Source organism: Halorussus sp. MSC15.2, assembly GCF_010747475.1.
GTDB lineage: Archaea > Halobacteriota > Halobacteria > Halobacteriales > Haladaptataceae > Halorussus.
On the sequence record NZ_VSLZ01000002.1, the window covers coordinates 728,783 to 783,694 of the forward strand.

Genomic DNA, 54,912 nt, shown 5'->3' on the forward strand with positions numbered 1-54,912 from the left:
CGGTGCGGGCCGCGGACCGCCAGTCCGACTAACTCGAAAGAGCTGAGCCAATTTACTGTCCGAGGTCGAACGAACGTCAGCGCCACGGGGGTCGAGGAATCACCGCTGCAGTCGCGGTGAACCTACCGTCCGTCGATTCGGGTACCGGGGTCCTCGCCCGCGAGGAAGTCTCGGAGGTCGTCGGGACCGAAAATCGTCGCTGGCGCACCCAGCGACAGCAACGCACGGACTTTCCCGGCCATCCCGCCGGTCACGTCGGTCGCGTCGCTCCCGCCGAGATAGTCGGCCACCTCGTCGTAAGCGCTAATCTCGGGGATTACGTCGTCGCTGTCGTCCAGCACACCGGGAACCGTCGAACAGAACCCCACGCGGTCGGCGTCGATGCCGGTAGCGACGCCGGTGACCACTTCGTCGCCGCTGAGGATGGTCACGCCTTCGCCCTCGTGGGCCACCACGTCGCCGTGGAGAACCGGGACGAACCCCTCGCCGAGCATGGTCTCGACCTGCTCTGTCAGCAGCGTCAGGTCGGCCTCCGCGTTCCGGGAGGCTGCCGAGAAGGGGTGAACCGGAACCGCGGGGACGTCGCGGTCGTGGAGGCGCGAGAGGACGAAGTCGTTCAACGTCTTCATCGCACCGTGTATCTCGACAGCAGCAGCGGCGTCTCCGGAGCCGCGGGTCTTCGAGACGCCGTGTTCGCTGGCGTGGTGGTGGCCGAAGCTTCCGCCGCCGTGGACCACGACGAGGTTCGAAACGTCGGCCGCGGCGAGTGCGTCAGCGATGGCGTCGGCGGCCGCGTCGAGCGCCGGTCCGTCCAGCGCCTCGGGGCGGTCCTTGTCGGTGACGACGCTCCCGCCGAGTTTGACGACGGTGGTTTCGCCGCCCGCCATCTACTCGTCCTCCACGCGCACGCCGTCGGTGTCGAGTCGCGCACGGAACGCGGTCTCGCAGCCCTGCGTGTACTCCAGCGCGGTCTCGGTTCCCTCGGTCGGGTCCAGCGCGACGATGCAGCCGCCGCCGCCAGCACCGGTCAGCTTCGCGCCGAGCGCGCCCGCGTCGCGGGCGGCCCAGACCATCTGGTCCAGCGACCGCGAGGAGACCCCGAGCGCTTCGAGCAGGCCGTGGTTGAAGTTCATCAGTTCGCCGAGTTCCGCGATGGTTTCGCGGAGCGACTCCGACTCGCTCGCGCCGCCATGCTCGCCGGTGGTCTCGGTGAGGACCTCCTCGCCGTGGCGGACGATGTCCCCGATGCTCTCGACGGTGTCGGCCGCGAAGTCGTACTCCTCGCGGAGCGCCCGCACGCCCGCGACGAGTTCGCCGGTGTCGCCCGTACCGCCGTCGAACCCGATGACGAACGGCAGGTCGGGGGCGTCGATGGACCGGCAGTCGTCGCCCTCGACTCGGACTGCGCCGCCCGTCGCCGAGCAGAAGGTGTCGGCCCGAGAGGCTTCGCCGTCTTGTACTTCGAGTTCGGCTCGATAGGCTCGCTCGGCAACCTCCTCGGCGGGGAGTTCGACGCCCAACTCCCGGGTCCCGGCGTCGATACCCGCCGTGGTGACCGCCGCCGAGGAACCCAGCCCAGCGCCCAGCGGAATGTCACTCTCGACGGTGATGTCGAAGCCGGCGTCGGGCGCGTCCGCGGCGTCGCGCGCCTGCTCGACCGCGGCGTCGATGTACCCGATTCCGGCCTGAATGAGCGACTCCGAGACGTCCACGTCGGGCGCGTCGTCGTTCTCGTCGCTGTACTCTACCGTGAACCCGTCCAGACTCAGGTCCTCGGCGTGCACTCGGATGCGGTCGTCGTCCCGCGCTTCGACGGTGACTCGCGCCCGGCGCTCGATGGCGCACGGCACCGCCGGTTCGCCGTAGACGACCGCGTGTTCTCCGAACAGGTAGACCTTGCCCGGAGCGCTCGAAACGACCATGTCGGAGGGTTCCGCTCCGGGGGTTAATTCGTTTGCGAAGGCGACTGCAGGTGACGGGGTGCGAGAAACGTCGAGTTCGGTACGAGTGACGGAGAACTCCGCGCCTCGTTTGACCGCCGTCATCGACTTGCACACTCCCGGAAGCTTAAGGACGATAGATTGCCCAACGCGTGGTATGCACGACCCACCCGGTACCGAGCGACGCGAGGTCGTCGAGGAGATGCACGGCGAGGAGATACGCGACCCGTACCGCTGGCTCGAGGACGACGACGAGGACGTCTACGAGTGGGTCGAACGTCAGAACGAGTACGCCGACCGAGTCCTCGATACCGACGCCCGCGACCGACTCGCGCCGCGGTTGGAGAGCCGTGCCGCGGTCTCGGAGTACGGCGTCGTCACGCCCCGAGAACGGGGCTACTTCCAGACTATCGAGACCGCCGACGAGGACCACGCGAAACTCTGCGTCCGGTCGGACCTCGACGCCGCACCGACCGTCCTCGCCGACCCGAACGAGTGGCCCGACGGTGAGTCACTGGACTGGTACACGCCCTCGCCCGACGGGTCGCTCGTCGCCTACGGTCGGGCGGAAGGCGGTGAGGAGCAGTACGACGTGACTGTGGTGGACACCGAGACCGGCGAAACCGTGGAGGTGCTCCGAGACTGCGGCCGGGCGGGTCCCGAGGGTCTCGCGTGGTCGAACGAGAACTTCTACTACGTCACCTCCGGGTCCGCCGACGAAGGCACCCAACTGGAGAAGCAGATTCGCTACCACGAACTCGGCGCTGGCGAGTCCCGGGCGGTCGACGACCCGGTTCTCACCGACGACGTGGGCGAACACGTCTGGCCGTCACTCGGCTACACCGACGACACGCTCGTCGTCGCGTTCCACGCAGGATGGACGCACTCGGACGTGTACCGCTGGGAGTCCGACGGTCCCGCCCCCGCCGACGGCGAACTGGTTCGACTCGTCGCCGACACCGACGCCTCCTTCCGACCGAAAGTCGCGGACGGCACCGTCTACATGCTGACTGACTACGAAGCCCCGCGTTCGCGCGTGGTGGCCTGCGACGCGACCGCGACCGAGACCGACCCAGACGAACTCGCCGAACTCGTGCCCGAGAGCGACCATACGTTGACGTACTTCGTCGTAGCGGGCGATTCGCTCGTCGTCCAGAGCCAGCGTGACGCCCGTTCGTCGCTGTCGGTCTACGACCGCGACGGCGACCACCGACGCGAGGTTGACCTGCCGGAGTACGCCGCCGTCGGTCGGGGAGACCTGACCGACGACCCCGACGCTCCGGAGTTCTGTTTCCGCGCCCAGACGTTCGACCGCCCTCCGTGGGTCACACACGGTCGGACCGACACCGGCGAGACGACCACTATCAACGAACGCGACCCCGAGTCGGACCTCGACCTTACGGTCGAACAGCGGTTCTTCGAGTCCGCGGACGGTACCGAGGTCCCGGCCTTCGTCGTCCACCGCGACGACGTCGAGCGCGACGGCGACAACCCGACCGTCCTCTACGGCTACGGCGGATTCCGCATCAACCTCACGCCGAGCTACGACCGGTTCCGTGTTCCGTTCCTCGAAGACGGTGGGGTCTACGTGCAGGCGAACGTTCGGGGTGGCTCGGAGTACGGCGAAGACTGGCACCGACAGGGCATGCGCGAGAACAAGCAGAACGTCTTCGACGACTTCTACGCGGTCGCCGAGGGTCTCATCGAGGCCGACTACACCCGCCCGGAGCGGCTTGCGGCGATGGGTCGGTCGAACGGCGGTCTGTTGGTCGGCGCAGCCGTCACGCAACGTCCGGACCTCTTCGGTGCCGTCTCCTGCGGAGTTCCGCTGCTCGACATGCTCCGGTTTCACGAGTTCCTGCTCGGGGAATCGTGGACTATCGAGTACGGGTCGCCGGAGGACCCCGAGGCGTTCGAGTACCTCCGGGCGTACTCGCCGTACCACAACGTCGAAGAGCGCGCGTACCCGGCGGTCTACTTCGAGACCGCGGCGGGCGACACCCGCGTCCATCCCGGTCACGCCCGAAAGATGACCGCCCGTATGCAGGCCGCCAACACTGGCGAGGAGCCGATTCTCCTCCGGACCCGGACGGAGACGGGCCACGGTGTCGGCAAGCCGACGTCGATGGCCGTCTCTGAGCAACTCGACAGGTGGGCGTTCCTCTACGACCGACTAGACGTATCGGAACCGTAACGTGATATCAGACAAAACTGCTTTCGGCTAAGTCGTTTCGGTTGGGTGAACCGCCCCACGATAGTGTCGAGTCCGCAGTCGGCCACGGCACAACGGCTAACTTACCTGACGCCGAGTATTCAGGTATGAAGCTACGCAAACTGCTTGCCGGAGTCGCAAGCGGACTCGGAACCGCCGCGCTCGGCAACCGACTGCTGGGCTGGAAGGCGGGCGACCTCGAACCCGCGCTGGACGGGCGACAGCGGACCTACCGATGGCGGGGGTTCGACGTGGCGTACACCGAGGCTGGCGACCCGGAGGACCCCGACCTCCTGCTCCTGCACGGAGTTCACGCCGCGGCGTCGAACAAGGAGTTCGACCAGATTTTCGACCAACTCGCCAAGACGCATCACGTCGTCGCGCCGGACCTGCCGGGGTTCGGCCGCTCCGACCGACCGCCGCTGACGTACTCCGCGGCGCTGTACACCGCCTTCGTCACCGACTTCGCCGAGGACGTGACCGAGGACGCGGCCTGCGTGGCCACGTCGCTGTCGGGGGCGTACGCGACGCTGGCCCAGCACCAGTCCGACGTGTTCTCGCGGTTGGTCCTCGTCGCGCCCACGGCCGACACCGGGTCCCGCAGGACGTGGCTCCGGTCGCTGTTCCGGTCACCGGTAGTCGGGCAGGGGCTGTTCAACATCCTGACTAGCAAGCGGTCGCTCCACTTCTTCGACAACCGGGAAGCCTACTCGACCGAGGCCTCCTACACCGAACGCGACGTGGACTACCAGTGGCAGACCTCACACCAACCCGGGGCGCGGTTCGCGCCCGCCTCGTTCGTCTCCGGCTATCTCGACCCTGACGTGGACTTGGGCGAGGAACTGGCCGGACTCGACGTGCCGGTGACTATCGTCTGGGGACGTGACGCGACGGTCTCCCCGCTCGAAGAGGGCGAGGCGTTGGCCGAACGCGCCGACGCGAAACTAGTGGTGTTCGACGACGCGAAGTTACTCCCCCACGCCGAGCATCCGGGTCCGTTCCTCGACGTGCTGTTGGACGAACTGACCGAGGAGGAAGTCGAGACCGGACCCGGCCGAGCGTAGACGCCGAGACGAGTTCCTCCGGTTCCGCCGACCGCCTCGGTTCACTTTCGACCAACTCTCGCAGTCTGTGCGGCGGTCAGGAACTGTTCGTCGTGGACGTCGTGGTCACGTTCCTAGTTTGGATTCCGAGAATTGGACCTTGCGTCGCGGTCACGAGCGCCTGCGTTTGGCGGCCTTCCGGCGTCCGGAGCGCGACCCCGTAGACGAGTTCTCCCCGTCTGAGTCCGACGTTGACCACGGTACCTGTCGTCTGGTTCTGGACCAACTTGATGGCCTCGCCCGCCGTGCGTAGTCTCTCGAAGTCGAACGCCTTGCCGCCGAGGAACTGCGCTCTGACGACCGTGGTGTTGCGGCGAATCGAGGTGACCGTCCCGTCGGTGGCGTCCACCGTGACCTGCGAGACGCTCAGATTCCGGTGGAGGACGCTCACGTTGAACACCGGCGTTTGGTTCCGCGTCCCGAGCGATACGACGACCGCTTTCCCCCCGGTTCTGTTCTGGGCAATTTGGACCGCTCGGAGCGCCGGGACTTCGACCGCGCTCAGGTTCACCTGTCCGCCCTGCTGGGCCGCGTTCGCTTCCCGGTCGGCCGGACTCGCGGCGGTTCTCTCCGTCCCCGTCTGGGGTTCGGTTACGTCGAGTGCGTGCGACTGAGACTGTGCGTCCGTCGAGAGTGAAGTCGCAGCGCCGACCCCGCCCAGACTCCCCACGAGGAGGAGTGCGAGACCGAGCGACGCGATTCTGTGGTACTCCATCGTCTGTAATCCCGTCCCCCGATTCCACGAACGTTCCCAAGAGCGTGCTGGCCACCGCTGCCGTCGCGCGACAGCGTTCCCAGTGAGGGCGTAGCGAGCGACTCTGAGTGACCTTCGAAAAACGAGTGAGCGTCCGCAGTTACTGCTGTTCCTGACTCGGGCGCTCGGTGACAGTGACGTTGACGGTCCGGCGTTCCCCGTCGCGCAGGACGGTCACTTCCACCGTTTCGCCGGGTCGAGTCTCGGTGAACAGGTACGAGAGCAGGTCCTCGCGCGACGTGACGCTCTGGTTCCCGATTGCGACGATGACGTCACCGCCGACGGGAATCTGCTGTTCGTTCACGACGACGCTGTCGTTCGCGCCCTGTATCGCCTCCGCTGCGGGCGTTCCCTCGATGGTGTCCAGCACGTAGACGCCGCTGGTCACGTTGAGGTCGTTCGCCTCGGCGAGCGGTTGGGTGAGCGTGACTCCCTGCACTCCGAGGAGCGGGAACGCGTACTCGCCCTGTTGGATGAGTTCGGGCACGATTTGTTGGACGATGGACGCGCCGATGGCGAACCCGATGTTCTCCGCGCCACCGGCCTGATTCACGCCGACCACGGCCCCGGTGTCGCACGCGATGAGCGGTCCGCCGCTGTTCCCGGGGTTGATTGGCGCGTCGGTCTGGACGGTGTTCGGCAGCGGGAACCCGACCGGCGACGTTCGGTTGACTCCGCTGACGATACCCGAGGTGATGGTCGTCTCCAGTCCGAACGGACTCCCGATAGCGGCGACGCGGTCGCCCGGATTCGGCGTCGCGTTCGCCACGGGGAGCGCCTCGACGTACTCCGGCGTCTCGTTCACGCGGACGACCGCGAGGTCCGCGAGCTGGGTCGCGCCGACCACGGTGCCGGTCTGCGTCTCACCGCGGGCGAACCGGACGCCGACGCTCGTCGTCTGGTTGACGACGTGCTGGTTGGTGACGACGTAACTCTGTCCGTCACTGACGTCGAAGACGAACCCGGAACCGCTCCCCTGAGCGGTCTGAATCTGGACGACCGAGTCTATCGTCTGGTTGTACAGCCGCGAGTAGTCGCAGGACGCGGTCTCTCCCTGTTGGTATAGCTGTCCCTCGCTTTCGGCCGATGGACTCGTCGCCTGCACGCGACTGTCCGTCGGCGTGGTCGCGCCGAGCGCCGCCATCGGAGCGACGGCGACGGCGGCCACGACGAAAAGCAGCGTCAGTTCGTGTCTTCCCACCATGCAGTCGGATAGCCAACGGAACGACGCGTAAGGGTGGTGGCCAGTAACTGCGATGACAGCAACCACCGCGAGAAAGGAACGACCGCGTTTTCCGACGCGACGACGCCCGCTCAGGGTGTCCGGAAGACCAGCACGCGCTCGTCTGCGGTCTCAGTCTCGCCCACGTCGGGCGCGACCTCGGTACCGACCGCCACGTCGTCGGGGTCGATGCCGCGGACGATTCCGGTCAGTCGAACGCCGCCGAAGTCCGCGACCGCCGTGACGTAGGGGGCGTCGTCTACGAACTCGGGTGCGGCGACGTGGACCGTGGTGAACGTCTCGATGTCGCCGGTCTCGGGGAGCGTGGTCTCTCGGAGGTCGGTCGCGCCGCAGTGCGGGCAGACCCGCCGGGGCGGAAGCGACCCGTGGCCCTCGGGGCATTCGAGGTAGAATCCCTCGCCCGACTCGATAGCGTCGAGGAAGTCGTCGAACCCCTCGTCGCGCACGCGCTCGGCGTCGCTCATTCTTCCACCTCCAGCACGTGGACCGTGGTACTCCCCACCGTCCCACCGGCGTTGTGGGTCACGCCGACGTCTCCGGGCACCGCGTCGCTGTTGGGGTGGTCGCCCCGGAGCAATCGCGTCATCTCCACGATTTGGCTGGTTCCGGTCGCGCCGACCGGGTGGCCCTTCGCCTTCAGACCGCCCGAGAGGTTGACCGGCCGGTCGCCGTCGCGGGTGGTCTCGCCGCGCGCCGCCGCGCCGATACCCTCGCCGGGTGCGTAGAAGTCGAGCGCTTCGAGCGCGAGGACCTCCGCGATGGTGAAGCAGTCGTGGACCTCCGCGACCGACACGTCCTGCGGGCCGATTCCAGCGTCGTCGTAGGCCTCCTCGGCGGCACGCTCTGCCGCGGGCGTCCGCGCGAGGAATTGCCTGTCTTGCAGTGCCATCTTGTCGCCGCCCTGTCCCGTCCCGGTGACCGAGACCGGCGCGTCGAGGCCGTGTTCGTCGGCGTACTCGTCGCTCACGAGGACCGCGGCGCTCGCGCCGTCGGTGATGGGGCAGGCGTCGTAGAGTCCCAGCGGGGCGGCGATGGTCGGGGCGTCGAGGGCGTCCTCGACCGAGATGGCCTTCTGGAACTGCGCGAACTCGTTGTCGAGCGCGTTGTCGTGGTTCTTGACCGCTATCTCGGCGAGGTCCTCCTTGCTCCCGCCGTACTGGTCGAAGTAGGCGCGGGCCATCAGCGCGTAGGCCGCGGGGAAGGTCATGCCCGCCCGGACCTCGTAGAGGTCGTCGGCCGCGATGGCGAGGGCCTCGGTCGTCCCCGCGGTGCCGAGGTTGTTCATGCGCTCGGCCCCGCCGACGAGTATCACGTCGGCCTCGCCGTTTCGGACGTCCTTGACGGCTTCGCGGACCGCCACGCCCGAGGACGCACACGCGCTCTCGTAGCGCGTGGCGGGCGCGGTCAGGCCCGCGGCCTCGGCCATCAGGGGTCCCTGATGGCCCTGATGCTCGCTGAGTTCGCCCATGAAGTTGCCGTAGTTCAACTGTTCGACGTCGGCGCGGGGGACGCCCGCGTCCTCGAACGCGCGCTGACTGGCCTCCGCGAAGAGGTCCCGGCCCGTCCGTTCGGGATGCTGGCCGAAGTGGGTGAGACCGACCCCAGCGACTCGTACGCCTGTCATGCGCGTAACTACGTGAGGGACAGTTAAGAAAGGCATCGGTGTATCGGTCGCGTGTCAGTTCCGTACGGGGACCCTGAACCGTCGCCGAGTGCGAACGCCGGTCAGTCGCTCTCCGCACTCGGAACCGGACGATTCCAGATTTCGACGAAGGGACTGTTCAAGCGCCGGGAGTCCGTCGTCACCGCGCTGGTGTCGTAGGGTACCGCCCGGAGGTCGAACGCGCCGTCCTCCAGCGTCGCGTACCGCGCGTGGTTCGCGGGCCAGTCCTCTCGCTGGAGACCGACGCTCCCCGGATTCACGAACGTGGTCCCCGCGACGGTGGTCTCGAAGGGGTAGTGGGAGTGGCCGTGGAGAATCACGTCCTCGTCGTACCGGGCGGCGACCACCTCGAACATGGGCGCGTCGTCGTCGGGGGTCACGCGGGTCGGCCACTCCCCCTCGTGGTTCTCCGGCGGCGGGAAGTCGCCGTGGTGGAGGCGGAGCGACCGACTCGCGGGTGCGACCGTGGCCGTGCGGTCGAGCGATTCGAGGAACGCCCGGTTCTCGTCGGAGAGTCGGTCGCGGGTCCACGCCTGCCACCGCGCGAAGGGGTCGTCCGAGTCGCCGGACTCGGACGCGTCGAGGACGGTCCGGTCGTGGTTCCCGACGACGCTCGCCGCGACGTCGAGGTCACGGAGGCGGTTACAGACGGCGTTCGGATGGGGGCCGTTATCGACGGCGTCGCCGAGGAAGACGACCGAATCGCGGTCGGGTTCCGCGGCGAGGACCGCTTCGAGCGCCGGGGCGTTGGCGTGGACGTCCGAGATGATGAGCGTCCGTGACACGAGCGGGGACTAGTGTAGGTCAGTTATAGGCCTATCCCTTCGGCGGAACCGGCGAAGAGCGTCTCGCAAGGAGGTTGGGACCGAGGGCCATCACCGCCGAGAGAGTCGGCAAACTGACGCTGGCCGGTGCGAGCGAGTCCACGGCCAGTCGTCAGTCCCGTTCGAGGTACTCCCGGACGAACGTCCGGTGTTCGGCGGCGCGCTGGTCGCGGACGGCATCGTCCGCGTTGGCGTACCAGTCGGGCAGACAGGCCATCGCGTTCAACCGATTGCAGAGGTGGTAGACGCGCTTGCGGTCGCGGAAGTCGGCGGGACGCTCGCCGGAGCGCCGCGCGTCGTACGCACCGAGTAACCGGTCGCGCAGTCGCCGCCGGAGGACGACGTCGCGCGTCTGCCAGTTGACGTTGTGGTCCTCGACCGTGACGAGATTGTAAATCGGGTCGCCCGCGACGAGGTCGGCCCAGTCGAGGACGGCCGTCGTCTCGCCCGTCTCCGGGTCGAGCAGGAGGTTCCCGAGACGGTAGTCCCAGTGGACGAACGCGGTCTCGTTCGGACCGGCGAGCGCCGGTATCGCCTCGCGGAGGTACTCCCGGAGCGGAGCCACGAGGTCGTCGAACCTGCCGCCTTCGATGCCGTCGAGGGTCTCCTCTACGTCCGCCAGCAGCCAGTCGGTCCATCGGTCTCGCGCGCCCGACTCGTCGCCGACTACGGTCAGTCCGCCGTCTTCGACGCCGATTCGTCCGAAGCGGTCGAACGACCGGAGGTCGTGAAGTTCCGCGAGGTGAGTCCCCGCGTCTGCGAGGACTCGTTCGAGCGCGCCCACCGAGAGGTCCGCGAACCGGCCGGACCCGTTCTCACCGGGGACGCGCTCGGCGAGGAAGAACGGCGTCGGGAGGTCGGGACGGTCGTCCACGAACCCGACCACCTCGGGAACGGGTATCTCGGTCTCGGCCGCCAGTAGTTCGAGAACGCGCGGCTCCGAGCGCGCGACGGGGGAGTCGACGCCCTCGCCGAGGAACGCCTTCAGAACGACCTCTCGACGACCCTCCGGCGTCACGACGGTGAGGAAGGAGACGCAGTCGGTCCCCTCCTCGCTCGGCCGGACGCGCTCCACCGACCACTCGGGCGCGACGGCCGCGACCATCCGCACGACGTCGATAGGTTCGACGGCGTCTCCACCGACGTCTCTCCCTTCGGCAGTCCCGGTCATCGGTAGAGAAGAAAGCCGTCGGTGGTGGTGTGTGTTCTGGCCGTGACCCGCCGTCCCCTCGCCGGTCCAGTTGCCGCGCTCGTCGGGCGCCCCGCCCACTGAACCTTGAAACTCAGAATCGCGGACACCTCTTGGAATTCCGAGTAGTGAGTTTTTCATTTCGGGAGCCAGAACCTGCGCCCATGGGAATGAGGCCACCGCCGTCGAACTCGGACGAGGGACCGGACGTCATCGAGTTCGGCATCGCCGAAGTGGCGGCCGAACTCGACAGTGACGACCTCTCCTTTCCGGCGACCGGAACGGAAGTCGTGGAGTCGCTGGCGGACCCGCGAATCAAGTACGACGTGGACGGTCACACCGTTCCGCTCTCGGAGGCCGTCTCGGAGGTCGAGCGCGAGCAATTCGACAGCAAACAGGAGTTCCTGAACGCGCTTCACCCGGTGTTCGAGCGGTACCGCAACTCCCGGACGCCGGGGGTCATCGAACGCGTTCGGGCCGCGCTTCCGCTTTGAGCGAACCCATTCCGTTTGGTCCGTGCCTGTTTGGGTCGCAGCGACAGGTCTCCTATCGCGTCACGTAGTGAGGCGTAGAACGCGCGGAAGACGAGAGCGAGAGGAAACTTAACTGGGAGAAGACGAATCGCGTCCGCCGAGCAGTCGCGCGGCGACCGTGACGACAACAGCGCGTACTGACTGGTAAAACGAGTACTCGACCGTCCGAGTACACGCCTTTAGAGAACCAAACTTCAAGTACGAGGACGGAACGAACCCGGCCCGTGACCTGAATCGGGCCGGGACGCGTCTGCGGTTGCGCGGCGCGCGGCGTTCCGGACCCCCGTCCGAAAGTGCGCCGCCTGTCAGCCACCTGCGGGAGCGCCAGCAATCGTTCGTCGTGAGGGCGTATCCGGTCCGTGTCGGTCAGTCGTCTGCGGTCACGGCCGACCGCTCGACCTCGATTTCGCCGGCGTCGAGTTCCTGCTCGACCTCTCGGGCGGCGCGCACGAGGTTCACCATCTTCTCGTAGGCCACCTCGCGCGGGAGGAGTTTGAGGCCGCAGTCCGGACTGACGGTCAGTTGCTCGGGCGGGACGACTTCCAGTCCCTTCTGGATGTTCTCCTTGATTTCGGGCACCGACTCCACCTCGGCGACGTGGGCGTCCACCACGCCGAGCGCGAGGTCCGCCGTGAACTCCTCTTGGAGGAATACCGGAAGCTGGTCGTAGTCGCCGTTGGCGAGTTCGAGGTCGAACTCGTCCACCGGGAAGTCCAAAATCTCCGGATAGATGCGCGAGTAATCGCCGTAGCAGACGTGGAGTCCGATGCGCACGTCGTCCGGGATTCCGTCCACGATGCGTTCGAGACAGTCGCCGACGATGGCGTGGTCGTCTGGCGTCGTGGCGAGCGCGGGTTCGTCTATCTGGATGTAGCGAGCGCCCGCTTCGACCAGTTTCTCGACCTCCTCGTTCACGAGGTCGGCGAGGTCGTTGGCGAGCGCCTCGGTGTCCTCGTAGGCCTCGTTGAAGCTCCAGTTCGCGAGCGTGTACGGTCCCGTGATGGGTACCTTGACCGGTCGGTCCGAGACGCTCGCGGTGAACTCGTACTCGTCCACGAGCCACGTCTCGTCGTACTCGACGTCCGAGACGACGGATGGCTTGTCGAAGGTGTTGTGGCCCCACACCTTCACCGGTCCGTTGAACTCGTAGCCGTCGATGCGGTGGGCGAAGTACTCGACCATTTCGTTGCGGCGCATCTCGCCGTCCACGACCACGTCGAGACCGGCGCGCTCGTGTTCGTCGGTGATGAGTCGGGCGGCGTCGTCCTTGGCCTCTTGCCACGCGTCGTCGTCGAAGTCGGCGTCCTCGTCCTCGTGGAGGTCGCGCGCGCGGTCAACCCACTTCGGCTTGGGATAGCTTCCGACGACGGTCGTCAGCAGGAAGTGGTCGGTCGGGTGATTCTCGGGTCGGAACTGGTCTCTGGTGTCGGTCATGCTTTCACCTCCGCGAGGTCGGTCGCTTCGCCGAGCGCGGCGAGTTTCTCCTCGAACGTCGAGTACGGCAAGTAGAACAGTTCGGTGTTCGGCGTCAGGTAGATGGTCTCGAAGTCGCTCGCGGGCGTGTTCTCCTGCAACCAGTCGGCCCGGTCGGAGATAGCCTCGGCGTCTTCGACCAGCGTGTTCTGGCCGTCCACCACGCCCGCGGCGATGGAGTCCTTGGTGCCGTACTCGTTGATGTTGTACAGGTTGTCCTCGTGGTTACTCACGAAGTCGTAACTGAGCGCGTCGAAGTCGGCGTCGAGGAGGTGGGCGTGGACCTTCTCGTCCAGCGCGCCCCAGTAGGTGTGGACCACGACGTCGGTGTCGGCCGGGGCGGCGCTCGTCACCGCATCGACCGCTTCGCTGGCGCGTTCGTCCTCGCCGTCGTCCGGCGAGTTCTCCACCAGCGACGGTTCGAGGACGAACAGCGTCTCCACCTCGGGGAACGCCTCGACTTCACCGGCGAGGAAGTCGGCGATGGCGTCGAGGAACTCGTCGTCGTCGCCGTAGTACTCGTCGGTGGCGAGGTCGGCGAGCGAGTAGGGACCGGGGACGACCGCCTGCAACTCGTCGGCGTCCACGAACTCGCTGGCGGCGTCCAACTCGCCGGCGATGTCGCCGTCGAAGGTCAGGTCGTCGGTCACGACCGGGTCGCGGTAGAAGTTGTTGTTGTCGTAGTACCGGACGATGCCGCGGGTCTCCACCGAGTCGTGGACCGCGAGCGGGTGGGCTAGCATGTCGTCCCATCGGAGTTGCCCTTCGACCACGCGGTCGAGTCCGGCCGACTGCTGGCGGTCGATGACTTCCTCGCGGGCCTGTTCGTAGACGTCGGTCACGGCTTCGCCCTCGTCACCGTCGATGAGGTCGTGCTTCTGGTGACCCTTCAGGTCGGAGAGGTCCTCCTTGGCCCAGTCGGGGAGCGGGTATACTCCCGGTGTCGTCGCGACGTGTTCGGTCATGTACTCCGGCCTACGGAATGCCGGTGCTTAATATTTTCCTCTCCGGAGATTACTGTTGGTCATAGCAATTCGGTAGCACGCCTCATGGGGGCGACGGAAATGCATTTCTGTTAGCTATTGGACTTGTAAGCATGCATGAGTTCAGGGACGCGGTCGCGGTCGCGTTCATCTGCGGACTCGTCGTCGGTGCAGTTGGCTTGTCGGGAGTCGGTTCGCCGGCAAGAGAGACCGACCCGGGTCCCGACCCCGAGTCGCCAGCCTTCTACGTGAGCAAATCACTCGAGGACTGCCTCGAAACCCGCGCCCACGGAGGGTGGGTCCACGAAGTCTCAGTCGACCACGCCTACGGGGTGACACTGAACGCCACCGTCGTCCACGAACCCGGGCGGACTGTCGATGTGACGGTTTCGCGAGTTTCGTCGGGGACCTACCGAATCGACGTCCGGACGAGCGTCGAGGAAACCCGAACGTCGGACGTACAGCAGGCGAGGTCGGACTCGGAGGACTGTCCCCCTGCAACGCACGTCGAACTTGGAACGAGTCTACCCACCGACTACCGGCAGTTCGAGGTGGCGGTGGACGGTCGCACGCTCCTGACCGTCGAGAACGAGGACACTGGCGGGGAACTCTACCAGTTGCCGAACCCGGTGAACGCGACCACCTCAGCGGAGTAGCTTCAACACCGTCAGCGTCTCGAAGGGGAACGACTCGTCACGGAGCGCCACCGCGGAGAACCCTTCGTCGTCGGCCAACGCCACGACTTCGTCTACGCCAGTGAGACTACTGACCAGCAGGTAGACCGCTCCGTCGGGGTCGAGGACTCGGCCTACGGATTCGAGGAACGGTTCGATGACCTCCCGGCCGTCCTCGCCGCCCGAGAGCGCGACCTCCATCCAGTCGTCGCGCTCCTCGTCGGGGTCGGTCGGAAGGTAGGGCGCGTTGAACAGGACGACGTCGAAAACGTCCGAACGGAACGGTTCGAGCAGGTCGGCCCGGACCGCTTCCACGCCTCGCTCGCGGGCCTGCGTGCAAGCGTGGGGGTTCACGTCGGACCCGAGGACGCGGGCGTGAGTCTCGTCCATTACTCGCTCTGCGACGTACCCCGACCCGGTTCCGACCTCCAGCGCGAGCGATTCTCGGTCGTCTCCGAGGTCGGCGATAGCGGCCTCCGCGAGCAGGTGTGAGTCTTCGGCCGGTTGGTACACCTCGGTCTCGACGTCGCGTCGGTCGGCGAGGTCTGTCACTCTCGACTCACCTCGTTCGCGTCGGACGCGTCGTCGGTCAGACCGCCGTCGGCGGTGGTCTCCCGTACGACGGGTTCGTCCGCGACGCGGAACCCGCCCGACTCCTCGCGTCCGGTGAGTTCTCGCTGGGGATAGGGGATTTTGACGCCCTCGCGGTCGAAGGTAGTCTTGACCGATTCGATGACCGCGGTCCGGGCGCGCCACTGCCTGCGCGCGCTCGGTTTGTCTATCCAGAAGCGCAGGAGAAGCGTGACCGCGGAGTCGCCGAACTCCTTGAGCACGACTTTCGGCGTCGGCACGGTCAGCACCTCGTCTAAGTCCTTCATCGTCTCCTCGGCGAGGTCGGCCGCGCGCCGCACGTCGGCCTCGTAATCGACGCCGACCTCGACTTCGATGCGGAGTCGGCCCTTCCGACTCTTGTTGACTATCTTCTCCCCGCTCACGATGTCGTTGGGAATCATCACGTACTCGCCGGCGAACGTCTGGATGCGGGTGTTGACGATGGAGATGTCGGTCACGATACCCTCCTCGTCGTCCACCTCGACCCAGTCGCCGATTTCGAAGGGCCGCGAGAACATCAGCACGAACCCGGCGAGCAGGGCACCGAGCGTCTGGCGGGCGGCCATACCGACCACGATACCGAGGAACCCGGCCCCGACCAGCAGGCCGCTGAGGTCCACGCTCCACATTCCGAGGATGATGGCCACGGCCGAGACGTACACCGTGAGTTGCGAGACCCGGTAGACGATTTCGCTCTGGTGCTGGCTAATCGTGTCGTGACCCTCCGTGAATCGGTCGATAGCCTTCTTGACGAATCCGGTGACGATGTACGCGCCGGCCACCACCGCCAACGCGAACACGACTCTGAAGCCCTTGCCCACGGTCGCGTTTATCTGGTCGAGCGCGACGGTGGCGGTCGTGGCCCGGTCCCAGAGGACGAGCAGACTGACCGCCGCACCGAACAGTAACGTCCCGAAGGCGGCGAGCAACACCACGTCGCCCACGTGCCGCGGGAACCGCCGGCGGAGTTCCGGCCGCACGCGACGGACGGCCCAGACCGCGACGGCGAGACCGACGAGGATGCCGACCGTCGCCGCCACCTGCTGAGTCTGGGTGAAGTTCGCCAACTGGTCGATGGCAGCGAGAATCCCGCCGTCGGTGCTGTTCACTCGGTCTCACCTCCGCCGCGGCCGTACTCGTCGGCCACCGTCGCCAGCGCCGCGAACGTCTCCGGCGGAATCTTGCCCGCGCGCTTGCTCAGCACGTCCGGGTCGAGGTCCGTCTCTCCGTCGGCGATAGCTTCGACCGGCGCGTCGGCGTCGTCCAGTCCGGAGATGTGGCCGGTGTTCCGAATCGCGTTTCGGAGGGTCTTGCGGCGCTGTGTGAACACGGCCTTCACGAACCGGAGGAAGAACTCCTCGTCTTCGACCTCGTAGTCGGGGTCGCGGGGCGTGGTTCGGACCACCGCGCTCTCGACGTCCGGCGGCGGCGAGAACGCTTCCTTCGGCACGGGTTCGACCACTTCTACGTCTGCGTAGTGCTGGGCGCTCACCGACAAGCGGCCGTAGTCGTCGGTGCCGACGTCGGCGGCCATGCGCTCGGCGAACTCCTTCTGGAACATGAGCACCGTCGGCTTGCCGCGCGGCAGGAGGCGGAACGTGATTTCGCTGGAGACGCCGTAGGGGAGATTCGAGACCGAGACCGAGAAGTCGGGCAGTTCGACCGAGAGTGCGTCGCCGGAAATTACCGTCAGGCGTCCGGCCGCGATTTCGTCGGCGAACTCCTCGCGCAGGAACGCCGCGAGGTCCGGGTCGCGCTCGATGACGGTCACCTCGTCGGCCACCGCGAGCAGTCGGTCGGTCAGCGCGCCGGTCCCCGGCCCGATTTCGAGGACGTGAGACAGGTCGAACCCCGCTTCCGCGGCGTAGTCGGGCAGTCGGTCGAGAACTCGGTCGTCTATCAGAAAGTGCTGGTCGCGGTCGGGATTACCGCGGACGCCCGCCCGCCTGAGCAGCGCGTCCGGGTCTCGGGGAGCGGTCCCCGAATCGCGTGAGTCGGTCATGTTGTCCCCGGATAGAAACCGGAGGTGGGTAAAGCCACCGAGTCCGCCGGAACGTGTCGGGGAGCTGATTTCGAGTACGACGGGTAGACACGGCTGTAGACGGGAAAGAGTCGTTCCGGGAGCGTTCGGGGGAGACCGAGAAGGGACGACTACTGCTGTTGTTCTTCGACCCGCACGAACGTCCGGTACTTCAGGTCGTCCTCCCTAATCTCTTCGAGGATGCGCTCGACAAGCACCTCTTTGGGGTTGTGAAACCCAGACACTCGGTCTTCCAAGTCCTCGAAACTCTCGAAGGGTTCCCGCTTACGCTGTTCGAGGATGTTGTTCCGGAGTTTCTTCCCGACGCCCGGCAGGAGATTTAGCTGGTGGAGTCGGAGCGTGATGGGTTGGGCGTCGTTGTAGAAGTCGACGAAACGCCGTTCGTTCGATTCGACCACGTCGCGGATGGCGTGTTCCAGTTCCGACTGGGCCGCCCCGGAGAGGTCCTCGAACTCGATTTCGCGCACGCTCGCGACCAGTTCGTTCGACCGGTCGGCGTCGAAACGGTCGGTGATGGTGAGACTCACGTCCTCTTCCAGCGTCACCTCGAACAGTCGGAACTCCTCGACTCCGAGGGCGTAGGTCAACGCGGGTTTCTGGTACTGTGGCCGGTCGTCGTCGGCCCGGCCGTGGGGAAGATAGTCCAGCACGACCGCTGGCACTCGCTCGTCGCCGTCGTTCTGTTCGGTCATTGTCATAGAATACGGCGACGAGCCACTTAAAGAGTAGGTGGCAATCAGTCGTACTTTGCGACGACGTTGAGGATGTCGTCGAGTTCCTCGCCCGAGAGGGTGTATCGCTCCTGGGCGTACACCGCACGGAGTTCGTCGCGGTCCTTCGGGAGGATGTCGGTTATCTTGTACGCCGTCGGTTCGTCCACCTTGTCGAGTTCGAGCAGTTCCTCGACGAGTTCGCGGGACTCCTCGGCTTCGAGCGTGGCGAAGCGGTTGACGTGTTCGATGGCACGGGCCAGTTCGTACCGCATCTCCCGGTCTTCGTCGAGAGCGCGCTCCTCCTCGATGCCCGCGAGCAGGTCCTTGGCCTCCGCCGTGGTCAGGTACTCCTCCTCGACTTTCTCCTTGAATATCGTCATGCTATTCCTGCGCTTTCAGGTGCGCCGGGGTGACGATGAGGGTCTTTTCCTTGCCGCGGTCGTTGACGCTGACCTTGTAGGCCGCGCCCTGTTTGCCGACGATTTCACCGGTCTGGCCGCCGAACCGCGGGTGGAAGCGGCCCTTCTCGACGCTCGGGTCTATCTTGAGGTGGACCTTCTGGCCCTCCTCGTACTGCTGGACGGCCCGCTGGGGCGGAGACGTACCGCTCTCGCGGGGGTCGTTCGAGAGCTTGTTACGAGTGCTGTGGTAGGGTCCGTTCGAACTCGGCATAGTCGTACGTCCCTCTTGTTCTGTCTACGTTATAAATGGTGCGTTCCGCGCTTCTCAGAACGCACTCGTGACGGTGCGCCGTCGCTGGTCGCTGGCTCCCACCGTCGGCGACGACCGACCGCCGTTGTCGTCGGAACTGCCATCAGCCCTATGCCGGTAGCCGCCCTGAAACGTCTGCATGGTGGACGTACTCGGTCACCTCGGGATGGCGCTGATATGGCTCGCACCCGCGTGGTACTTCATCGAGCGACGGAAGACGGCGGCGGTGTTCGTCGGACTGGGCTTCTGGTTCGGGATGCTGCCGGACGTGGACCTCTACCTCTCGAACTGGTTCGCGGGCATCCACCACCACGGCGTCTTCCACACGATTCTCGTGGTCACGCTCTTGGCCGTGCCGCTCGGTGCGATACTCGGATGGGTCTTCACGAAGGTGAACAACCAGACCGAACTGTTCTCCGACCGGGCCACCGTGCACGCCTACACTATGGGGGTCATCGCAGTCTGGGTCGCGGGACTCTCGCACCTGTTCGCCGACATGCTGTCGGCCCCCGACGTGGCGACGCGCATCGAACCGTTCTGGCCGCTCTACAACGGGTCGGTAGTCCTCATCGATGTCCTCTGGTACACGTCGGTCTGGGCGACGTGGGGGCTGCTCGCTCTCGGTGTCGCGGTCAACGTCGTAGCGTGGTTCTGGAAATCCGACGGGTCGGATACCCGGGAAACCGTGGCGGCTTCGGAGTGACGCACGAGCGTCGGAGTGACGTACCGACGCGTTCGACTTCGGGCGCGCGAGTGGAAAACCGGTTGTGCGTGTCGAAAGGGCAAGAGTAACCTGCCGCCCGTGCGTCGCTACGGGTATGACCGACGACGAGGAGTTCCGCTTCGAGACGCGCTCGATTCACGCCGGACAGGAACCCGACGAGGAGACCGGGGCGCTCATGACCCCGATTCACGCCAACTCCACGTACGAACAGGACGCGCCGGGCGAACACCGGGGCTACGAGTACTCCCGGACGGGCAACCCCACGCGGACGGACCTCGAAGCCAACGTCGCCAGCCTCGAAGGCGGCGACTACGGTCGGGCGTTCTCCAGCGGAATGGGCGCGATAAACACCGTATTGAACCTGCTCGAATCCGGCGACCACGTGGTCGCAAGCGAGGACGTGTACGGCGGCACCCACCGCATCTTCACGCAGGTCTACGAGAAGTACGACCTCGAATTCGACTTCGTGGACATGACCGACTTAGACGAGACGGAGGCCGCGATGCGAGAGAACACGGAACTCGTCTGGGTCGAGACGCCGACGAACCCCCTGCTCAACGTCGTGGACATCGAGGGCACCGCCGACGTCGCCCACGAACACGACGCGCTCTGCGCGGTGGACAACACCTTCGCCACGCCGTACCTCCAGCGACCCCTCGAACTCGGGGCGGACCTCGTGGCCCACTCGCTGACCAAGTACATGGGCGGCCACTCCGACGTGGTTGGCGGCGCGCTCGTCACCGACGACGAGGAACTCGACGAGGAGTTCGGCTTCTACCAGAACAGCGTCGGCGCGACGCCCGGCCCCCACGAGTGCTTCCTCGTCCTCCGCGGGACCAAGACGCTCCCGGTCCGGATGGACCGCCACTGCGAGAACGCCCGCGCGCTCGCCGACTGGTTGCAGGACCACGACGACGTGGCGCGCGTCTACTACCCCGGACTGGAGAGCCACCCCGACCACGACCTCGCCGCGTCCCAGATGGACGACTTCGGCGGGATGGTCAGCTTCGAGATGGACGCCTCGCTCGAAGAGACCGCCGACGTGGTGAGTGAGACCGAGGTCTTCACGCTCGCCGAGAGTCTGGGCGGCGTCGAGAGCCTCATCGAGCAACCCGCGACGATGACCCACGCTGCAATTCCCGCCGAGGAGCGCGAGGCGGCCGGGCTTCGAGACGGCCTGATTCGAGCGAGCATCGGCATCGAGAACGTCGAGGACCTGAAGGCGGACCTCCAGCAGGCGTTCGACGCGGCGCTGGAGTGAGGAAAGTCGCCCCGTCGGTAACTGTCGCACCACAATTATTTACGGCAATACGCGCTACCTACGGACGACATGAACAGAATCGTGAAAACGGACGACGTGATGGGCGGCCAGCCCAGAATCGAAGGGCGTCGGATTTCGGTCCTCCAAATCTACGAGTGGGTGAACGAGGAGGGAATGTCCCCGGAAGCCGTCTCCTCGGAGTTCGGCGTCGAACTCGCCGACGTTCATCTGGCGCTCTCGTACTACTACGACAACGTCGCGGAGATGGAAGACTGGCGTGAGCGTCGAAAGACACGCATCGAGGAGAGCGAAGACGAGCAACCGTCGCCGAAGTACGCATGAATCTGGCCGTAGACGAGAACATCAAAGCCTCCATCACCGACCTCCTCGCACAGGAGGGCCACGACGTCGTTCGGATTCAGGACGTCGAACTCGGAATCAGCGATACTGCCGTAATCGATTACTGTCGAGCGGAGGGGCGTGTGCTTCTCACGAACGACGACGATTTCTTCGACTTCGATTCGCACCCCGGTGCCCTGTTTCTCACCCACCAGACGACACCTGCTCGAGACGTTGTAAACGCGATTCGGCACATTGAGCGACAACTCTCGGCGGACGAGTTGGAAGGAATCGTCCTCCACGTTCCGGACGGGTGGGTGTGAACCTCGGTGGATTTCCGATTTACTGTCCGGGTGAAAAGAACCTGCTATCTAAAGAATTATATTAATTGATGTATTATAATAAATAGGAATGCCATCGTTGAGTCAGATTAAGTACGATATTATAATGACTCTTCTTGGAGGTATCATTGGTGGACTAATTAGCAGTATTTTAGGAAATGCGATTTATGATGCTATTCTAAATTTTATTTCGTACTGGGATGATGCAAGCCTTTTGAATAAATTCGGTGATTTCCTCACTTTGTCAGGGCTACTTATATTGGTTTACTGGGGTGGAATGTATTTCCCAGTAGCTCTTCAAAATCCACAGAACCCCGTCCAAGTAGCAATAGGAAAATTTGGGCAAAACGCAATTATGTGGAACTTTTTCTGGGGGATAGTTTTATTCTATGTCGGTAGAGACTTCCACCATAATAAAAACGGCGTTGATGAATACCTAAATTAAAACCAGTCTGAAACAACAATGAGTAAATAGATATTCCGATATCGTTTCCCGGTGACACCGATGTCACCTGAGAACTATACCCGCCGACCCGCTACCCAGAGGCATGGCCGACGAACGCAAACCAGCCGAGGACTTCGAAGTCACCGCCGACCTCCCCGACAGTCCGATGCACACCACCGGAACCGACCATATCACGCTCATCGGGAGCAACACCGAGGACACCATCGAGTTCTACCGCGACATCCTCGGGATGCCGCTCGTCCTCCGGCAACCGAACCTCGACGACCCCTCCCAGACCCACCTCTTCTTCGACACGGGCGACGGTCGCATCGTGACGTTCTTCGTGAACGAGGACCGCGACTCGAACCCGCGTCCCCAGCGCACGGGCGTGGGCGCTGTCCACCACCTCTCCTTTAGCATCGACCCCGAGGAGTTCGTGGAGATTCGCGAGACGCTCAACGAGGAGTGGCGCGGGTGCAACGAGTTCGACCGCGGCATCTTCCACTCGCTGTACACGCAGGACCACAACGGACTGGTCATCGAACTCTCGACCGACAAGTGGGCGATTCCGGACGACCGACGGGGAGAGGTGCTGGCGACCGCCCAGCGCATCCGCGAGGAGGACGGCGCGGACTTCGCCGAGGAACGCCACATCGAACAAGCGCTCGACGAACTCGGCATGGACGTCGAGAAGTACGACCTGCCGGACGCCGAAACCGGGTCGGGCGTCTGAGACCACCGAGAGTAGCGCGACGAACCGTGTCGGAGACGCCGTCGTAGCCTACGAGTTCGGGCGCGACTCCGCGGACTCTTTACTCTCGGCCCACTGGTGTCGCGTATGGAACCGGAGGAAAACCATCAGTACTGGGCCGACCGCTCGACGGAGTTCTCTCCCGAGTACTACGCCAACATCGGACAGAACGAGGTGACGGAGACCCTCGCCGCCGTGTTCGACCACTACGTGAACGACGACGACGCGATTCTCGAAGTCGGCTGTAGCTCCGGCCGCCACCTCGCACACCTGCTGGACGACGGGTACGAGAACCTGACGGGAATCGACATCAACGACGACTCGTTCGACGTGATGGCCGACCACTATCCCCGTCTCGCCGAGACGGGGACCTTCCACGCCGGCGCGATGGAGGACATCGTCCCCGAGTTCGACGACGACGCGTTCGACGTGGTCTACTCGGTGGAGACGCTCCAGCACGTCCACCCAGAGAACACGTGGGTGTTCGAGGAGTTGACCCGTATCACCGACGACCTACTGATAACCGCCGAGAACGAGGGCAACAGCCCCCGGCGCGGCCGCGAAGGCGCCGAGGTAAGCCACGTCCACGACGACTTTCCGCTCTACCACCGCGACTGGGAGCAGGTGTTCTCGGAGTTGGGGGCCGCGCAACTCCTCTGCGAACCCGGAAAGCGTGACACGGTGCGCGTTTTCCGCGTCCTCTGACCCGCCACACCGTCGGAACGGGGACTCGCGTCCGATACCTCTCCGGACATTTTCACGCGTCCCACAAGTTTTTTAGGCTGGCCTAAAACAACCGGGTTGCACGGAGATACTGATGACGAAAACCCAGTCGATTGCCGACCGATGTCGGGACGCGAACTGCGACCTCGTGCGGTTGCTGTTCGTGACCCAGAGCGGGGCGATACGCGCCCACGCGGTGGACGCCTCGAAGGTCGAAACCGCCGTCGAGGACGGCGTGACGCTCTCCCAGTTGGTGCAGACGTACAACGCGCTCGGCGTCCGGGACAAAGACGGGCGGTTCGACGCCGCCGGAGAGGTCCGACTCTGCCCCGACCCCGAGACGTTCCGGGCGCTCCCCTACGCCGAGCGCACGGGGGCGATGCTCTGCGACGTGGAAACGCTCGACGGCGACCCGTGGACCGTGGACCCGCGCTCGTCGCTCCGGACGTTCGTCGAGCGACTGCGGGCCGACGGACTCGCGCCCGAAGTCGCGTTCGAGAGCGAGTTCCACCTGTTCGAAACTGACGACGACGGGACCGTCAGCAAGGTGGACGAACGCGGAGCGTACCTGACCAAGAGTACCCGCGAGACCCACGAGACCGTCTTGGCGACGATAGACGCGCTGAAGGCGCAGGACGTCGCCGTCGAGAAGTATTACCCCGAGTACGCGGCCGGGAAACACGAAATCGTCACGGGCCACGCCCTGGGCGTCCGGGCGGCGGACGAACACGTCCTCCTACGCGAGACGGTCGATAGCGTCGCCCGCGACCACGGCTACCGCGCCACGTTCCTCCCGAAACCGTTCGACCACGCGACGAACGGCTGTCACGTCCACCTGTCGCTGTGGGACGAGACCAACCGCTTCTACGACGAGGAGGGGCTGAGTCGGACAGCCCGGCAGTTCGTCGCGGGGGTTTTGGACCACGCGCCCGCGCTCGTCGCGCTGACCGCCCCGACCGTCAACTCCTACGCCCGCTTGCGTCCCCAACTCGGCGCGACCGCGTTCGTCTGCTGGGGACGGGGGAACCGCGAGGCCCTCGTCCGCGTGCCCGCGACGGGCCAGTCCGACGACGCCGAGGCGACGCGGGTGGAGTTCCGCGCGGCCGACAACACCGCCAACCCGTACCTCGCCCTGCTGGGGTTGCTCGCGGCCGGATACGACGGTATCGAGCGCGAACTCGCGCCCCCTGAACCGGTCTCCATCGACCCCGGCACCCTCTCGGCGGCGGCGCGCCGAGACCGGGGTATCGACCGACTCCCCCGGACGCTGGGCGCGGCGCTCGACGCGCTCGAAGCCGACGAGGTGCTGCGCGACGCGCTCGGGACGGACCTGTTCGAGACGTACCTCGGCGTCAAGCGGAGTCACTGGGACGCATTCACCGACAGTGCGGTCTCTTGGGAGCGCGAGCGACTCCGGAACGTGTACTGAGGCGAGAAGGCGGCGTTTCGACGGCCGACGGGAGCCGAGCGTCACAGGGTGTGACGGACCGGCTCGTACGGCTCTTCCAGATACTCCATGTCGGAGTCCGACAGCGAGATGTCGAGGGCTTCGACGGCCTGTTCGAGGTGTTCGATGCTGGTCGTTCCGACGACCGGCGCGTCCACGACGTCCTTGTGGAACAGCCACGCGAGCGCAATCTGTGCCATCGTCACTCCGTTCTCGTCGGCGAGTTCAGCGACGCGCTCGTTGATTTCCCGGCCGTTCCCCTCCAGATACGGGTAGAGGTCGGTGTAGTCGTTGGTCCGTCCCCTCGCGGTGGTCTCCAGTTCGGCGTGGGGCCGAGCCAGATACCCCTTCGCCAGCGGACTCCACGGCAGTACTCCGACACCGTTCTCGCGACAGTACGGGAGCATCTCGCGCTCCTCCTCGCGGTACAGGAGGTTGTAGTGGTTCTGCATCGAGACGAATGACTGGAGTCCGAGCGCCTCGCTTCGGCGTCGCGCCTCGGCCAACTGATAAGCCAGCGTCGTGCTCGCGCCGACGTACCGGACCGACCCCCGGCGCACTGCGTCGTCGAGCGTCCGGAGCGTCTCCTCGACGGGCACCTCGTCGTCCCACCGATGGGTCTGATAGAGGTCGATGGTGTCCACGCCGAGTCGGTCCAGACTGTTCGAAAGCTCCTGCTCGATGGCCTTTCGGGAGAGACCTCGGGCGTTCGGGTTCGACTCGTCCATCTCGCCGAACACCTTCGTCGCGACGACGAGTCGGTCGCGGTCGTAGCCGTCGATGGCCTCGCCGAGAATCTCCTCGCTGCCGCCCTTCGAGTAGACGTTCGCGGTGTCGAAGAAGTTGACGCCGAGGTCGATGGCCCGGTCGATAATCTCGCGGCTCTCGTCCGAGTCGAGCATCCACTCCTTCCCGTCACCGAACCCGAGACAGCCGAGACAGATGCGACTGACCGACAGTCCGATGTCGCCGAGAGTCGTGTACTCCATGGCTCAAATCGCTCCGCTTCGGATGTCGGCGATGCGCTGGCGGTCGTAGAGTCGCTCGTCCTCGCCGAACTCGTCGGGGAACAGTTGCTTGGCGGTCCGCTCGGTCTTCGAGAGGTTCATGATGGGACCCTGATACATGCTGCCCGCGGGGTAGACGTCTCCGTTCTGGACCGCGGTCAGAGTGCTCGCGGTGTCGTGTCCCCGGAGGAACTCGAGGTACGTTGAGCGGAACTCCTCGGCGGTCCGGTGCTGGTCGGTGTAGAACATCAGCACCTCCGGGTCTATCTCCAGCAGCGGTTCGTAGTCTATCGTGCCCCGGTCGGACGTGAACGTCGAGATGTCCGACCCCGCGAGCGCGTCGCCGATGCCGAGGTCGTTCCAGTGTTTGTACGCCGTCCGGTCGCCGAGTCGGTACGGGTAGTACTTCTCCGGTTCTGTAGACGCCGGGGAGAGCAGCGCGACGGATGGTCGCTCGTCCGGGAGTCGGTTCGTGATTTCGCCGATAACTTCGTCGTGGTACTGCGAAAAGGCCTCGTATCGGTCGGTCCGCTGGAACACCTGCGCGACCTTCTCGAACGCCTCGTAGAGGTCGTAGTAGGGGTAGTCCTCGTGCCACGAGTAGGTCGAGAAACTCGTGTTCCCACAAAGCGGGCCGACGTTCGTGGCTATCTCCTCGACGTCGGCCTGCTTCCAGTTCGGGATGAGGTTCGTCATGTAGTTGGGGTCGATGAAGTGGACGTCGGCGTCGAGGTCGTAGAACAGTTCCTTCGAGATGCCGTCCTGCCAGAGCGAGGTCATCTCGTCGGTATCGACCGAGAGCTGGGGAACGTCGTCGTAGTGGTGCGTGCGGTACTCGCCCGTGAGGACGACGGCGAGCGGCGGTTCTAACCCGAGCGCGATACCCATGTCCGCCCAACTCGCGTTCTCCGCGACCCACGCCTCCGGGACCTGCTCGAACGTCACGTCGCCGACCGGCGGTAGGGTGACGGAGTACGAGGCGTCCTGCGTGGTCTTCTCGGTCGTTTCTGTCGTGCTATCGGTCGTTGTGGTGTCGGCCGCGGTCGTCGTCTCCTCGGTCGTCGCGTCCCCGCCGGACCCGCCGGTACAACCCGCGAGGGCCGCGATACCGACTGCTACGCTACCTTTCAGGAACCGTCGTCGCGTCAAGTCACCGTCTGAGCTATCGACCATGATTTTTAGGCCGACCTAAAAGCAATTAATCGCTTCGGTTTAGGTCGGCCTAAAATACGTTACAGTCTACTTTACAGAACGCACTGATAAGTCTCTCGAAACCGCTCGCCGAGTTCGGGCGATGTTCGACCGTGAGACCCGGTCAGTGGTCCCGACGGTCGCCGAACTCCGACAGCGGATTCGGCACGGTGCCGTGGCCCCGCACCTTCGGCCGAGTGCTGAAGTCCTGATAGCCGTAGTCCACGATGCGGTTGCGGTTGAGACAGTGCTTGGTGAACCGGGGCCGAAACAGGTCGAACGTCTCGAACCTGTCGTCGAGACCGGGGAATTGGGCCTGATAGCGCTCGATGGCCGACCGGACCTGCCCCCAGAATCGTTCCTCGTCGTACCCCTCTCGGCGCGCCAGCAGGTCGGCGACGTACCGGAAGACGCCGACGAACAGCGTCCCGAAGACGTGCTGGCAGAGCGGTTCGGGCGGGAGACGGTGGAGGATGTGGTGGTCGTACCGCTCGTCGTCGCGCAGGTCGTCCGCGAGTACCTCGTCCAGTTCCGGCAGGTCGCGGTCGGTGATGGCCACCTCGTCCACGAAGTCCTTGACCGCGATTCGGGTCGGCACGCCGCCCTCGTGGACGAGGACGACGTTCGTCCCGTGGGGCATGAACACCGTGCCGTACTTGTAGAGGTAGTGAACCAGCGGGTGAAGTAGAACGTCGAACAGTCGGTCGAGCCACTCGCTCAGTTCCAGTCCGCAGCGCTCAACTAACTTCGAGACCAGCGGCGTGCCGTCGAAGTCCTCGTGGAGGAGCGCCGCGAGCGTCAGGGGGCGTTCGCCGTCCTCGACCATCGAGACGACGCTCTCGCGCCAGACGCACCCGAGGAGTTCGTGGAACTGGTAGGGTGCGTCGTCGAACGCCGAGAAGTACGGGTGTTCGTAGTTGACGCTGGCGACTTCGCCCGGCAGGAGCAGGTCGCAGTCGTCCCGGAGGAACGCGTCGCCGTCGCGTACTCCCTTGACGAACTCGGTCACGCGCGGGGCGGCCTCGGCCTGTTCGCCCAGAATCCCGCGGTAGACGTTGGTGTTCAGCACTCGAATCGGGAGTTTGACGTGGCGCTTCGTCGGGTCCGAGACGTTAGAGAACGTCCGAATCGACTGTTGGGGAAGGTACTCGTCCGGAGCCTCGCCGAGCGGAACGATGGCGTCGTCGGCGATGTCGCCCGCGAACAACTGGACCACGCTGTCGTTCCACTGCCAGTCGTGGACCGGCAGGAAGTGGTAGTTCTCGGGGTCGAGTCCCTCGTCGGCAAGCGTCGCCCGGAACGCGCCGACCGTGTCGCCCAACTCCGACTCCAGCAGGTCGTCACGGTCCAATCCCTCGACTGCGGAGAACGTCGCCCGGTCCCGCCGCGCGGCGACCCACGAGAGGCGCTGGCGTCGCTTGGACTCGGGCGCGTACCGCAGGTAGTCGTCGTAGCCGAACCCGACCCGGCCCTTGTTGTAGGTGAACCACGGGTGGCCCTCCATCTCGCCCTCTACCTCGGCGTAGGGGAGGTCGAGTATCGAGGCGTCGGCGGGCGCGTCGGCCTTCCTCGCGCGGATGTGGGCGTCCGCGACGAGGGTGTTGCGGTACTCGCGGACGAGGTGGGCCGCGGTCGTCGGGTCGATGCCGACGTACTCGCGTGCGTCCAGCAGGAACCGGAGCGGGTCGGTCGCCTCGGTCCAGTCGTCGGCGTCCGTCGCTTCGCCGTCGGCCGAGACATCCGTCGATTCGCCGACGCCCCGGCGGAACACCGACCCCTCGCGGACCCGGTAGCTGTCGAGTGGGCGAGACTGCGCGTCGAAGCGGTACTCGACGCCGCCGTCGAGTCGGAGGCGGTATCGCGTCCACGACTCGCCGGGGTCGGACTCGTCGGCCGGGACCGTCCCGGCGCGTGCGGGAGTAATCAGGTCCTCGTAGCAGAACTCCGCGAGGATTTTCCGGAGCAGGTCGCGCTCGACCGTCTCCCACGTCTCGGCGTTCAGCGCGGCCCGGAGCGCGTCGAAGTCCTCCATCGTCACTCGCCCTCCGGGGCGGCGGACTCGGGGTCCCTTGCCCTCGCACCCTCGCGGCCGGTGTCCGCGTCGCGCCGACCGCGGCCGCGCCGGTTCACGAACTGTTCGACCGCGAAGTCCTGATACACCGTGTCGGCGTCCTCGGGGTAGACCTCCCGACCGACCAATCGATTCACGATGCGGGAGTTACGGTAGCACCCCAGTCCGAGGTCCGGCGCGCCGACGCCGTGGCTGTGGAGGTCGCCGTTCTGGACGAACACGTCGCCAGCCACGTCGTCGAGGACGAGGCGGTGGTCCTCCGTGACTCGATACCGACCCTTCTCGTCCCAGCCGATTCGGTCCTCGATGGGGGCGAGGAACTCGGGGACCGGTCGGTGGTAGCCCGTCCCGAGAATCACCACGTCGCTCTCGTGGACGAACGACTCGTCGGTCTGCCACTGACGGCAGTCGAGTCGGTAGTTCGCGCCCGGTTCGCTCGCCTCGCCCGCGTCGATAGCGTCGATGTCCTCGACCTCGGTCATGGCGAACAGTCCAACGTCCGGGTCCCGGTCACCGACCGACCGCTCGTACAGCAGGTCGTAGACGGCGGCGCTGGTCTCGGGGTCGATTCCCTTGTAGAGCAGGTCCTGCTCAGCCCGAATCTCGTCCTTTCGGTCGTCGGGGAGGTCGTAGAAGTACTCGACGTACTCGGGCGTGAAGTGCTGTAGGCCGAGCTTTGAGTACTCCATCGGGAAGAACCCCTCCGACCGCGTGAGCCAGTCGAGACGGTAGTCGGCGTCCGATTGGCGGTCCAGCAGGTCGTGGAACACCTCGGCCGCGCTCTGGCCCGACCCGACCACCGTAATCGAGTCGGCGTCGAGACACCGGTCGCGTCGGAACCGGTACTCGGCGGTGTGGAACACGTCGTTCTCGGGGTGGCCCCGCAGGTCCTCGGGGACGAAGGGGCGACTCCCGACGCCGAGCGCGAGGTTCCGGGCGCGATAGGTCCGTTCCTCGCCGGTCGCGGGATTCTGCGCGGTCACGACGAAGTGGCCGTCGGTTCCATCTTCGCCGCCTCTACGGCCGTCCATCGCCCCTTCACTCCCCCGCTCGCCGCCTCCATCGCTTTCCACCCACGCCACGCTCTCGACCCGGCGACCGAACCGGCAGGTCCCGAGGCGTTCGGCGACCCACCGGAGGTAGTCGTCGTACTCCCGGCGGGGAATCTGGAACGTCTCGTAGAAGTAGAACTCGTAGAGGCGGTCGCGCTCCCGGAGGTAGTTGAGGTAGCTGTGAGGGTTGGTCGGGTCCGCCATCGTCACGAGGTCCGCGAGGAACGGGACTTCCAGCGTGGTCCCCTCTATCAGCATCCCCTCGTGCCACGCGAACTCGTCGTCCTGTTCGAGGAAGAGCGCGTCTACCTCGGCGTTCGCCCCGTCGAGGAGCGCCGCGAGTCCGAGGTTGAACGGGCCGAGTCCGACGCCGATAACGTCTCGAATCCGGCTCATGCAGACACCTCCCGCTCGAACCGGTCGCGCTCGCAGACCATCAGCAGCGCCGTCTTCTCGTCCATCTCGATTTCGCGCCGGGGTTCGAAACCGCACTGCTCGAAGACGTGATGGACGATTTCGTTTCGCACGTCGGGTTCGGCCACCACGCGCTCGGTCTCGCCGTGCCGGAACTGCATCTCGACGACCGCGCGGAGGAGGGGTTCGGCGTAACCCTGCCCGAGATACTCGGGCGGTCCGACGAGCAGGTGGACGCCTCGGTCCGCGGCGTCGGCGTCGTAGTGGGCCGCGACGGGGTCGTCCGCCGCCCAGTAGCACTCCCAGTAGCTCATCGGCACGTGGTCGAGGTGGCCGACGTAGGGCGTCAGGTGGTCGTCGGCCAACTTCTCGGCCAAGGCGTCGCGGAACACCGGGAGCGGGTCGTCCAACTGCCAGTAGGGCAGGACGTGGTCCTCGTTGAGCCACGCGTGGAGCATCCCGAGGTCGGCCATCTCGGCCTGCCGGAACGAGACCGTCTTGCGTATCTCGTCGTCGTACGTCTGGAAGTCGTACTGCGCGGCGACGACGCCACCGGCCCCGGTCATCGCCCACTCACCTCCGACTCGGTCGCAGAGCCGCGCTGGGTCTCGGTCACGAGCGGGTTGGTCACGTCGGCGTACACCGACTGGTTCTCCAGCGAGCCGACCAGTTCGTCCATGTCGTGGAACCGCGTGAGCAGGTTCGCCTTGCACGGCAGGGTCGCGTCTTCGAGCAGGCCGTCCAACAGCGACGACGACTCGCGGTCGAACCGCCGGCAGCGCTCCAACTCCTCGCGCAGAATCCCGAGCAGGTCGCGTTCGTCGGCCAGCCCCGCGGTCCCGAACGCGTTAACGACGCCGAACAGGTTGTTGAGCACGACGTAGTACCGGATTCGCTCGTCGGCGACCGCGTCGGGACAGACGGTGTCGGCGCGCTCGCCCACGCCGGGGAGCAGAGCGTCCACGTCGTCGTACTGGGACTCGGGGAAGTAGTAGCCCTGGTTGTCCCGGTAGTAGAACTCGTCCGGGTAGCCGTCCGCGAGCGCGAGGACGCTATTCTGCTGGTGGGCCTCGACGCCGACCCCGCGTTCGAGGTAGAGCCACAGAATCGGCCGGAGCGAGCGTTCGAGATACCGACGGAACCAGTCCCGACTGACCGCCTCGGTCGAGCGCCCCTCGCGCTCGGCGAGGGTCTCGATTATCTCGCCCAACCGCGACCCGTCGCCCGCGATGCGGTCCTGGCAGAGCGCGACCACCGGACCTGCGTTCTCGGCGTCCGCGCCCCGGAAGGCGTTCTCGCGCAGGACGACCTCGAACCCGGACTCGGCACCCTCGCCGACCGTCAGCGTCAGCGAGGCCGGGTCGCGCACGACGTGGAAGTCGGGGAACCGCTCGCGGAGGTCGTCGCCGAGTTCGGTGTCCAGCAGTTCCGCGACGGCGACCCCGCGGTCGAGTTCCGGCCGCTTGTTGGTGCGCTCGGAGTTAGTAATCCGGACGTTGAGCGACCCCTTGACCATGAACGGGGCGTCGGGCGCGTAGAGCGTCCGGACCGAACTCGTCGGGTAGAACTCCCGGCCGACACGGCCCAGCGACTCCAGTCCGTCCCCCAGATGCGCCTGCACGTGGTCCTGTTCGAGCAGGTAGTCGGCCTGCCACGGGTGGACCGGAATCAGCACGTCGTCGCTCTCGACGTGGGCGGCGACGAACGACTCGGGCACCGCGGGGTCCTCGCGGAGCGCCGACTTCACCCACTCGCTCGCGGCGTCGGCGCTCCCGGCATCGACTTCGGCGGTCGCGCCGAGCGCCGAGTCCTGCCAGACGAGGTCGGGGTCGGCCCGGAAGTAGTGGAGCGAGAACGACCCCTCCAACTCGGGGGCGTAGGTCGGCGACTCGTGGGGCGGGATGCCTTGCCGACTCTTCGGCGTCGGATGCAGGAGGTGGCCGAACACCAGCGACTGCTCGGCCTCGCGGAACGTCGTGTCGAAGCCGTAGAGTCGGTCGGTATCGTCGCGCCGGGCCTCCACGAACCGGGCGACGTTCTTGCAACTCCGAATGACCCGCAGGAGGAGTTCGTCGCGGTTCCCGGCGTCGTCGCGGGCCAGCGAGAGTTCCTCGGTCACGAGCGACGCCAGCGTGACGTAATCGAGTTCGAGCGTCCGGTCGCCGCGTCGGTAGTAGCCCGGCAGGTCGAACAGGTGTCGGTCGGTCGGCGACCGATACCGTAGCGGGACGAACAGAGTGATTCCCTGCTCAGGCAGGGGAGCGCGAACGACGCGCTCGCGGCCGCGGGTCGGCGCGGGCGTGTCCGCGGCGTCCACGACCTCGTAGTCGCCGGTCTCCCGGAGGTAGCAGTTGAGGAAGCTGTGCACCGTGGCGGACTCTGCGATTGCTGTCGGATTCATCGTCGGAGTTGTCTGTCTGCGACCGCGATGGTTCGCGCGCGATTCCTGACGGCGTCGAGCACGTCGGCGACACGTTCGACGGTCGTCTTCGGGTTCAGCAGGGTGAACTTCAGGGCGGTCGTCCCACGGACCTCGGTGCGCCCGACCACGGCGTCCCCGTTCCGCAGCAGCGCCGCTCGGACCGCGGCGTTGAGCGGGCCGACCTCCTCGTCGCCGACGCTCCCGGGGCGATACCGGAAGACGACCGCGTTGAGCGTCGGGTCGTTGAGTACCTCGAAGTCGGGCGCGTCGGCCAGCAGAGCGGCCGCCTCGTCGGCGAGGGTGAGCGTGGAATCGACCAGTTCGGCGAGTCGTTCCCGGCCGAGCGTCCGGAACGTGACGTAGGGCTTGAGAGCGTCGAACCGCCGGGTGGTCTGGACCGACTTCGAGACCAAGTTCGGCGCGGCGAGGTCGGCGTCCTCGGGGTTGAGGTACGCCGCCGACCGCTCGACGAGGTCGAATCGGTCGCCGTCCCGGAGGAGGAGCGCTCCGCAACTGATGGGCTGGTAGAACAGTTTGTGGAAGTCCACCGACAGCGAGTCGGCGCGCTGGATTCCGTCCAGTTTCTCGCGGTGGGTCTCCGAGAGCGCGAGCGCCCCGCCGTAGGCCGCGTCCACGTGGAACCAGAGGTCGTGTCGCTCGGCCCGGTCGGCCAGTTCGTCGAGCGGGTCGATGCTGCCGAAGTCGGTCGTGCCCGCGGTCCCGACGAGCGCGAACGGTTCGCGCTCGCGCTTCCGGAGGTCGGCGAGGGTCGCGTCGAGCGCCGTGGTGTCCATCCGATGGTCGCCGTCGGTCGGGACTGTCACGACCGCGTTCTCGCCGAGACCGAGGTGGGCGGCGGCCTGCTTCGCGGTGAAGTGGGCCGCCTCCGAACAGAGGATGCGCATCGCTTTGGCCTTGTGCGGCAGGCCGGTCTCCTCGACGCGGCGACCGAACCGTTCGCGGGCGAACCAGTTGCGGGCCAGCAGGAGGGCCTCGAAGTTCGACTGGGTGCCGCCGCTGGTGAACACGCCGTCGCCGTCGGGACCGTAGCCGAACAGGTCGCAGAGGCGGTCCACCATCCGGCGTTCGACGTGGGTGGCGGCGGGACTCTGGTCCCACGAGTCGAGCGACTGGTTCGTGGCGGCGATAGCGGTCTCGGCCGCGAGCGCGGGCACCAGCGGCGGGCAGTGGAGGTGTGCGACGCAACTCGGGTCCGCGACGCCGACCGAGTGCGACAGGATTCCCTCGCCCACTTCTTCGACGGTCTCGGCGAGGGGTTGGCCCTCGTCGGGGAGGCACTCGACCGCGCCGAACCGGTCGTCGAGGTCCGTCGGAGATGCCCCCGAGTAGGGCGTCGCGCTCTCGGAGACCGCCTCGACGACCGCGGCGCTGGCCCGCTCGACGGCCTCCCGATAGGCGTCGTTCCCGGACTCGGTGCCGAGGAACAGGCTGTCGGCGTCCGTCATGGCGACCCGTCGGCGGTTTCGGAGACGGCGGCTTCGACCGCCTCGCGGAAGATTCGACCGACGTCCTCGACCTGCTCCTTCGAGACGACTAGCGGGGGTAAGAACCGGACGGTCGCTCCCTCGCGGCCGCCGAGTTCCACGATTAGCCCGCGCTCGAAACACGCCGTCTGGACGGTCTCCGCGAGGTCGGCGTCGGGCGGACGCGCGCCGAGGGCGTCGGGGTCGGCCGCGGCGTCCACCATCTCGGCCCCGAGCATCAGTCCCCGGCCCCGAACGTCGCCGACCGCGTCGAACCGGTCGGCCGCGGCGTCGAGGTGGTCGCGCAGGCGCTCGCCCATCCGCTCGGCGTGACTCGGCAGGTCGTTGTCCACGATGTACTCGATGGTCGCTCTCCCGGCGGCCATCGCCAACTGGTTGCCCCTGAAGGTGCCGGTGTGGGCACCCGACTCCCACTCGTCCAACTCCTCGTCGTAGAGCGTCACCGCGAGCGGAAGCCCGCCGCCGACCGCTTTCGAGAGCGTCACCACGTCGGGCGTGATGTCGGCCCGCTCGAAGTCGTAGAGTTCGCCGGTCCGGCCGAGTCCCGACTGGATTTCGTCCACGACGAGGGGCACGTCGTGTTCGCGGGTGATTCGGCGCATCTCCCGAAGCCACTCGGCGGGCGGGGCGACGGACCCGCCCTCGCCCTGCGTCGGTTCGAGGACCATCGCCGCCGGGTCCGTGAAGCCGCGCTCCGGGTCGTCGAGCAGGCGCTCGACGTACTCGCTGGCGACCTCGTGACCGTCCTCGCCGACGCCGAAGGGACAGCGGTACGGGTAGGGGTACGGCAAGTGGTGGACGTTCCCCATCGTCCCGGGAATCGTCTCCTTGGGGTCGGTGTCGCCCATCAGGCCGAGCGACCCGTGGGTCATCCCGTGGTAACCGCCGCGGAACGAGAGGACCGAGCGGTTGCCGGTCGCGGTCTTGGTGAGTTTCAGGGCGGCCTCGACGGCGTCGGTGCCCGCGGGACTACAGAACTGAATCTTGGCCGACTCGGCGAACTCGTCGGGGAGGCTGTCGAAGAGGGTGTCCACGAACGCCTCCTTGACGGGCGTCGTGATGTCGAGGGTGTGCATCGGCCGGTCGGCCGCCATCGCGTCTTCGATGGCCTCGACCACGACCGGATGGTTGTGACCGAGGTGGAGCGTGCCCGCCCCGGCGAGGCAGTCGTAGTAGGTGTTGCCGTCGGCGTCGGTGACTTCGACGCCGCGTGCCTCTCGTATCGCCATCGGGAGGTATCGCGGGTAGCTCCGCGCTCCCGACTCTCGCTCGGCCTGTCTATCGAGCAGTCTGTCGTTCGACGCGCCGGAGTAGTCCATCTCAGACCAACTCCCCGACGGTCGGTGGTCGGTACGTCGTCTGTCCGTCTCGGGACGCGGTTGGTCGCATCACGAGTTTTAGGCCGACCTAAAAATTGAAAAGTATTTCCCTCCGTTCAGGTATATGTATTTTAGGTGGGCCTAAAATCTGACTGTCGTCGGAGAGTCGTTGGGACACAGCGTCGCGGCGTGAGCGAGTCTCCGAATTCCGTGCATTCACGGCTTCACTTTGGGAATCCCGCGGACGTCACTGATTCAACTGACGAGTCGTTTGGAAAGACGGAACGACGCGCGCAGAGAGGTGACTGCTCCCCCTTTAAATATCGGGGCCGAGGACTGCGAAAACACTGGTTGCTACGGAGGTTCGATTGTGCGAACGGACCTGCCGTGTCGCTCACGGAGTTCGTCGGCGTCCTCGTTACGACGTAGCGGAGACCGAGGGGCCTGCTCGACGAGCACCCGCATCGTGACCGCGTAGAAATCGCTGGCGGGACGGTTACAAAATCCGCAAAACGGGAGTTCGCTTATATCCGGCCGACGTTCTCGACTTCCACGCTCTCGACGCCCTCGACGTTCGAGAAGTTCTCCTCGACGGCCTCGGTCCCGCCCGTGTCGTCCGGGACGATGACCGTCGGCAGCAGGGCGACGAGTCCGAACGCGACGTCGTCGCGCTCGAAGCCGTTGATTTTGGCTCCCTCGGGAAGCGAATCCTCGAGCGTCTCCTGCAGTTCGTCGAGGTCGATTTCGGGGCTTTGCGGCATGACCTTGATTTTAGCAGCTACCTTTCCCATGGTTACGGTCCCATAAACCCGCAGTCGGGGCACTCGTAGAGGTTGCTCTGCTTGCGGCACTTGGCGCAGCGGTAAATCTGCTGCCCGCAGTCGGGGCACTTGAACGACGCCGCGTTCGTCCCGGAGATGTTTATCCCACAGGAGACGCACCGTCGCGCCTGCGTCTGTTTGGACTGACTCATACCCTCTCATTCCCGTGCGCGACTTTAAACCGTTTCGATAGCACGTCCGCCGGCCGACCGGCGTTCGGCCGAGTGCGGCCGCTACGTCCCGGCGCGACCCACTCCCTGCCGGTGGTTCTCCCCCGATTTACTCCGATAGTCGGTCAGAAACGCGAAACGTGATTCTTAAGGGGCGAACGAGCGACGTTTCGGGTATGAGTGAAGAACAAGAGGCCGACGTGGCCGACGACGAGGAACAAACCGACGTCGAAGACGAGACTACCGAGGGACTCCAGCGAGGCGACTTCGTCCGTCTGGACTACACTGCGCGCACCGTAGAGGACGGCAACATCGTAGACACGACCGACCCCGAGGTCGCCGAGGAAGAGGGTCTCGACGAGGAGGAGCGCGAGTTCGAACCGCGCGTCATCGTCCTCGGCGAAGGTCACATCTTCGAGAGCGTCGAAGAGGCCATCATCGGCGAGGAAGTCGGTCACTCCGGCAGCACGACCATCCCCGCCGAGGAGGCGTTCGGCGAGTACGACGCCAACGAGGTCAAGACCGTCAGCGCCAACAAGATTCCCGAAGACGAGCGCTACCCCGGCGCACACGTCGACGTGGATGGCCAGCACGGTCACGTCGAGACCATCATCGGCGGCCGCGCTCGCGTGGACTTCAACCACCCGCTCGCGGGCGAGGACATCGAGTACGACTACGAAATCGTCGGCGAGGTCGACGACCGCGTCGAGCAGGCGCAGGGTCTCATCTCGATGTACATCGACGCGGACCTCGACATGTGGATTCAGACCGACGAGGTCGAAGAGGAGACGGTCGTCGAATCCGACGACGAAGAGGGTGAACCCGAGACCGAAACCGAGACGGTCGAGAAGGAGACCCTCTACATCGAGAGTACCCCGCAACTGGCGATGAACCAGCAGTGGATGTTCCAGAAGCAGCAGATTGCCCAGAACGTCATGGACCAACTGGACCTCGACCGCGTCATCGTGCAGGAGACCATCGAGGGCGGCGGCATGGGTCCGATGGGCGGCATGATGGGCGGCGGCATGGGCGGCGCCGACCTCGAAGAAGCGCTCGAAGACGCCGACGTGGACGAGGAAGAAATCGTCGAGGAACTCGAAGGCGACGCCGAAGCGACCGAGGAGTAATCCCCTTCCCGTTCCTGTCTTCTTTTTTGCCGATAGCGTCGCGTCTCGACCGCTCCACCAGTCCTAACTCACAGAAAGTCCCGAACGCGCGAACTAGCCCATACGGAACGGCCGATGGGAGAAGCGAGGAGTGATTCGGCGACCGGAAGGCCGAACGTTCGACCGGAAGAGAATCGACTCTTTCGAGGGGAGGGCCGACCGCCAGCGGGGCGGAGGGCCGAGCGAATCTCGGGGGACTGAACGACTCTGCGCTCGATGGGCCGAACGAGAGCGGTAGCGCCAGCGGGGACCAAACCGCGGGCGGTATCGCAGACGGTGCCGCGCGAGGGAGGGCGAACGAAGGCCGTGAGAGACCTGACGGGGACCGCAGGGCGACCTGAATAGTCGAGAGGGCGGAAGGTCGGGGGACGGGTGGCTTAGTTTGGGGAGGTCGGTTACGACCTCCACTTCTGTCTACACCGTCGGCCGTATTCAACTCTATTAGGATACTATCGATACTACGCTAACAAAGGATAGTATAGAAACAATCCATACTATCGGAACCGACGGCCAGCACGAAACGCGTCGAAGGCAGAAGGCGGGCTTAGAGGTCCCGAACTTTGTGCCGGAACGCGCGGAGAGCGTCCGCGCCGGTCTCGGTGAGGAGTACCTGCTTGCGGCGGCCGACGTCCTCGATTTCGACGTAACCGTCTTCGAGCAGCGGGTCGACGACGTTCGCGTTCAGGAGCGCGAACTTGGCCTTGTCGTTCGCGGGGTCGTTGTCGGCGATGAACGCGAGTTCCTGTTCCTCGGCGTACTCGATGAGGTCCTTCTTCTTCACGGTGTAGGTCTCGGTGTTCGCGTCCGCGAGGAAGTCCATGACCGCGACTTGGTCCGTCGTCGGCGACTCGATGGGGTAGGACGGGAGGACTTCGTCGTCCTCGTAGCCGTGACTCCGGAGTCGTTCGCGGTCGGGATACTCCTCGGGGTGGACGTAGTACGCGGTGGCGTCGGTCGCCATGCACGCGATGGCCGCGCCGACCGCCGAGAGTTTCGACCCGCTGGAGACGTTCACGCGAACGATGTCGTCGGCATGGTCGGCCGTCAACGTGGTCACGACACCTAGCACGTCGTAGATGTCGAACACGTCCACGCTCCGAGTCCGGACCGAGACCCCGAGGTCGTCCAACTCCGACCGCAAGTCGTCGTGGAACTCCGGCCCGCTTCCGGGGTCGTCGTGTTCGAGGAGGTAGAGTACGTCGACGTTGTGCCTGCGAACAGGACCGACGATGCGGTCGTACTCGAACCCGAGCGGGGCGATGTGGACCTCGTCTATCGTCTGCATGGGTGACAGGTCGATGGCCGCGTGCGTCGGGCTTAAGTTCTCGGCATCGCGGTCGTTCGAAGCACGGCCACCCGGAGCGGGGACGCTTCGACAGTTATACGCTCCTGTCACGTCAGCAGCACAGTATGACTACGCGGACAGGCGACACAGCCTCGCTCCTCGGACGACTGCAGAAGGAGGTCAGCGACTGGAGCGAAGCGAACTTCGGCGACCAACCCGACGTGAATCCGCTTCTCGGGACCGGAGAGGAAGCGGGTGAACTGGCAGACGCGCTCAATCTCGACGCAGCGCCGGACGAGGAGGAACTGGACGCCGTCGGCGACGTGCTCGTCTACTTGGCAGACGTCTGCGCGCGGCGGGACCTCGACCTCCGGTCTGCCTACGAGACCGCCCGAGACCGCGAGCCAGTACACGACGAGTTCTTCCGGGAGTGGACGGCCGCGCGCGGCGAGTTCGAGCGGTCCGTGTTGAAGCAGCGCCAAGGCATCCGCCTCGACGAGGACCGAGTCGGCGGCGCCGCCGAGCGGACCGCCGCGGCGCGGATGCTGTGCGTCCTCGAACGGTTCGCAGAACACCGCGGCTACTCGCTGGCCGACTGCATCGACTGTGCGTGGTACGACGAGGTCATCGACCGCGAGTGGGAGAGCACGTACACGAATTGACGGCCATTGCACCCGTTCGGACACCGGCTACTGCGCCTCGAACACCCGTATCTGACGAACGCACGGCGGAGCGAGTGAGCATCGACCTGCTACGCGATGTCGCGACTCGTGTCGATGCGCACCGACTCCGCGAGTTCGAGTTTGATGGTCTCTGGGAGCGCCCGGCCGCCGCGGAACTTCGGCACGGCGAGGCGGGTCTCGACGGTGTCGCCCGAGTACTCGGTGTGCAACTGGAACACCACGTCGGCGACGTGCTCGGTCACGTCTCGGGTGTCGGGCACCGACCGGCCGTCGAGGCAGTGCAGAATCGCGACGCCTTCGGTGTTGTGGAGGTGGTTCTGGAGGTCGTTGAGAAAGTTTCGGTAGCGACCCTCGTCGCGTTTCTCCAGCAGGTCTACCGGGTCGATGACGAGGTTCGAGTCCTCCGGGAGACGACGAAAGAGGCGCTGGGAGTGGTCCAGCGGGGCGTCGCCCGGGACGTGGCGCACATCGGGCGACCCGGTGTGTCCGGGGGTGCGCTCCAGCGCTTTGGTTACGGCGGTCTCGTCGCGGTCGGTCGAGAGATAGAGCGTCTGGCGGGCAGAGGTGAACTCGTAGAGCAACAACTCCGCCTGACTCGCAGGTGGTGCCGACAGCGAGACGATACTCCCCCTCGGCAGTCCGCCGTCGAGTTTCCTATCTAACACCTCGATACCCGTCGAAAGACGCCGTGACACGTATTTGCACGATTACGGAACGTTGTTTCATAAGTATTTGGGCTGGAGTGCTGACACGATACCGTCGTGAGCGGCGCGCACCCGCCCGCTCGACAGCGGTTTTCCTCCCGATGCGTCGCCGGTCACTGATGGTCCGATTTCAACTTCCGGTACGACGCCGAGGACCGGAGCGTCGAGTAGACGACCGACCCCGTCCGGCGGGTCGTCGGCCCGCGAAACGACCGCGCCCACGACCGGCGTGTCGAGTTCGCGAGCCATCGCGGCGGTCTTGGCGGCGTCGCGCAGACAGGCGGGTTCGGCGGTGGTCACGACCACCGCGCGTCGGCGGTCCGGAGCGGCGCGACGGCGTCCGGTCCCGCCCCCGCCGGACAGTCGAAGAGGGCGGCGTCGGCGCATCCGCGGAGGCGCGCGAGCGGCGTCCCTGTCGGGGAGGGAGTTCGGTCCGCGGTCGGCGGACCGGTCTCGGCGGGAATCACCCCGACGCCGGGCACGGGTTCGTCTGCGATTCCCGCGACCATTCGCGGCGGCCACCCCGCGGCCACGACGTCGAGACCCGGGTCGCGGGCCACCCCGGCCATCGCGTGGAGGTCGGGCATCTCCCGGTCCGCGTCGGCCGCGAGGACGCTCCTGCGCTGGCGGACGAGCGCGGCCGCGAGTCCGAGCGTGGTGGTCGTCTTCCCGGCTCCGCCCTTCCCTCCGGCGACGGCTAACATACCCGCGGTTCGTCACCCTCTCGGATTTGAACCTTTGGGACGGTCCCGTCCGCGGTCCGACGCCGTGTCCGGCGGCATCTGACGGGACAGGGGCGTTGCCGAGAGTCCGTGGGCCAGCAGCGAGGCGAACACCAGCAGCGAGACGACGGGCCAAATCCGGCGCAGGCCGGTCCGCTGGACGGCGAACATCACGTAGAACAGCGTCGAGATGCCTATCGGTCCGAACCACGCCGTGAACCCGACGTCCTTCCGCGTGCGAAGGGGCGAGAGTCCGCCGGCCAGCGCCACCACGACCGGCGGCCGACGGAGGAGGAGGACCAGTACGGCGAGCAGTACGCCGCGCCAACCGAGGGTCAGCCACCCGCCCCACGGAATCGCGACGCCGAAGAGGACGAAGGTCGGGAGGACGAAGAACTTCGTCATCGCTTTCTGGACGTTCTTCTCCTTCGAAGGCTGTTGGGTGCCGGGGGCCATCCGGTAGGCGATTCCCGCGACGAACGACGCCAAGATGCCGTCCATGCTCAGCAGTCGTGCCGCACCCAGTACGGCGAAGGTGAGCGCGAGGGTGTACGCCACGAACCCCCGGTCTTCGACGATATCGGCGAGGTCGGCCCACTGAAACAGTCGCGCGGCCGAGAACCCGAGCGCCGCCCCGAGGGCGACGGCCCCGACGACTTGCCATCCGACGACGTACGTTGCCCAGCGCGCCAGCGCCTCGCCCGTCGGCCGGGTGAGCATCAGTATCGGGAGGAGGACGAGCGGGTACACGGCACCGTCGTTGGCCCCGGACTCGGCCGAGATGAAGTGACGGACGCGCGCCGGGATGTTCTTCTCCGCCACCGGTCCCGTGACTATCGTAGTGGCGACGATGGGGTCTGTCGAGGTGACAGTGGCTCCGACGAGCATCGCGACCCAGAACGAGACGCCCAACAGACCCCACACGAGTAGACCGCTTACCAGCGCCATCAGCACCATCCCGGCACCGAGGATGACCGCGAGCGACCGCCAGTGTTCGACGGGATACCCCCGCGGGAGTCGCAGTGCGACACCCATGTCGGCGACGGCGAGCGTCACCCGCGTTACCTGCGTCAGTACGCGGGGTGAATCGGCCGCCGGAGGGAGGCCGAGCAGTTGGACCCCCGCCGGACCGAGCGCCACGCCCAACGCGACGGCCGTCAGCGGTTCCGTGAGATACCACTTCTGCTCGAACCACTTCTGTAGGAGTCCCAACAGCAGAATCAGCACCCCTGCGGCGAACAACCAGCGGTACAGCGCTACCATCGTCTCAGTTCGGCCCTGCCGCCGGTTCTACGAGGTGGCGTTTCGAGCGTGTCGAGCAATCCCGATTCTCTCCGAAAATCGGGATTCCAGTCGCCCGCCTACCGATGCTTCCCGCCCGTCTCCCGACGACTCCCGCTCGTCCATCGAAACCACCCTCGATAGCACTCATCGTCTCGAATCGTGAACACGGACGAACGTATAAATCGGCTGGCGGCGATTTCACGGACTCTACGCGAACCGACCGGGTATTCGCGCAACCGACCTCGTGTCGGTTCGCGCCTACTCCCGAATCGGCCGATACGCGCCGTTGATGTCCCACTCGTGGATGCAGAACGGGTCTCCGGTGTGCGCCTCGCTCTCGATTCGCCAGTTGCGCTCGGTGTCGTCCCACACGTCGCGTCGTCCGCACCGCTGGCACTCTCGCTCTCTGGGCGGGTCGAGTTCGGTCATTGCGTGGGAGGAAGACGCACGGGCACTTAAGCCAGTCCCCTCTCACAAGGTTTTCCGGGAGTCCCCGGTCAGTCGCGCGACCCGATACGGACGTCGTCGTACTTGTGCATCGAGAATCCGGCGGCCCCGGTCTTCGGCACGTCCACCCAGTCGTAGTAGAACCCCTCTCCGACGGGGTGATACACCGGGAGGGCGATTACGTCCTCCCAGTTGGCGGTCTCCATCTGACGGTAGGCCTCGACCCGCGCCTGTCGGTCTGACTCGTTCGCCGACGGGTGTGACAAGACGCGCTCCCACGCCCGTTTCGCACGGTCGGCGGCGGGCGTACCGCCCCAATTGAAGAACTGCTCGTCCGACGACGGCGGGTAGAGTATCTCGAGGAAACTGTCCGGGGCGGGGTACTCCATCACCCATCCGTAGGAGAAGGCATCGAGTTTCCCGTTCCGACCGCGTTCGGCGATGGTGGCGAACGGAGCGCGCTCGACCGAGAGGTCGACGCCCACGCGGGCGAGTTTGTCGCGCAGGAGTTTCCCGGTCTCGAACCACGCCGCCGCGTCGTAGACCGTGAGCGTGACCTCCGCGGGGTCGTCCGGTCCGTGGCCCGCGTCCGCGAGTACGTCGCGGGCCGCCTCGAAGCGCGACTCGTCGAGTCCGTACGGGTACTCCTCGGCGTCCGACTGATACGCCGAGTTCCCGCCGGGGTAGACGTTCGGCGGCGTGAGGTGGGCGGCCCGTTCGCCGCGACCCTCGTGGACCTTCTGGACCTGCATCTGCTGGTTCAGGACGTAGGCAACCGCCTGTCGAACTGGCTTGGCGACGCGCTCGGCGTTGAACCCGAGATAGAAGGTCCACGTCTGGGGAATCTGGTGGTACTGGACCGTCTCGCCGTTCTCTGGCAGCGGCCCGTAGGTGCCGACCTTCCGGCCCTTCTCGTCGGTGGTCTCTATCGTCACGAGGTTCGGGTCGAACTTTCCGCTCGGTATCCAGAAGGCGTCGGCGTTCCGGTTGATGGCGTACGTGTACTCGGCCGAGGGAGTGCTGGTGACCTCCCAGCGAATACCGGCGACGTACGGCCCGCTACCGCGGTAGTCGTCGCGCGCGGAGACCGCGTACTCGACGTCCTTCTCCCACGTCTCGAACTCGAAGGGACCCGCACCGACGGGGTTCTCGGTGGCGAACTCCGAGTAGGACATCTCGCCGTCGTACCCCTCGACGTCGCCCACGATGCCTTTCGGGACGACCGAGAGCGACGGGTAGGCCAGCACGCCCAGCGCGGCGTGAAACGGGTCGGAGAGTCGAACCTCGACGGTCCGGTCGTCTATCGCCTCGACGCCGAGCGTGCCGGGTTCGTAGCGCTCGGTGGTTCCGTCCTCGGTTTCGACAGTCTCCGTCCGGTGTTCGACGCCGAGGACGTCGAGCAGTTTGCTCGCCGAGGCGGAGTGTTTCGAGGCCGCGACGCGCTCGAACGAGTAGACCACGTCGTCGGCCCGGACCGACCGCCCGTCGGAGAACGTCGCCTCCGGGTCGAGGTCGAAGGTGTGGACGGTCCCGTCGTCGGAGACCCGGTGGTCGTCGGCCAACAGCAGTTCGGGGTCGATGTTCCCCTTCGGGTAGTGGACCAGTCCGTCGAACAACTGCGTGATGACGGTGGTGGACGCGGAGTCGTTGGTGGCAGCGGGGTCGAGCGTCTGGATGGGTTCCCCGACCATCTGGAACGTCCGCTCTCGGTCGGAGTCGTCTGCCGTCGGTGCGCTACCGGAGCATCCGGCGAGACCGACCCCGACAGCGACGCTCCCGACGGTTCCGAGGAAGGTGCGACGCGACGTGGAGGACGGCGTGGCGGGTTCGTTGGGTTTCATGGTGGAATCTCCCGTCTCGAACGACGGACGTACGTTCTAATTTTAACTTCGCGACAAATATCTACCTACTTCGTCGGAGGTATGGGACCGAAAATCACGGTACACTGACCCAAAACGGTAGCACCGGGGAACGACCACGGCGAGGGACCGTTCTCCGACAGTCGCTAGTGGGCCGGCCTGCCGTCGTCCGACGCGACTCATCGTGAACCCGGGGAGTGTTCGAGACTGAGGGAGGAGACCCTCCCCGAGATGCGACCGAGTGTAATTAAAACAAGTTACGAAATTCTTTTTCCGTAGCGTAATGTCGTTACCTTCGTGTCGAATCGTCGTAACGTCCTCCGCCGCGGCGCGGGCCTGCTCGCGGTCGGAAGCGCCGCGAGCGTCGGTTTGCTCTCGGTCGGTTCCGACGACGGAGCGCGGAGCGCAGGGTCCCCCACTGCGAACGTTCTCGTCGCGGGAAGTCTCCAGACGGTCGCTACCGTGGTCGGTGACGCCACCGTCGAGGCACACGGCAGCGTCGCCTGTCGCCGACTCCTCGAAGACGGTCTGCGCGACCCTGACGCGGTGGCGCTGGCGGACCCGCGCCTGTTCGACGGACTGGTCGAGCGCGCGACCGTCTTCGCCGCGAACGCGCTCGTCGTGGCGGTCCATCCCGACTCACCCGCGGCCGAGTACGCCGCGGGCGACGAAGAGACGACCGACCGCGACGACTGGCGCGGCCTGCTCACGGACCCGGACCTCGCGCTGGGTCGGACCGACCCCGAGCGCGACCCCCTCGGCTACCGGACCGCGATGGCGCTCGACCTCGCCGACGGAATCGACGCCGCGGCCGTCCGCGGGCGGACCGAGGTCTTCCCCGAGACCGGACTACTCCGGACGCTCGAAGCCGGCGGAATCGACGCCGCGTTCGCCTACCGGAACATGGCGGTCGAACACGACGTCCCGTTCCTCGCGTTGCCCGACCGCATCGACTTCTCGAACCCCCGACTGGCCGACGAGTACGCCAGCGCCAGCGTGTCGCTCGACGACCGGACGGTCTCGGGGTCGCCGATTCGGTACGCCGCCCACGCCCGGACCGACCGCGGACGCCGGTGGGTCCGAACCCTCGCTTCGGCGCGCGAGGCGCTTCGGAACGCGGGGTTCGTCGTACCCGACGGCTATCCCCGGACGCGAAAGATACGGGTACATTGAACCGGAATTTACTTATCGCCCAAAGTTTTAGCTAGCCTAAAATGGTCGGTGCAACTCTGAGTGACCTGCGAGAGCGCATCGCAGAACACCACGACGACGGCGGTCGGTACTACGTGAACTGCGCCCGAACGGGCGAACGACCGGTACCGGTCGCGGGCAAGCGATTCCCAGACCGCGAGACCGCCGTGGCGGCCGCCGAACTCGCCGCGGAGTACCGCGCGGAACTCCGGCGCTACGACCCCCGGCTACCCCACTACGACCTCGTTGTCTCGGAGGACCCCGGCGACCGCGACTCGGTGGAACCGGTCACGTCGGTCGCGGACTCGTTGGACTCCGCGACCGCCTCGGACTTTTGTCACGACGTGGCCGCCGCGGTGTTCGAGGCGCTCTCGGAACTCGGTGAGAACAGCGTCGAGCGCGCGGTCTTGGAGGCGTATCTCCACTCCGCGGAGTCGGTGACCGACCCCGACGAGTTGTGTCTGGTTCTGCTCTCGACAGCGGCGACCGAAATCGACGCCCGACTCGACCCGGAGCGACAGGCACAGGTTCTCCGAACTGCCGCGAACCGACTCGGCACGCCGTCGCGGTTGAACGACCCGATGCGCGCGACGCTGGCGCGTCTCGACGGTCTCTCACTGGTCGGCGACTACGCGGTCGTCCCGAACGACGATACCGCAACGGGTGGCGACGCCGAGAATCCGGTCGGGCGTTCGTGGAGGATTACGGTGGAGGAGTACGCCTTCGAAGCGTCCGAGGGCCGAGTTCCGACGCTCCCGTTCGCGGTCGAACTCTTCCGACACCTCCCGGCGGAGACGGTCGCGGTGTCGGACCTGCGAGCGACGGCCGAGAGTCGGTGGGAGTGCGTCGTCTCGACCGACCCCGACCGCGCTCGGGCGGTCAGTCTCGCCGTCCCGGAGAACCGCTGAACGTCGCTTTCGTGACGACGCTGTCGTCTGGACTCCTCACGTCTCGAAATCGGGGAGGTCCTCGGGCGCTTCGTAGTCGGCCTCCCAGTCGATGTAGTCGGACTCCAGCACGTCGCAGACTATCTGGCCGAGTTCGGTCATCGCCGCGTTAATGCCCGAAACCGCGTTCCACGAGTCGAGCTCGGGGTGGTAGTTCCGCTCCTTCCAGTCTTCGGGGATGCCCGGCGCGTGGTAGCCGACCCTGTCTGCGAAGTCGTCCCAGAAGAAGTCGAACTCGCGGAACAGGCCGAGTTCGCGGGCGATTTCGAACTCCGACTCGTCGAGGTCGGTGTGTTCGGACCACTCGCCGAACGCCTCGTCCCACCCGCCGTCCCGGAGGAACTCCTCCAGTTCCTCCCGACGGTAGTCGGTGTCGCCCTGCACCTCTACGTCGTCGTACTCCTGCATGTCGGTCCCGTCTGATAATTCGGGCGGGTCCGGAACGGCAACGTCGAGTCCCATGGTCGGCATGTTGGTCGGGGACGCCGATAAACGTTCTCTACCGAAGGGAGTAACAGTTCGCGTTACGGCGCGGTTTCTGCCGGAGTGCGACAGGGTCGGCGGCGACCGGCTAATCCGGGCGTAATCCGCAGCTCCGGACTGCTACGACTCATTACTCGGTAAATAGTCGTGGATATTTAAGGATACTTCGTCCTGAGGGCCGGTCGCAGTATGTCCGAAACGGAGAGAAAAACGACACGACGGCTGGCGACGATGAGCGTCGCCGTGCTTGTGTTGACGGGATTCGTGGGGGTAGGAATGGCAACAGTCGGAGCGACCGACTCGGGAACGAACGACTCGGGGGCGGCGCAGGTCCGAGTGGCGCACCTCTCGCCGGACGCGCCCGCTGTCGACGTGTTGGTCGACGGGAGCGTGGCGCTCGAAGGCGTCGAGTACGGTACGGTCAGCGACTACCTGCAAGTACCGGCGGGCGAACATACGGTGACGATACGGACCGCCGAGAACGAGACGGTCGTCTTCGAGGGGAACGTCAGCGTCGAGGCCGGGACGATGTACACCGTCGCGGCCATCGGCGAGGTGAGCGAGGACACCTTCCGACCGGCGATATTCACGGACGACGTCGAGGTATCCGAGGGGAACGCCTCGGTTCGGCTAATCCACGCGTCACCCGACGCACCCGCCGTGGACGTGACTGTCGCGGGGTCCGGCGCGGTCCTCTACGACAACGTGACGTTCGGTAACGCGACCGACTACGTGGAAGTTCCCGCGGGCGACTACACGCTCGAAGTCCGACCCGCGACCGAGAACAACGACGGTGAAGTCGTGACTACGTTCGACGTCTCGCTGGAGAGCGGGACGGCGTACTCGGCGATAGCGTCGGGGTATCTGACGCCCGACGACGAACCGGCAGACGTTCCGTTCGACCTCATCGTGGCGACCGACGCTGGCGGTGAGGCGATGACGAACGAGACGACGGCCGAGGCGTAACGACGACCACTGCCCGACTCGCAGTAGTCGGGCCTCCATTTTTCGAGTACCGGAGTCGCCTGCCCCCAGCCAAGTCCGTTGCGGTCCGGTCCAAAACAGGCAACCGGCGTTCGGGCGAGTTCAGTACGTTCATTGTTCCGCTGGCGTAATCCGCTACCATGACCGATTTGATGGACACGTACATCGAGAATCGCCACCTGATTCAGCCCAACCACACCAACAATCTCGGCATGGCCCACGGCGGAAACGTCATGAAGTGGATGGACGTTGACGGGGCGCTCTCGGCGATGCGGTTCGCGGGCCAGACCTGCGTCACGGCCCGCATGGACCAGATGAACTTCGTTCAGCCGATTCCGGTCGGCGAGACGGCGCTGATACAGGCGTACGCGTACGGGGCGGGCGAGACGAGCGTACGCGTTCGTCTCAAGGCCTTCCGCGAGAACCCCCAGACGGGCGAGACGGAACTGACGACCGAATCGTTCTTCGTCTACGTCGCCATCGACGACGACCACGAACCGTCGCCGGTCCCGGAACTGACGGTGAACAGCGAGAAGGGCGAGCGACTCCACGAGCAGGCACTGGAGGGCGAAGCCGAGATTCCGAACGGGGCGTAGTGTAGATTCCCGATTCCGACGGTGGTGCTCCGTATTCGGCACTGCTGTTCTCTGCTCCGTACGCAGCAGCTTTCGTCTAGTTCTCCTCTTCCCGGTCGCGCACACCGGAACTCCATTGCTCGGAGAAAGTGGCCGTCCTATCGCTGTCGGCCCTGCTGGTTCTCGTTGCCCTCTCGACCGTGGTGATGATGATGGTGGTGGTGATGGTGGTGCTGTTCGCCGCCCTGTCTGCTCTGCCCGCGCTGGGTATCGTCACCGCCGCCGTACTGGCGGTTCATGTGTTCGCCCTCGCGCATCTGGCGCGTGTCGGTCTGGCCCGCCTCGGCCCGCCGCGCTTGGGCCTGCCCTTGGCCGGTCTGCTGGTGCCGTCCCGACTGCTGGCGGTGACCCGTCCGTTGGTTCCGGTCAGTCTGACGGTGCTGGCCAGTTTGCTGACTGTGGCCACTCTGTCGATGTCGAGCGGTCTGTTGCTGGTCGGTCTGCTGGGGACCGCGTTGCACGGGGCGGTGTTGACTCGTCTGGTGGCTCTCGGGTTCTTGCCCGGTTTGTTGGTGCTGGGTGCGTCCGTGCCCGGTTCGTTGGTGCTGGGCGTCTTCGTGGCCGGACTGCTGGTGCTGGGCGTGGCCGTGCCCGACGTTCTGGTGCTGGTGGGACTCGTGGTGTTGGCTCGTTCCCTCCGGTCCGGCCCCTCGCGGCCGGTCCCGACCGTCCGAGCGATTTCGAGTGCCTCGCTCCCGGTCGTCCATCTCCTCGTGCTGATACTGTCTGTGCCCTCTACGGCCTCCCCAACGGCTCTGAGTGTTCCGTGCCATAGTGGTTTCTCCGGTCAGTTACACCACCGGATTCTCCTTAGGGGTACTGGGCAGATACTGACAGATTCCGTTCGCCGACGGAACTCTCGTCGGTTCGGTCGGTAACTGCACGGTCACGAATCTTTCCGGTCCGGGCCGGCGGAACTCTCGGGGCACTGGTAATTCTCTCGGCACCGACAACGGTAAAAAGGGATAGCGTGTAAGGCGAACGATGAGCGATTCAGCCGAGTTAGACGCCGGCGACGACGGAGGCGGCAGCGTCCACGTCGTCGGAACCGCCCACGTCTCCGCAGACAGCGTCGAGGAGGTGCGCGAGACCATCAACGAGCGACGTCCCGACGTGGTCGCCGTCGAACTCGACGAGGGGCGCTATCGCCAGATGAAAGGCGAAGTGGCCCAAGACCTCGAACCCTCCGACCTGCTGGAAGGAAACACCGTCTTCCAGTTCATCGCTTACTGGATGCTGTCGTACGTGCAGGCCCAGATGGGCGACCGATTCGACATCGAACCCGGCGCGGACATGGAGGCGGCCATCGACGCCGCCGAGGCTATCGGTAGCGAGGTGGCGCTGGTTGACCGCGACATCCAGATGACCATCCAGCGCTTCTGGGCGCGGATGTCGGTCTTCGAGAAACTGCGGATGGTCTGGGAACTCTGTCTGGCGATGGTCGGCGTCGGCGGGGCCGGAGAGGAAGAGGAGGACTTCGACGTCGGGGAACTGACCGACGGCGACGTGGTGACCGCGATGATGGAGGAGTTCCGCCAGTTCTCTCCCGGCGGGGCGGAAGCCCTCATCGACGAACGCGACGCCTTCATCGCCCACCGACTCGTGGCGCTCCGACGGGCGGGCCACGACGTGGTCGCGGTCGTTGGCGCGGGCCACCGCGCGGGCATCGAGGAGTACCTCGACCACCCCGAGCGCCTGCCGCCGATGGAGGACCTCGTCGGCACCGAGTCCGGGAGTCGGTTCTCTCCGTTCAAGATTTTCGGCTATCTGATGGCTGCCGGCTTCCTCACGTTCTTCTTCCTGCTGTTCATGGCCGGCGTGCGGAACGCGCTCCTCCTGAAGGTGTTCGGGGCGTGGTTCCTGTTCAACGGTATCTTCGCGTTCGGACTGGCGAAGTTGGCCGGCGCGCGTTGGACCTCGGCGGGCGTCGGCGGAGCGGTTGCGTGGCTCACCAGCGTCAACCCCCTGCTCGCGCCGGGGTGGTTCGCCGGATACGTCGAACTCCGGTACACCTCGGTCAACGTGGGCGACATCGCCGAACTCAACGAGATTCTGAGCGACCAAGAGACCCCGATTCGAGACCTCCTCGGGCAGATGATAGACGTCCCGCTGTTCCGACTCATCGCCATCGTGGCGATGACCAACGTCGGCAGCATGATAGCGAGTTTCACGTTCCCGTTCGTCGTCCTGCCGCTGTTGGGGGCGCAGGTCGGCGTCGACCAGATACCCGACTTGATGATACAGGGCGCGCAGAACAGCGCTGACCTCATCGTTCGGACGCTCACATGAAGGTCGGAACCATCCGGTTCGGAACTCGCGAACTGCTCGACATCGCGGTGGCGTGGGCCGCCCTGAGCGTGGCGTTCGCGCTGTTCTTCGCGGGCGGCGGCCGACGGTCATCTACCGGCCGACCGTCCTGCTCGGTCTGCTCCCGGCGAGTCTCGTGACGGCGGGACTCGGCTTCCTGCTCCACGAGATGGCCCACAAGGTAACCGCGATTCGATTCGGTCAGGTCGCGGAGTTCCGCGCGGACTACGGCATGCTGTTTCTGGCGGTCGCGGGCGCGCTCGCCGGCTTCCTGTTCGCCGCGCCCGGCGCGGTGTATCATCGGGGTCGGGCCACGCTCCGGGAGAACGGTCTCATCGCACTGGCCGGGCCGCTGACCAACGTCGCGCTCGGGGTGGCGTTCTTCCCGCTCGAACTCCTGCTCGGCGGGCCGCTCGGGAGCGTCGCGGCGCTGGGCGTCCGCATCAACTTCCTGCTGGCGGGGTTCAACATGATTCCGTTCGGCCCGCTCGACGGGAACACCGTCAAGAAGTGGAGTCTCGGCGCGTTCGTCGGGTTCGGTCTCCCCTGCTTCGCGCTGGCGGCGTGGGCGCTCTTCGGGTTCTCGTTCGTCTGAGAGGCGGTCGCTTTTCCTCCTCCGTACTACCTCGCTAACGGGCGGTTAGTCGCCCGAGGAGAACGAGAAGAGCGAGGAGAACGACCGTTGGGGCGTGGTCGGCTCCTCGACCTGCGTCCAGACCAGCACGACGCCGACGGCGGCGAGCGCCGCGCCGAACGCGAACGGGACGACGAACCCGAACGAGACGAGAAATCCCGACACGAGGGGACCGAACGCCACGCCGAACCCGAACGCCATCGTCAGCACCGAGAGCGTCGTCCCCGACAGTCCCTCGGGCGCGAGGTCACCGGCGAGCGCGAGCGCCGGGGCGAACACCATCGCTCCGGCCGCGCCTTGGACGAACCGAGCCGAGAACATCAACCACGGGTCGTAGACGAGTCCCTGAACCAACGTCGTGGGGACGAGCAGTATCGTCCCGACCACGATGAAGCCCTTCCGCCCGTAGAAGTCGGTCGCGCGTCCGATGGGTACCTGCAGCAGTACCTGAGCGAGGACGAACGCCGCGAACTGGAGACCGAACAGCGTCGGCCCTTGGTCGAGTCGGGCGTTGATGATGTCGCCCAGCGTGGCGAACAGCGCGATGCCGACCGCCATGAAGAAGGAGACGACGCCGAGCGTGAACACGGGGTCGAGCACTCCCCGACCGTCTCGGTCGATGACTTCGATTCCCCCGAGTCCTCGGTCGTTCTCGTCGGTCGCCGGAACCTTGGGGTCGCGAATCAGGAACAGGATGAGGAAGAAACTGATGGTCGCCGTCAGCGTGGCGAAGTAGAACGCGGCGTCGAACCCGCTGAACGCGACTCGGAGCGCGCCGAGGTCGATAGCGTACGGCCCGGCCGAAACCACGACGCCCGCCGCGACGGGACCGACGCCGAAGCCGACCAGTCGGAACGTGTTGTAGGTCCCCATGTTCCCGCCGCGGTTCGACGAGGACGCGAGGTCGTTGACGAGCGCGACAGTCGTCGGGATGATGAGCGCGCCGGCGATTCCCTGCAACACCCGGAGTCCGACGAGATGCCAGTAAGTGGACGCCAGCGAGTACGAGAAGCTCGCGGTACCGATGAGGACGAGACCCGCGAGTACGAACACCTTTCGTCGCCCCGTGCGGTCCGAGAGCCGCCCGGTGAACGGCTGTAAGGGACTGTTGACGAATCCGAACAGCGAGAGCACGATGCCGGTGACGGCGACCTCGTTCAGTCCGAAGGTGGCCCCGGAGATGGCCCCGTTCCCGATGAACAGCGGGAGGACGACGATGAGAAACGAGTTGCCGACGGACTCGGTCATACGGGCCAGTGCCAGCGTCACGACTTGCGAATCGACCCCCAGCCGGTTCGACATTAGCCGTGACTCACCGCGTCTGGCCGGGTCATGCGACGAAGTTAGTTATCACTACGGAATACAATTGTGAAGGCGGAAGCCGACGCCTCGGTTCGCTCACTCCTCGCTGGCCCGACTTCGGACGACCACCTCGTCGTCGGTCACCGACTCGACCTCGGTTTCCTGTAGCGTATAATCCTCCTCGTCGCCCCAGTCGAACCGTCGTTTGACGGATTCGGGCAAGTCCGAATCCAAGTTCACGTGGACGACGCCCGCATCGACCTTCATCACGGTACCGATAGACTCGCCGTCCGTTCCGACTATCTGTTTCCCCTGGTCGGCCTCGGTAATCGGTTCGCTCACGGCCGTAGCGGCGACGCGGCGGGCCAAGAGTACTGTGGGCGGGGACTGATAGGACTCGTCCGAGAGGGTATCGACTGCTCGTCCGCACTCCGGACGCGTTGATTCTCCTGTGACCGAAGATGGTCGAAGACTCCGACGCTCCCGCCGGACGGCAAACGGTGGAACTTTACTCGCGCGCCGCGCCGCTTCGACCATGAGCGACGACGAGGAACTCACCTACGCGGACGCAGGGGTGGACATCGAGGCGAGCGAGGCCGCAACGTCGGCGCTGGTCGGCGCTGTCGGCGACATCGACGAGAGCGAGTACGCGGGCCTGCTCGACATCGGCGACCGCTACCTCGCGCTGGCGACCGACGGCGTGGGCACGAAACTGCTCGTGGCCGAGGCGCTGGGCGACTACTCGACGGTCGGTATCGACTGCATCGCCATGAACGCCAACGACCTCGTGGCGTCCGGGGTAAAACCGGTCGCGTTCGTGGACTACCTCGCGGTGGACGAACCGAGCGAAACGTTCTCCCAGCAGGTCGGCGACGGTCTCGCGGCGGGCGCGGAGGAGGCGGGCGTGGCGCTGGTCGGCGGCGAGACGGCCGTGATGCCCGAAGTCATCAAGGGACTCGACCTCGCGGGCGCGTGCGTCGGACTCGCGCCGAAGGACGCGGTGTTCCCCGGCGAGGCTGAGGTCGGCGACGCGCTGGTGGGGTTCCCCGCCAGCGGCATCCACTCGAACGGACTCACGCTCGCCCGCGAGGCCGCCACGCGCAACTACGACTACGACGACCCGTTCCCGCTCGACGCGGAGGACGGCGGGGAAGCCCGGTCGGTCGGCGAGGTCCTGCTCGAACCCACCCGCATCTACACCTACCTGCTCGACCACCTCAGAGACTGGGACGTCCACGCCGCCGCCCACGTCACGGGCGGCGGGTGGACAAACCTCTCGCGGATGGGCGAGTTCCGGTACGAGATTACCGACCCGTTCGACGCCCACCCGGTCTTCGAGTTCGTGCAGGCGGAGGGCAACGTGAGCGACGAGGAGATGCACCGGACGTTCAACATGGGCACCGGGTTCGTCGTGGCGCTCCCCGCCGACGACGCCGAGTCGCTGGCGGCCGAGACCGACGGCCGAATCGTCGGCGAGGTCGAAGAGGGCGATTCGGTCGCGATTCGCGGACTGGAACTCAAGGGATAGGCGGTTTTTAGTTGTCGTATTTGTTCTGACGAGTAACTCTGAGAGTCCAAAGCTAACTGGTTGGTAACGATTCGACGATA

Annotated in this window: 56 protein-coding genes and 2 pseudogenes; 21 read left to right on the plus strand and 37 right to left on the minus strand. The window is 65.9% G+C overall.

Features of this window, described 5'->3' with window-relative positions:
• Nucleotides 1–122: 122 nt before the first annotated feature.
• Together FXF75_RS10810 and mvk are read right to left on the minus strand one after the other, a co-directional pair.
• The gene (locus FXF75_RS10810; RefSeq protein ID WP_163521869.1) at nucleotides 123–887 is read right to left on the minus strand and encodes an isopentenyl phosphate kinase; all 765 of its coding nucleotides are present in this window, start codon (nucleotides 885–887) and stop codon (nucleotides 123–125) included.
• Nucleotides 888–1,922: a mevalonate kinase gene (gene mvk, locus FXF75_RS10815; protein WP_163521870.1), complete on the minus strand. Its 1,035-nt coding sequence runs from the start codon at nucleotides 1,920–1,922 to the stop codon at nucleotides 888–890.
• Nucleotides 1,923–2,097: 175 nt separating this feature from the next.
• On the opposite strand from mvk, the gene FXF75_RS10820 reads away from it, so the two are divergent.
• Both FXF75_RS10820 and FXF75_RS10825 read left to right on the plus strand, forming a co-directional pair.
• A complete protein-coding gene (locus FXF75_RS10820; protein WP_163521871.1) occupies nucleotides 2,098–4,134 on the plus strand; it encodes a prolyl oligopeptidase family protein in 2,037 nt (678 codons plus the stop codon).
• Nucleotides 4,135–4,259: 125 nt separating this feature from the next.
• Nucleotides 4,260–5,216, plus strand: coding sequence for an alpha/beta fold hydrolase (locus FXF75_RS10825; protein WP_163521872.1), 957 nt, complete (start codon nucleotides 4,260–4,262; stop codon nucleotides 5,214–5,216).
• Between the two features lie 76 nt (nucleotides 5,217–5,292).
• Here the strand turns inward: FXF75_RS10825 and FXF75_RS10830 are convergent, their stop codons facing one another.
• The 6 genes from FXF75_RS10830 to FXF75_RS10855 form a co-directional block, all read right to left on the minus strand.
• Nucleotides 5,293–5,970, minus strand: a complete 678-nt coding sequence (locus FXF75_RS10830) for a PepSY domain-containing protein (protein ID WP_163521873.1) — start codon at nucleotides 5,968–5,970, stop codon at nucleotides 5,293–5,295.
• A gap of 139 nt (nucleotides 5,971–6,109) precedes the next feature.
• The gene (locus tag FXF75_RS10835; protein WP_163521874.1) at nucleotides 6,110–7,213 is read right to left on the minus strand and encodes a S1C family serine protease; all 1,104 of its coding nucleotides are present in this window, start codon (nucleotides 7,211–7,213) and stop codon (nucleotides 6,110–6,112) included.
• Between the two features lie 110 nt (nucleotides 7,214–7,323).
• A complete protein-coding gene (locus FXF75_RS10840; RefSeq protein ID WP_163521875.1) occupies nucleotides 7,324–7,716 on the minus strand; it encodes a Zn-ribbon domain-containing OB-fold protein in 393 nt (130 codons plus the stop codon).
• Nucleotides 7,713–8,876, minus strand: coding sequence for a beta-ketoacyl synthase N-terminal-like domain-containing protein (locus tag FXF75_RS10845; protein ID WP_163521876.1), 1,164 nt, complete (start codon nucleotides 8,874–8,876; stop codon nucleotides 7,713–7,715). The genes FXF75_RS10840 and FXF75_RS10845 overlap by 4 nt, the downstream gene beginning before the upstream one ends.
• Nucleotides 8,877–8,977: 101 nt before the next feature.
• The gene (locus FXF75_RS10850) at nucleotides 8,978–9,700 is read right to left on the minus strand and encodes a metallophosphoesterase (RefSeq protein WP_163521877.1); all 723 of its coding nucleotides are present in this window, start codon (nucleotides 9,698–9,700) and stop codon (nucleotides 8,978–8,980) included.
• A gap of 151 nt (nucleotides 9,701–9,851) precedes the next feature.
• Nucleotides 9,852–11,009: a phosphotransferase gene (locus FXF75_RS10855; protein WP_309221793.1), complete on the minus strand. Its 1,158-nt coding sequence runs from the start codon at nucleotides 11,007–11,009 to the stop codon at nucleotides 9,852–9,854.
• 83 nt (nucleotides 11,010–11,092) lie between these two features.
• Between FXF75_RS10855 and FXF75_RS10860 the strand changes: the two genes are divergently transcribed.
• Nucleotides 11,093–11,422, plus strand: coding sequence for a hypothetical protein (locus FXF75_RS10860; protein WP_163521878.1), 330 nt, complete (start codon nucleotides 11,093–11,095; stop codon nucleotides 11,420–11,422).
• A 405-nt stretch (nucleotides 11,423–11,827) separates the two neighbouring features.
• Here FXF75_RS10860 and FXF75_RS10865 read toward each other — a convergent pair whose 3' ends face one another.
• Both FXF75_RS10865 and FXF75_RS10870 read right to left on the minus strand, forming a co-directional pair.
• On the minus strand, nucleotides 11,828–12,895 hold the full coding sequence (locus tag FXF75_RS10865; protein WP_163521879.1) for a methionine synthase: 1,068 nt from the start codon (nucleotides 12,893–12,895) through the stop codon (nucleotides 11,828–11,830).
• Nucleotides 12,892–13,899, minus strand: coding sequence for a 5-methyltetrahydropteroyltriglutamate--homocysteine methyltransferase (locus FXF75_RS10870; RefSeq protein ID WP_163521880.1), 1,008 nt, complete (start codon nucleotides 13,897–13,899; stop codon nucleotides 12,892–12,894). The genes FXF75_RS10865 and FXF75_RS10870 overlap by 4 nt, the downstream gene beginning before the upstream one ends.
• 131 nt (nucleotides 13,900–14,030) lie before the next feature.
• On the opposite strand from FXF75_RS10870, the gene FXF75_RS10875 reads away from it, so the two are divergent.
• A complete protein-coding gene (locus FXF75_RS10875; protein ID WP_163521881.1) occupies nucleotides 14,031–14,573 on the plus strand; it encodes a hypothetical protein in 543 nt (180 codons plus the stop codon).
• Here FXF75_RS10875 and FXF75_RS10880 read toward each other — a convergent pair.
• The 7 genes from FXF75_RS10880 to FXF75_RS23085 form a co-directional block, all read right to left on the minus strand.
• Entirely contained in the window at nucleotides 14,562–15,143 is a 582-nt protein-coding gene (locus FXF75_RS10880; RefSeq protein ID WP_163521882.1) for a HemK2/MTQ2 family protein methyltransferase, read from the minus strand. The genes FXF75_RS10875 and FXF75_RS10880 overlap by 12 nt on opposite strands.
• Nucleotides 15,140–16,312, minus strand: coding sequence for a mechanosensitive ion channel family protein (locus FXF75_RS10885; RefSeq protein WP_163521883.1), 1,173 nt, complete (start codon nucleotides 16,310–16,312; stop codon nucleotides 15,140–15,142). Before FXF75_RS10885 ends, FXF75_RS10880 begins: the two co-directional genes overlap by 4 nt.
• A complete protein-coding gene (locus tag FXF75_RS10890; RefSeq protein WP_163521884.1) occupies nucleotides 16,309–17,205 on the minus strand; it encodes a 16S ribosomal RNA methyltransferase A in 897 nt (298 codons plus the stop codon). Before FXF75_RS10890 ends, FXF75_RS10885 begins: the two co-directional genes overlap by 4 nt.
• Nucleotides 17,206–17,354: 149 nt before the next feature.
• Nucleotides 17,355–17,936: a DUF655 domain-containing protein gene (locus tag FXF75_RS10895; RefSeq protein ID WP_163521885.1), complete on the minus strand. Its 582-nt coding sequence runs from the start codon at nucleotides 17,934–17,936 to the stop codon at nucleotides 17,355–17,357.
• Between the two features lie 44 nt (nucleotides 17,937–17,980).
• On the minus strand, nucleotides 17,981–18,337 hold the full coding sequence (locus FXF75_RS10900; RefSeq protein ID WP_163521886.1) for an RNA polymerase Rpb4 family protein: 357 nt from the start codon (nucleotides 18,335–18,337) through the stop codon (nucleotides 17,981–17,983).
• 1 nt (nucleotide 18,338) lies between these two features.
• Nucleotides 18,339–18,629 carry a 50S ribosomal protein L21e gene (locus tag FXF75_RS10905; protein ID WP_163521887.1) on the minus strand — a complete coding sequence of 97 codons (291 nt, stop codon included), beginning with the start codon at nucleotides 18,627–18,629 and terminating at the stop codon, nucleotides 18,339–18,341.
• Between the two features lie 54 nt (nucleotides 18,630–18,683).
• Nucleotides 18,684–18,809, minus strand: a complete 126-nt coding sequence (locus tag FXF75_RS23085; protein ID WP_275897403.1) for a hypothetical protein — start codon at nucleotides 18,807–18,809, stop codon at nucleotides 18,684–18,686.
• Here FXF75_RS23085 and FXF75_RS10910 point away from each other — a divergent pair.
• The 8 genes from FXF75_RS10910 (at nucleotide 18,808) to glnA2 (ending at nucleotide 24,681) form a co-directional block, all read left to right on the plus strand.
• Nucleotides 18,808–19,371, plus strand: a complete 564-nt coding sequence (locus tag FXF75_RS10910; RefSeq protein WP_163521888.1) for a metal-dependent hydrolase — start codon at nucleotides 18,808–18,810, stop codon at nucleotides 19,369–19,371. The two genes, FXF75_RS23085 and FXF75_RS10910, sit on opposite strands and share 2 nt — an antisense overlap.
• A gap of 115 nt (nucleotides 19,372–19,486) precedes the next feature.
• Nucleotides 19,487–20,653, plus strand: a complete 1,167-nt coding sequence (locus FXF75_RS10915) for a cystathionine gamma-synthase (RefSeq protein ID WP_163521889.1) — start codon at nucleotides 19,487–19,489, stop codon at nucleotides 20,651–20,653.
• 69 nt (nucleotides 20,654–20,722) lie between these two features.
• Nucleotides 20,723–20,995, plus strand: a complete 273-nt coding sequence (locus FXF75_RS10920; protein ID WP_163521890.1) for a DUF433 domain-containing protein — start codon at nucleotides 20,723–20,725, stop codon at nucleotides 20,993–20,995.
• A complete protein-coding gene (locus tag FXF75_RS10925) occupies nucleotides 20,992–21,315 on the plus strand; it encodes a DUF5615 family PIN-like protein (protein WP_163521891.1) in 324 nt (107 codons plus the stop codon). The genes FXF75_RS10920 and FXF75_RS10925 overlap by 4 nt, the downstream gene beginning before the upstream one ends.
• Before the next feature lie 88 nt (nucleotides 21,316–21,403).
• A complete protein-coding gene (locus FXF75_RS10930; RefSeq protein ID WP_163521892.1) occupies nucleotides 21,404–21,778 on the plus strand; it encodes a hypothetical protein in 375 nt (124 codons plus the stop codon).
• Between the two features lie 103 nt (nucleotides 21,779–21,881).
• Nucleotides 21,882–22,511: a VOC family protein gene (locus tag FXF75_RS10935; protein WP_163521893.1), complete on the plus strand. Its 630-nt coding sequence runs from the start codon at nucleotides 21,882–21,884 to the stop codon at nucleotides 22,509–22,511.
• A 105-nt stretch (nucleotides 22,512–22,616) separates the two neighbouring features.
• Nucleotides 22,617–23,234, plus strand: coding sequence for a class I SAM-dependent methyltransferase (locus FXF75_RS10940; protein ID WP_163521894.1), 618 nt, complete (start codon nucleotides 22,617–22,619; stop codon nucleotides 23,232–23,234).
• Nucleotides 23,235–23,346: 112 nt separating this feature from the next.
• The gene (gene glnA2 / locus FXF75_RS10945) at nucleotides 23,347–24,681 is read left to right on the plus strand and encodes a gamma-glutamylputrescine synthetase (RefSeq protein WP_163521895.1); all 1,335 of its coding nucleotides are present in this window, start codon (nucleotides 23,347–23,349) and stop codon (nucleotides 24,679–24,681) included.
• Nucleotides 24,682–24,722: 41 nt separating this feature from the next.
• Here the strand turns inward: glnA2 and FXF75_RS10950 are convergent, their stop codons facing one another.
• From FXF75_RS10950 to FXF75_RS10995, 10 genes are all read right to left on the minus strand, one after another.
• Nucleotides 24,723–25,688, minus strand: coding sequence for an aldo/keto reductase (locus FXF75_RS10950; RefSeq protein WP_163521896.1), 966 nt, complete (start codon nucleotides 25,686–25,688; stop codon nucleotides 24,723–24,725).
• A gap of 3 nt (nucleotides 25,689–25,691) precedes the next feature.
• Entirely contained in the window at nucleotides 25,692–26,879 is a 1,188-nt protein-coding gene (locus FXF75_RS10955; protein ID WP_205427425.1) for an ABC transporter substrate-binding protein, read from the minus strand.
• Between the two features lie 142 nt (nucleotides 26,880–27,021).
• Nucleotides 27,022–28,929: an IucA/IucC family siderophore biosynthesis protein gene (locus tag FXF75_RS10960; RefSeq protein WP_163521897.1), complete on the minus strand. Its 1,908-nt coding sequence runs from the start codon at nucleotides 28,927–28,929 to the stop codon at nucleotides 27,022–27,024.
• A 2-nt stretch (nucleotides 28,930–28,931) separates the two neighbouring features.
• Nucleotides 28,932–30,416 (minus strand): lysine N(6)-hydroxylase/L-ornithine N(5)-oxygenase family protein, encoded by a 1,485-nt coding sequence (locus tag FXF75_RS10965; protein ID WP_163521898.1) that lies wholly within the window; start codon nucleotides 30,414–30,416, stop codon nucleotides 28,932–28,934.
• The gene (locus FXF75_RS10970) at nucleotides 30,413–31,000 is read right to left on the minus strand and encodes a GNAT family N-acetyltransferase (protein WP_163521899.1); all 588 of its coding nucleotides are present in this window, start codon (nucleotides 30,998–31,000) and stop codon (nucleotides 30,413–30,415) included. Before FXF75_RS10970 ends, FXF75_RS10965 begins: the two co-directional genes overlap by 4 nt.
• A complete protein-coding gene (locus FXF75_RS10975; RefSeq protein ID WP_163521900.1) occupies nucleotides 30,997–32,835 on the minus strand; it encodes an IucA/IucC family siderophore biosynthesis protein in 1,839 nt (612 codons plus the stop codon). The genes FXF75_RS10970 and FXF75_RS10975 overlap by 4 nt, the downstream gene beginning before the upstream one ends.
• Entirely contained in the window at nucleotides 32,832–34,322 is a 1,491-nt protein-coding gene (locus tag FXF75_RS10980; RefSeq protein WP_163521901.1) for an aspartate aminotransferase family protein, read from the minus strand. The genes FXF75_RS10975 and FXF75_RS10980 overlap by 4 nt, the downstream gene beginning before the upstream one ends.
• Nucleotides 34,319–35,680, minus strand: coding sequence for a diaminobutyrate--2-oxoglutarate transaminase (locus FXF75_RS10985; RefSeq protein WP_163521902.1), 1,362 nt, complete (start codon nucleotides 35,678–35,680; stop codon nucleotides 34,319–34,321). Before FXF75_RS10985 ends, FXF75_RS10980 begins: the two co-directional genes overlap by 4 nt.
• A 524-nt stretch (nucleotides 35,681–36,204) precedes the next feature.
• Nucleotides 36,205–36,471: an elongation factor 1-beta gene (locus FXF75_RS10990; protein WP_163521903.1), complete on the minus strand. Its 267-nt coding sequence runs from the start codon at nucleotides 36,469–36,471 to the stop codon at nucleotides 36,205–36,207.
• A 2-nt stretch (nucleotides 36,472–36,473) separates the two neighbouring features.
• Complete coding sequence (locus FXF75_RS10995) at nucleotides 36,474–36,653, minus strand: HVO_2753 family zinc finger protein (RefSeq protein WP_163521904.1); 180 nt, start codon at nucleotides 36,651–36,653, stop codon at nucleotides 36,474–36,476.
• 194 nt (nucleotides 36,654–36,847) lie between these two features.
• On the opposite strand from FXF75_RS10995, the gene FXF75_RS11000 reads away from it, so the two are divergent.
• Nucleotides 36,848–37,798 carry a peptidylprolyl isomerase gene (locus tag FXF75_RS11000; protein WP_163521905.1) on the plus strand — a complete coding sequence of 317 codons (951 nt, stop codon included), beginning with the start codon at nucleotides 36,848–36,850 and terminating at the stop codon, nucleotides 37,796–37,798.
• A 583-nt stretch (nucleotides 37,799–38,381) separates the two neighbouring features.
• Here the strand turns inward: FXF75_RS11000 and FXF75_RS11005 are convergent.
• Nucleotides 38,382–39,122 (minus strand): DUF6293 family protein, encoded by a 741-nt coding sequence (locus FXF75_RS11005; RefSeq protein ID WP_163521906.1) that lies wholly within the window; start codon nucleotides 39,120–39,122, stop codon nucleotides 38,382–38,384.
• 125 nt (nucleotides 39,123–39,247) lie between these two features.
• On the opposite strand from FXF75_RS11005, the gene FXF75_RS11010 reads away from it, so the two are divergent.
• Nucleotides 39,248–39,784 carry a hypothetical protein gene (locus FXF75_RS11010; protein ID WP_163521907.1) on the plus strand — a complete coding sequence of 179 codons (537 nt, stop codon included), beginning with the start codon at nucleotides 39,248–39,250 and terminating at the stop codon, nucleotides 39,782–39,784.
• An 89-nt stretch (nucleotides 39,785–39,873) separates the two neighbouring features.
• Here the strand turns inward: FXF75_RS11010 and FXF75_RS11015 are convergent, their stop codons facing one another.
• From FXF75_RS11015 to FXF75_RS11030, 5 genes and pseudogenes are all read right to left on the minus strand, one after another.
• Nucleotides 39,874–40,500, minus strand: coding sequence for a transcriptional regulator (locus FXF75_RS11015; protein ID WP_163521908.1), 627 nt, complete (start codon nucleotides 40,498–40,500; stop codon nucleotides 39,874–39,876).
• Nucleotides 40,501–40,527: 27 nt separating this feature from the next.
• A pseudogene (locus FXF75_RS23480) lies at nucleotides 40,528–41,213 on the minus strand (MinD/ParA family protein).
• Between the two features lie 12 nt (nucleotides 41,214–41,225).
• A complete protein-coding gene (locus FXF75_RS11025; protein ID WP_163521909.1) occupies nucleotides 41,226–42,494 on the minus strand; it encodes a cation:proton antiporter in 1,269 nt (422 codons plus the stop codon).
• A 279-nt stretch (nucleotides 42,495–42,773) separates the two neighbouring features.
• Nucleotides 42,774–42,944, minus strand: a complete 171-nt coding sequence (locus FXF75_RS22115) for an HEWD family protein (protein ID WP_205427427.1) — start codon at nucleotides 42,942–42,944, stop codon at nucleotides 42,774–42,776.
• Nucleotides 42,945–43,012: 68 nt separating this feature from the next.
• Nucleotides 43,013–44,803, minus strand: a complete 1,791-nt coding sequence (locus FXF75_RS11030; RefSeq protein ID WP_163521910.1) for an ABC transporter substrate-binding protein — start codon at nucleotides 44,801–44,803, stop codon at nucleotides 43,013–43,015.
• A gap of 315 nt (nucleotides 44,804–45,118) precedes the next feature.
• Here FXF75_RS11030 and FXF75_RS11035 point away from each other — a divergent pair, with 315 nt between their 5' ends.
• Both FXF75_RS11035 and FXF75_RS11040 read left to right on the plus strand, forming a co-directional pair.
• Entirely contained in the window at nucleotides 45,119–45,994 is an 876-nt protein-coding gene (locus FXF75_RS11035) for an extracellular solute-binding protein (RefSeq protein ID WP_163521911.1), read from the plus strand.
• A 41-nt stretch (nucleotides 45,995–46,035) separates the two neighbouring features.
• Nucleotides 46,036–46,920 (plus strand): hypothetical protein, encoded by an 885-nt coding sequence (locus FXF75_RS11040; protein WP_163521912.1) that lies wholly within the window; start codon nucleotides 46,036–46,038, stop codon nucleotides 46,918–46,920.
• A 36-nt stretch (nucleotides 46,921–46,956) separates the two neighbouring features.
• Here the strand turns inward: FXF75_RS11040 and FXF75_RS11045 are convergent, their stop codons facing one another.
• Nucleotides 46,957–47,421, minus strand: coding sequence for a hypothetical protein (locus FXF75_RS11045; RefSeq protein WP_163521913.1), 465 nt, complete (start codon nucleotides 47,419–47,421; stop codon nucleotides 46,957–46,959).
• 297 nt (nucleotides 47,422–47,718) lie between these two features.
• Between FXF75_RS11045 and FXF75_RS11050 the strand changes: the two genes are divergently transcribed.
• Both FXF75_RS11050 and FXF75_RS11055 read left to right on the plus strand, forming a co-directional pair.
• Complete coding sequence (locus tag FXF75_RS11050; RefSeq protein WP_240334602.1) at nucleotides 47,719–48,408, plus strand: DUF4397 domain-containing protein; 690 nt, start codon at nucleotides 47,719–47,721, stop codon at nucleotides 48,406–48,408.
• Between the two features lie 158 nt (nucleotides 48,409–48,566).
• Nucleotides 48,567–49,022, plus strand: a complete 456-nt coding sequence (locus tag FXF75_RS11055) for an acyl-CoA thioesterase (RefSeq protein ID WP_163521915.1) — start codon at nucleotides 48,567–48,569, stop codon at nucleotides 49,020–49,022.
• A gap of 137 nt (nucleotides 49,023–49,159) precedes the next feature.
• Here FXF75_RS11055 and FXF75_RS11060 read toward each other — a convergent pair whose 3' ends face one another.
• Nucleotides 49,160–49,768: a hypothetical protein gene (locus FXF75_RS11060; RefSeq protein WP_163521916.1), complete on the minus strand. Its 609-nt coding sequence runs from the start codon at nucleotides 49,766–49,768 to the stop codon at nucleotides 49,160–49,162.
• Nucleotides 49,769–50,045: 277 nt separating this feature from the next.
• Here FXF75_RS11060 and FXF75_RS11065 point away from each other — a divergent pair, with 277 nt between their 5' ends.
• A complete protein-coding gene (locus tag FXF75_RS11065) occupies nucleotides 50,046–51,350 on the plus strand; it encodes a TraB/GumN family protein (RefSeq protein ID WP_163521917.1) in 1,305 nt (434 codons plus the stop codon).
• A pseudogene (locus tag FXF75_RS11070) lies at nucleotides 51,347–51,963 on the plus strand (metalloprotease). Before FXF75_RS11065 ends, FXF75_RS11070 begins: the two are co-directional and overlap by 4 nt.
• Nucleotides 51,964–52,008: 45 nt before the next feature.
• On the opposite strand, the gene FXF75_RS11075 reads toward FXF75_RS11070, so the two are convergent.
• Complete coding sequence (locus tag FXF75_RS11075; protein ID WP_163521918.1) at nucleotides 52,009–53,304, minus strand: MFS transporter; 1,296 nt, start codon at nucleotides 53,302–53,304, stop codon at nucleotides 52,009–52,011.
• A gap of 96 nt (nucleotides 53,305–53,400) precedes the next feature.
• Entirely contained in the window at nucleotides 53,401–53,646 is a 246-nt protein-coding gene (locus FXF75_RS11080) for a PRC-barrel domain containing protein (RefSeq protein WP_163521919.1), read from the minus strand.
• A gap of 193 nt (nucleotides 53,647–53,839) precedes the next feature.
• Here FXF75_RS11080 and purM point away from each other — a divergent pair, with 193 nt between their 5' ends.
• Nucleotides 53,840–54,832 carry a phosphoribosylformylglycinamidine cyclo-ligase gene (gene purM / locus FXF75_RS11085; protein ID WP_163521920.1) on the plus strand — a complete coding sequence of 331 codons (993 nt, stop codon included), beginning with the start codon at nucleotides 53,840–53,842 and terminating at the stop codon, nucleotides 54,830–54,832.
• The last annotated feature ends 80 nt before the right edge of the window (nucleotides 54,833–54,912 follow it).

What these genes read in the sequence shown, in the direction of transcription:
- FXF75_RS10890 (WP_163521884.1), bottom strand. Translation starts at nt 17,205, where the DNA reads ATGACCGACTCACGCGATTCGGGGACCGCTCCCCGAGACCCGGACGCG.
- FXF75_RS11000 (WP_163521905.1), top strand. Translation starts at nt 36,848, where the DNA reads ATGAGTGAAGAACAAGAGGCCGACGTGGCCGACGACGAGGAACAAACC.
- FXF75_RS10975 (WP_163521900.1), bottom strand. Translation starts at nt 32,835, where the DNA reads ATGAATCCGACAGCAATCGCAGAGTCCGCCACGGTGCACAGCTTCCTC.
- purM (WP_163521920.1), top strand. Translation starts at nt 53,840, where the DNA reads ATGAGCGACGACGAGGAACTCACCTACGCGGACGCAGGGGTGGACATC.
- FXF75_RS11075 (WP_163521918.1), bottom strand. Translation starts at nt 53,304, where the DNA reads ATGTCGAACCGGCTGGGGGTCGATTCGCAAGTCGTGACGCTGGCACTG.
- FXF75_RS11025 (WP_163521909.1), bottom strand. Translation starts at nt 42,494, where the DNA reads ATGGTAGCGCTGTACCGCTGGTTGTTCGCCGCAGGGGTGCTGATTCTG.
- FXF75_RS10840 (WP_163521875.1), bottom strand. Translation starts at nt 7,716, where the DNA reads ATGAGCGACGCCGAGCGCGTGCGCGACGAGGGGTTCGACGACTTCCTC.
- FXF75_RS10960 (WP_163521897.1), bottom strand. Translation starts at nt 28,929, where the DNA reads ATGGAGGACTTCGACGCGCTCCGGGCCGCGCTGAACGCCGAGACGTGG.
- FXF75_RS10910 (WP_163521888.1), top strand. Translation starts at nt 18,808, where the DNA reads ATGGTGGACGTACTCGGTCACCTCGGGATGGCGCTGATATGGCTCGCA.
- FXF75_RS10995 (WP_163521904.1), bottom strand. Translation starts at nt 36,653, where the DNA reads ATGAGTCAGTCCAAACAGACGCAGGCGCGACGGTGCGTCTCCTGTGGG.
- FXF75_RS10835 (WP_163521874.1), bottom strand. Translation starts at nt 7,213, where the DNA reads ATGGTGGGAAGACACGAACTGACGCTGCTTTTCGTCGTGGCCGCCGTC.
- FXF75_RS10845 (WP_163521876.1), bottom strand. Translation starts at nt 8,876, where the DNA reads ATGACAGGCGTACGAGTCGCTGGGGTCGGTCTCACCCACTTCGGCCAG.
- FXF75_RS11005 (WP_163521906.1), bottom strand. Translation starts at nt 39,122, where the DNA reads ATGCAGACGATAGACGAGGTCCACATCGCCCCGCTCGGGTTCGAGTAC.
- FXF75_RS10955 (WP_205427425.1), bottom strand. Translation starts at nt 26,879, where the DNA reads ATGGTCGATAGCTCAGACGGTGACTTGACGCGACGACGGTTCCTGAAA.
- FXF75_RS10915 (WP_163521889.1), top strand. Translation starts at nt 19,487, where the DNA reads ATGACCGACGACGAGGAGTTCCGCTTCGAGACGCGCTCGATTCACGCC.
- FXF75_RS10925 (WP_163521891.1), top strand. Translation starts at nt 20,992, where the DNA reads ATGAATCTGGCCGTAGACGAGAACATCAAAGCCTCCATCACCGACCTC.
- FXF75_RS10870 (WP_163521880.1), bottom strand. Translation starts at nt 13,899, where the DNA reads ATGACCGAACACGTCGCGACGACACCGGGAGTATACCCGCTCCCCGAC.
- FXF75_RS10930 (WP_163521892.1), top strand. Translation starts at nt 21,404, where the DNA reads ATGCCATCGTTGAGTCAGATTAAGTACGATATTATAATGACTCTTCTT.
- FXF75_RS23085 (WP_275897403.1), bottom strand. Translation starts at nt 18,809, where the DNA reads ATGCAGACGTTTCAGGGCGGCTACCGGCATAGGGCTGATGGCAGTTCC.
- FXF75_RS10900 (WP_163521886.1), bottom strand. Translation starts at nt 18,337, where the DNA reads ATGACGATATTCAAGGAGAAAGTCGAGGAGGAGTACCTGACCACGGCG.
- FXF75_RS10875 (WP_163521881.1), top strand. Translation starts at nt 14,031, where the DNA reads ATGCATGAGTTCAGGGACGCGGTCGCGGTCGCGTTCATCTGCGGACTC.
- FXF75_RS10865 (WP_163521879.1), bottom strand. Translation starts at nt 12,895, where the DNA reads ATGACCGACACCAGAGACCAGTTCCGACCCGAGAATCACCCGACCGAC.
- FXF75_RS11045 (WP_163521913.1), bottom strand. Translation starts at nt 47,421, where the DNA reads ATGGGACTCGACGTTGCCGTTCCGGACCCGCCCGAATTATCAGACGGG.
- FXF75_RS11060 (WP_163521916.1), bottom strand. Translation starts at nt 49,768, where the DNA reads ATGGACGACCGGGAGCGAGGCACTCGAAATCGCTCGGACGGTCGGGAC.
- FXF75_RS10985 (WP_163521902.1), bottom strand. Translation starts at nt 35,680, where the DNA reads ATGGACTACTCCGGCGCGTCGAACGACAGACTGCTCGATAGACAGGCC.
- FXF75_RS10965 (WP_163521898.1), bottom strand. Translation starts at nt 30,416, where the DNA reads ATGAGCCGGATTCGAGACGTTATCGGCGTCGGACTCGGCCCGTTCAAC.
- FXF75_RS10980 (WP_163521901.1), bottom strand. Translation starts at nt 34,322, where the DNA reads ATGACGGACGCCGACAGCCTGTTCCTCGGCACCGAGTCCGGGAACGAC.
- FXF75_RS10935 (WP_163521893.1), top strand. Translation starts at nt 21,882, where the DNA reads ATGGCCGACGAACGCAAACCAGCCGAGGACTTCGAAGTCACCGCCGAC.
- FXF75_RS10950 (WP_163521896.1), bottom strand. Translation starts at nt 25,688, where the DNA reads ATGGAGTACACGACTCTCGGCGACATCGGACTGTCGGTCAGTCGCATC.
- FXF75_RS10810 (WP_163521869.1), bottom strand. Translation starts at nt 887, where the DNA reads ATGGCGGGCGGCGAAACCACCGTCGTCAAACTCGGCGGGAGCGTCGTC.
- FXF75_RS11065 (WP_163521917.1), top strand. Translation starts at nt 50,046, where the DNA reads ATGAGCGATTCAGCCGAGTTAGACGCCGGCGACGACGGAGGCGGCAGC.
- FXF75_RS10920 (WP_163521890.1), top strand. Translation starts at nt 20,723, where the DNA reads ATGAACAGAATCGTGAAAACGGACGACGTGATGGGCGGCCAGCCCAGA.
- FXF75_RS10820 (WP_163521871.1), top strand. Translation starts at nt 2,098, where the DNA reads ATGCACGACCCACCCGGTACCGAGCGACGCGAGGTCGTCGAGGAGATG.
- FXF75_RS11030 (WP_163521910.1), bottom strand. Translation starts at nt 44,803, where the DNA reads ATGAAACCCAACGAACCCGCCACGCCGTCCTCCACGTCGCGTCGCACC.
- FXF75_RS11050 (WP_240334602.1), top strand. Translation starts at nt 47,719, where the DNA reads ATGGCAACAGTCGGAGCGACCGACTCGGGAACGAACGACTCGGGGGCG.
- FXF75_RS11055 (WP_163521915.1), top strand. Translation starts at nt 48,567, where the DNA reads ATGACCGATTTGATGGACACGTACATCGAGAATCGCCACCTGATTCAG.
- FXF75_RS10970 (WP_163521899.1), bottom strand. Translation starts at nt 31,000, where the DNA reads ATGACCGGGGCCGGTGGCGTCGTCGCCGCGCAGTACGACTTCCAGACG.
- FXF75_RS10860 (WP_163521878.1), top strand. Translation starts at nt 11,093, where the DNA reads ATGGGAATGAGGCCACCGCCGTCGAACTCGGACGAGGGACCGGACGTC.
- FXF75_RS10830 (WP_163521873.1), bottom strand. Translation starts at nt 5,970, where the DNA reads ATGGAGTACCACAGAATCGCGTCGCTCGGTCTCGCACTCCTCCTCGTG.
- FXF75_RS11040 (WP_163521912.1), top strand. Translation starts at nt 46,036, where the DNA reads ATGGTCGGTGCAACTCTGAGTGACCTGCGAGAGCGCATCGCAGAACAC.
- FXF75_RS10940 (WP_163521894.1), top strand. Translation starts at nt 22,617, where the DNA reads ATGGAACCGGAGGAAAACCATCAGTACTGGGCCGACCGCTCGACGGAG.
- FXF75_RS22115 (WP_205427427.1), bottom strand. Translation starts at nt 42,944, where the DNA reads ATGACCGAACTCGACCCGCCCAGAGAGCGAGAGTGCCAGCGGTGCGGA.
- FXF75_RS10990 (WP_163521903.1), bottom strand. Translation starts at nt 36,471, where the DNA reads ATGGGAAAGGTAGCTGCTAAAATCAAGGTCATGCCGCAAAGCCCCGAA.
- FXF75_RS10825 (WP_163521872.1), top strand. Translation starts at nt 4,260, where the DNA reads ATGAAGCTACGCAAACTGCTTGCCGGAGTCGCAAGCGGACTCGGAACC.
- FXF75_RS10905 (WP_163521887.1), bottom strand. Translation starts at nt 18,629, where the DNA reads ATGCCGAGTTCGAACGGACCCTACCACAGCACTCGTAACAAGCTCTCG.
- FXF75_RS10895 (WP_163521885.1), bottom strand. Translation starts at nt 17,936, where the DNA reads ATGACCGAACAGAACGACGGCGACGAGCGAGTGCCAGCGGTCGTGCTG.
- mvk (WP_163521870.1), bottom strand. Translation starts at nt 1,922, where the DNA reads ATGGTCGTTTCGAGCGCTCCGGGCAAGGTCTACCTGTTCGGAGAACAC.
- glnA2 (WP_163521895.1), top strand. Translation starts at nt 23,347, where the DNA reads ATGACGAAAACCCAGTCGATTGCCGACCGATGTCGGGACGCGAACTGC.
- FXF75_RS11010 (WP_163521907.1), top strand. Translation starts at nt 39,248, where the DNA reads ATGACTACGCGGACAGGCGACACAGCCTCGCTCCTCGGACGACTGCAG.